This window comes from Nocardioides albidus (assembly GCF_006335005.1).
GTDB classification, from domain to species: Bacteria; Actinomycetota; Actinomycetes; order Propionibacteriales; family Nocardioidaceae; genus Nocardioides; species Nocardioides albidus.
Map to the genome: position 1 here is coordinate 400,988 of NZ_VDMP01000025.1, position 49,174 is coordinate 450,161.

Here is a 49,174-nt window from a genome sequence, read left to right on the forward strand (position 1 = left end):
CGTTCGACGAGTTCAAGCCGCTCTACGGCTCGGCGCTCTGCGTCGGCTGGGCGAAGCTCCACGGTCACCCGATCGGGATCCTCGCCAACGCGCGGGGCGTGCTGATGAGCGAGGAGGCGCAGAAGGCGGCGCAGTTCATCCAGCTCGCCAACCAGAAGGACACCCCGCTCCTCTTCCTGCACAACACCACCGGCTACATGGTCGGCGCGGAGTACGAGCAGGGCGGCATCATCAAGCACGGCGCGATGATGATCAACGCGGTCTCCAACTCGAAGGTCCCGCACCTGACGGTGATCATGGGCGCCTCCTACGGCGCCGGCAACTACGGCATGAACGGCCGCGCCTACGACCCGCGCTTCCTGTTCACCTGGCCCTCCGCGAAGTCGTCGGTGATGGGTCCGGCCCAGCTCGCCGGCGTGCTGGAGATCGTGGCGCGGGAGTCCGCGGAGAAGAAGGGCCAGCCCTTCGACGCCGAGGGATTCGTCGCGATCAAGGAGATGGTCGAGACCCAGATCGAGGAGCAGTCGCTGCCCTACGTGCTCTCCGGGATGGTGTACGACGACGGCGTCATCGACCCGCGCGACACCCGGACGGTGCTGGGCATCTGCCTGTCCGTCATCGACAACCAGCCCATTGAAGGGGCCATGAACTTCGGGGTGTTTCGACTGTGATCACCAGACTGCTCGTCGCCAACCGCGGCGAGATCGCCCGCCGTGTCTTCCGCACCTGCCGCGACCTCGGCATCGAGACCGTCGCCGTCCACTCCGACGCGGACGCCGCGATGCCGTTCGTGCGGGAGGCGGACGCCGCCGTACGCCTGCCGGGCAACACGCCCGCCGAGACCTATCTCCGCGGCGACCTCGTCATCGAGGCCGCCCGCAAGGCCGGCGCGGACGCGATCCACCCCGGCTACGGCTTCCTGTCGGAGAACGCCGCCTTCGCCCGCCAGGTCGCCGAGGCCGGGATCACCTGGGTCGGCCCCGACCCGTCGTCCATCGAGCGGATGGGCTCGAAGATCGAGTCCAAGAAGCTGATGGAGGCCGCGGGCGTCCCCGTGCTCGGCAACCTCACGCCGGAGACGGCCACGGCCGAGGACCTCCCGCTCCTCGTCAAGGCGTCGGCCGGCGGCGGTGGCCGCGGCATGCGGATCGTGCGCTCGCTCGACGCGCTGGCCGGGGAGATCGAGAAGGCGGCGTCCGAGGCGGAGTCGGCCTTCGGCGACGGCACCGTCTTCGTCGAGCCGTACGTCGAGAGCGGGCGGCACATCGAGGTCCAGGTCCTCGGCACCGGTCGATCGGGCGAGGGCACGATCGTGTTCGGCGAACGGGACTGCTCGGTCCAGCGCCGGCACCAGAAGGTCATCGAGGAGGCACCCGCGCCCGGCCTGCCCGAGGCCACCCGCGAGGCCCTGCACGCGGCGGCGAAGGCGGCCGCCGAGGCGATCGACTACCGCGGCGCGGGCACGGTCGAGTTCCTCTACGACCCCGCCAAGGACCGCTTCTACTTCCTGGAGATGAACACCCGCCTGCAGGTGGAGCACCCGGTCACCGAGGCGGCGTACGGCGTCGACCTCGTCGCGCTGCAGATCGCGGTCGCCGAGGGGCGGTCCCCGGAGGTCGTCGTCGGCCAGCCGAACGGGCACGCCGTGGAGGTCCGCCTCTACGCCGAGGACCCGCGGCACGACTACCAGCCGCAGAGCGGCCGGATCGCGCGCTTCGCGATCCCTGGTGTCGTCTCCGAGTTCGAGGGGCCGGACCCGTACGGCATCCGCCTCGACTCCGGCGTCGGCTCCGGGGACGAGATCGGCACGTTCTACGACGCGATGATCGCCAAGGTGATCGTGCACGCACCGACCCGTGAGCAGGCCCTGCGCCAGCTCGCCGGTGCCCTGGCGAAGGCACAGCTGCACGGGCTCGTCACCAACCGCGACCTGCTGGTCAACCTGCTCCGCGACCCGGTGTTCACGTCCGGGGAGATGCACACCACCTGGCTCGACACCGCCGACCTGACGGCCCTCTCGGCGCCCCCGGGCGGCCAGGGCACGCTCGACCTCTCGGCGTTCGCCGCGGCGGTCGCGCTCGCCGAGCGCGGCCGACTCGCCCGGCCGGTGCAGCAGCGGATCCCGGCCGGTTGGCGCAACGTCCTCGCCGGTCCGCAGGTCACCACCTTCCTGGTCGGCGACGAGGAGCACCAGGTCCGCTGGTACGGCGGGCGCCGCTTCCGCTCCGCCGACCTCGAGTGCCTGGTGGTCACCTCCGCCTCGCCCGAGCGCGTCACCCTCGAGGTGGACGGGGTCGCCCGGGCCTTCGAGGTCCTCCTCGCCCCGGCCGACCCCGACCGCGTCGACGTCGAGTCGTCGCTGGGCCACGTCGCGCTGCGCCGCAAGCCGCGCTTCATGGACCCCTCGCAGCAGGTGGCGGAGGGCTCCCTGCTCGCGCCGATGCCGGGCAGCGTCATCAGCGTCCGCGCGGCGGTCGGCGACGTCGTACAGGAAGGGCAGCCCATCCTCGTGATGGAGGCCATGAAGATGCAGCACACCATCGCGGCGCCCTACGCGGGCACCGTCACCGAGCTGTCCGCGAGCGCGGGTCAGCAGGTCGAGGCGGGCGCGGTGCTCGCCGTCGTCGAACCCACCGAGGGAGAAACCGCATGACTGCGACACAGGGGACCATGTTCACCGAGCCCGACGAGCGGGTCGCGCTGCGCGAGGCGGTCAAGAAGCTCGCCGGCAAGTACGGCCGCGAGTACGTCGAGAAGCAGGCCCGCGAGGGCGGCAAGATGACCGAGATGTGGCTCGAGATGGGCCGCAACGGCTTCCTGGGCGTCAACATCGCCGAGCAGTACGGCGGTGGCGGGGGCGGGATGGCCGACCTGGCCGCCGTCCTGGAGGAGTCGGCCGCCGCCGGCGCGCCGCTGCTGATGATGGTCGTCTCGCCCGCCATCTGCGGCTCGATCATCAGCCGCTGCGGCACCGAGGAGCAGAAGCAGCGCTGGCTGCCCGGCATCGCCGACGGCACCCACCTGATGGCCTTCGGCATCACCGAGGCCGACGCCGGGTCCAACTCCCACCAGATCACCACCACCGCGACCCGCGACGGCGACCAGTGGGTGCTCAAGGGCCAGAAGACCTTCATCTCCGGCGTGGACGAGGCGCAGTCGGTGCTCATCGTCTCCCGCACCGAGGACGCCAAGACCGGCAAGCTCAAGCCGGCCCTGTTCGTCGTACCCACCGACGCCGAGGGCTTCACCCGCCAGCCGATCCCGATGTCGTGGCAGGCGCCCGAGAAGCAGTTCACCCTCTTCCTCGACGACGTCCGCGTTCCCGCCGACGCCCTGGTCGGCGACGAGGACGGCGGCCTGTGGCAGCTCTTCGCGGGCCTCAACCCGGAGCGGATCATGGGCGGCGCGTTCTCGTGCGGCATGGCGCGCTACGCGCTCGACAAGGCGGTCGAGTACGCCAAGGAGCGCTCGGTCTGGAAGGACCAGCCCATCGGCGCCCACCAGGGCATCGCCCACCCGCTGGCCAAGGTCAAGATCGAGCTCGAGCAGGCCCGCCTGCTGTGGCAGAAGGCGGCCGCGCTCTACGACGCCGGCGACGACTTCACCGCCGGGGAGTACGCCAACATGGCCAAGTACGCCGGCGGCGAGGTCGCCTGCAACGCCACCGACGTCGCCGTCCACACCCACGGCGGCAACGGCCTGACCCAGGAGTACGGCCTCGGCAACATGCTCGTCGCCGCCCGCCTCGGCCGGATCGCCCCCGTCAGCCGGGAGATGATCCTCAACTTCGTCGCGATGCACTCGCTGGGGCTGCCGAAGTCCTACTGAGGCTCCTGGGGGGGCGGTTTCACCACGGGATGTAGGCGAACCGTCGCATCTGTAGCGGAGTTCCGCTACAGAGCCTCCGACTCGCCTACATCCCGTGGTGAAACCGCTACCCCCGCCCCAGCCCCCGCGACCCCGGCAGCGAAGGGTCTGTCCCGTTGCGCAACGGGTACGCCGGGGGAATGGGCGACGAGGTTCTCCACGGCTATCTGCAGCATCACTGGGTCGGATCGACGGCGGGGGTGTCGCTGTTCCGCCGGGTCGCGCGGACCCACGGCATCCCCGCGGTCGCCGAGGCGCTGGGCCGGCTCGCCGACGAGGTCGCCCAGGAGCGGGAGACCATGCGCCGGGTGATGCACGACGTGGGGACGAGCCCGAGCACGATCGGCGCGGCCGCCGCGAGGGTGGGCGCGGAGCTGGGCCGGTTCAAGCCCAACGGGCGGATCCTCACCCGCTCGCCGCTCACCGACCTGCTCGAGATCGAGGCGCTGCGGATCGCGGTCTTCGGCAAGCGCAGCGGGTGGCAGGTGATGCGGACCGTCGCCGACGACGATCCGCGCCTCGACCCCGCGCTGTTCGACGATCTCGTCGCCCGCTCCGAGCGACAGCTCGAGACGCTCGCCGAGCTCCATCTCACGACTGCGCGACAGAGGATCGGCGCCTGAGGGTCGTGATCACCGGAGCGGCGCCGCTCCACCCCTGATCCCGCCGCCGCGGCGGTGGGTGGTGGGATCGACCCGTGGGCGGTGTGCTGGAGGGCTTCACGACGATCGCGATCGTCATCGCCCTCGGCGCGCTCCTGGCCGACCGCGGCATCGTCGACGCCCGCGGCCAGCGCAGCCTGTCGCTGGCCTCGTTCTATCTGGCCAGCCCCGCGCTCCTGGTCACGGTGCTCGAGGACACCGACCCGTCGCGGGTGCTGTCCGGACCCCTGGTGGCCACGGCGGCCGGGGTCGTGGTGAGCGCCGGGGTGATGGTGGCGCTCGCCCGCCTTCGGCGCCTGGACGCGGGCACGTCGGTGATCGCCATGCTGTGCTCGGCCTACGTCAACGCCGGCAACCTCGGCATCCCGATCGCCGCCTACGCGCTCGGCGACGCGGCGCTCGTCGTCCCCGCACTGCTCATGCAGCTGCTCGTGCTCCAGCCGCTCGCCCTCACGGTGCTCGACGTGGTCACCAGCTCGGAGCGGCCCTCGGTCCTCAAGATCGCCTCCCGGCCGGTCACCAACCCGCTCACCATCGCCTCGTTCGCCGGGCTGCTGCTCGCCGGCACGGACACCGACCTGCCGCAGGTCGTCCATGCGCCGCTGGAGCTGGTCGGCGGGATGGCGGTGCCCGCCATGCTCCTCGCGTACGGCGTCGCGCTGCGTCTCGGGCCGCTGCCCGGTCGCGGGGTCACGCCGCGCGCGCTGGCCACGGTCACCTCGCTCAAGATGGTCGTCCAGCCCGCGGCGGCGTACGTCGTCGGGCGGTTCGGAGTCGGCCTCGACGGTCCGGAGCTCTTCGCGGTCACCCTGCTCTCCGCGCTGCCGACGGCCCAGAACGTGTTCGTCGTCGCCATGCGCTACGACCGCGGGATCCTGCTGGCCCGCGACGCCATCTTCGTCTCGACGATGGCCTCGGCCCCGGTGGCGATCCTCATCTCCGCACTCCTGGCCTGACCCTCCCCGAACCGCGACCCCCGATGTCATAGGTTGCGCGTGTGGGAGTTGTGGGAGACGTCGACCGGGCGCAGCGGGAGCGCTCCGCTGTCGGCTTCCCGATCGCGGTGATCTACAAGTTCTTCGACGACCAGGGCAACTACCTCGCCGCGATCCTGACGTTCTACGCGTTCCTCTCGATCTTCCCGCTGATGCTGCTCGGCACCTCGATCCTCGGCTTCATCCTCGACGGCCGTCCCGAGCTCCAGGAGCAGGTCCTCGACTCGGCGCTCGGGCAGTTCCCGATCATCGGCGACGCGCTCGGCCGGCCGGAGGGACTCCAGGGGTCGACCGGCGGCATCATCGTCGGCTCGCTGACGGCGCTGTACGGCGCGCTCGGGCTCGGCCTGGCGCTGCAGAACGTGCAGTCCGCGGCGTGGGCGGTGCCGCGCAACAGCCGGCCGCACCCGGTGATGACCCGGGTCAACAGCCTGTTCCTGCTGCTCGTCGCCGGCACCGTCATCTTCGGGATCTCGGTCGGCTCGGCCGTGCTCACCGAGACCAATCTCGTCGGCGCCCTGTCCCGGCACGGCTGGTTCCACTGGCTGGTGCGCCTGCTGACCATCGCGATCCTCGGGTCCGCGATGACCGTGCTGCTGCGGATGGCGGCAGCGCGCGCGATCCGGGACCGCGGCATCGCCGCCGCACCCGGCGGCTTCACGATCGCGGTGCTCTGGCAGTTCCTGCAGTGGATCGGGACCATCTACGTCACCAACGTCATCGCCAGCGCGGAGCGCAACAGCATGACGGCGACGTTCGGCGTGGTCCTCGGCCTGATGGGCCTGCTCTACATCGGCGCGGTCATGGGCGTCCTCGGGATCGAGGTCAACGTCGTCCTGGCCCGCCGGCTGTGGCCGCGCGCGCTGCTCACCCCGTTCACCGACTCGGTCGACCTCACCGACGCCGACCGCCGGGCCTACGCGATGTATGCGCAGATGCAGCGGCACAAGGGGTTCGAGACCGTCGCCGTCCGCTTCGACGGCCGGGACGGCGACTCCCACGAGATCGTGCTCGACCCCAGGACGGAGAAGGTCCTCAAGCAGCACGTCCCCGGCCGGCCGCCGCGACCCGAGGCGGCCCACGAGCCGACCCAGCCGGTCAACCTGCCTCCCTCCGTCTGAGCGGAGCCGAGCCGAGGCCCGGTCCGGGCACGGCCTGACCGGTTTCGCCCGAAGCGGGCTCGGGAAGGGAGGGGCATGGCCTTCCACGGCGGACCCGAAGCGACGGCCCGGGTGGCAGCCGACCCGTTCTGGTCGGTCGTCCGACGGCGGCACTCCGACGTCGACCTGGTGCTGCTGCCGGCCGAGGCGATCGGGCCGGCGGAGCCGATCCCCGGGCCGATCCCCGGAACCAGTGCCGAGCATGCGACGGCGGAGTGCGCGGCCCGGGTCGCCGAGCTGTGGGACCGGCTGGTCGGCGAGACCGAGCCCGACGAGTGGCGGGACCGGTGGACCAGCGGCTCGGCGCCGGACCTGGCCCGCCACGAGGCCACCTGGACCCGGCTCGGCATGGACCCGGTGTCCGCCTCCGGCGTCCTCGACCGCGCGGCGGCGACGCTGCGCGACGAGGGCTGGCGGGTGCTCGCACCGCCCGACGGCATGCCGCGGGTGCTCGCCGGCCGCCCGGCCCGCCACGGCCGCGAGGAGCTCGACCTGGTGCTGGTCCCCGCGACCGGGCGGTTCTTCCTGACCGTCCGCTCCGGGTGGTACCTGCTGGAGGGTGCGCCATGAGCGTGATGGGCCTGGAATACACCCGTCTGCTCCGGTCCGTGACGGACTGGCAGCAGCTGTCCGAGCTGATGACCGGCTCGCAGCAGGAGCTGAGCGCGGCGAGCATCGCCGGGCTGCCGCCGAGCGCCCAGCCCGCCGGGGCGCTCTTCCTGGAGCGTTGGTCCGGCTTCGCGGGCGAGAGCGCTCTCATCGCGCAGGGCTTCGTGGACGCGCTGAGCGCCGCGGCCGACGACTACCGCAACTCCGACGACACCGTCGACCAGCGCTACGCCCAGCTCGACGGCCGGCTGGGGTCCGAGCGGTGACGGTGACCATCGAGGTCCCCGCCTCACGACCGGCATCCCTGCCGAAGCCGCCCGGCGACGCCGCGCAGTGCGACACCCTGGCCGAGGTCCTCTCCACGGCTGCCGCCCGCTACGAGGAGTTCGGCGAGGAGGCGACCCGTCTGCGCGATCTCCGCAACACGTGGTGGGGCGTCGCCTACGACGCCTATGTCGCCGCGTCCCGCAAGGCGGCCCCCGAGCACTCCGCGATGGCCGGCACGGTCCGTCGCGTCGGGCGGGCCGTGACGTCGTACGCCGACACGCTGCGCGACCTGACCGGCACCCACGACACACTCGTCGAGCGCAAGGCGGGGCTCGACGAGCGCCGGACCACCCTGATCGCCGACATCGAGGCGGCCGCCGAGGCCACGCCCGAGATGATCGCAGCGCTGCAGCAGCGCGCCACCGACCTGGGCGCGGACTACGGCGTGCTGGTGGCCGACCACGACACGCTGCAGCGCCGGGTGGGGGAGAACGAGGACCTGCTGCGCCAGGCGTTCGAGGCGGCCGACACCCTCACCGAGGGACTCTCCGGCGACGGTGGCATCGGCGAGACCGCGCGCACCGCGATGCAGGAGCCGGGTGCGCCCGGCTCCGGTGCCACTCCAGCGCAGGTGCGGGAGTGGTGGGAGCAGCTCAGCGACGCCGAGCGGGAGGCGGTCATCGCCGCCTATCCCGGCATCATCGGGTCCGCCGACGGCCTGCCGGCCGCCACGCGCGACCAGGCCAACCGGGTGCTGCTCGACGACGACCTCGCGCGACTGCGCGCCAAGGAGGAGGACGGCACCCTCTCCACCGCCGAGCGCAGGGTGCTGGCGAACGCCGAGGCAGCCCGGAAGGCGCTGACGAAGGCCGACGGGTACGTCGACCCGACCGACGGGGAGAGGCCGGGCGGCACGCTGTGGCTCTACGACCCGGCCGCCTTCGGGGGCGACGGGCGGGTCGCGGTGGGGGTCGGCGACCTCGACACCGCGACCGACGTCTCGGTGCAGGTGCCCGGCATCATGACCGAGATGAGCGGCGTGGGAGGCAACACGGACGAGGCCATCCGCCTCTACGAGTCGGCCCGCTACAACGGCGACGGGTCGTCCGTCGCGACCCTGTTCTGGCTCGGCTACGACACGCCGGAGAGTCCGCTCGACCCGGCCACCTACACCCCCGACCGGGCCGCGGACGGAGGTCAGCGCCTCGCCGACGCGGTCGAGGGTCTGCGCGCCTCCCGCTCCGACGACCCGGCCCACCTGACCGTGATCGGCCACAGCTACGGCTCGACCGCGACGTCGTACGCCGCCACCGACCACGACCTCGCGGCCGACGACGTCGTCCTCATCGGGAGCCCCGGCGCGGGCCCTGCCGACACCGCCGCGGACTTCAGCGTCGGGGCCGACCACGTCTACGACGGCCGCAACAGCCGCGACTTCGTGACGTTGTTCGGCGACGAGGGCGCGTACCACAACCCGGGCGGGCTCGGCGTCGACCCGTCCTCGGAGGACTTCGGCGCCCAGCGCTTCGAGGCCGAGTCGGTCGATAGGTCGTCTGTCGTCAACACGGACGACCACAGCCGCTACTACGACCACGACTCGGAGTCGCTCTACAACCTCGGCAAGATCGTCGACGGCCACGGCGACGAGGTCAACGCGGCCGCGCACAGCTACGACCCCTGGTACTGGGGATCCGTGGACCCCGAGTGGTCGCGGGAGCCGACCACCGACGTCCCCGGTCGCTCGGACACCAGGGCGGATGATGTTCCGTAGCGGGGCGGCCCTGGCGGCCGTCGTACTTGTCCTGGGAGGGTGCGGCGTGGACGACCGGAAGAGCGCCGAGGAGCTGGCCACCCTGCAGGACGAGGTGGTCGCGCAGACCCGCGCGGTCATCGACCTGCTCGGCGGTGCCGGGCTCGACGTGACCCGTGCGGGCGGCGTCGCCGAGTTCTGCCAGTCGGAGCCGGCGCCCGGGGTCACCTACCGCACCGGCGGCGCCGTCGCCGGGACGCCGGCGGAGGCAGCGGCCCAGTTCGCCGCCGCGCGGGAGGCGCTGCTCGCCGACGGCTGGAGCGTCGTGACCGAGGGCGTCGACGGCACCCGCCCGTGGGCGAACCTCGGCCGCGACGACCTCCGGCTCGGCCTCTCGCAGGCCAAGCACGGCGAACGGCTGCTCGGGTTCTCCCTCACCAGCGGCGACTGCATCCGGGTCGAGGACGGCGGCTTCCTCGACGACGACCGCCGCGTCGACCTCACCCCACCCGGCTGACCCCGGCCGATGCCGTGGGAACGCGCTCATCTCCACAGGCGCGGCAGCACGACGTGTCATCGGCCGATCGAGCGGGCAGCGCCGTGCTCATGGACGAGATCGACGAGGTGCTCGAGCGCCAGGACGGCGTGATCGCCCGCAGACAGGCGCTCGCGTGCGGCTGGACGCGGGTCGACGTGGCGCGGATGCTCCGGCGCCGGGAGTGGGTGCAGCTCCACCCCGGCGTCTACGTGAACCACACCGGCCCGCCGACCTGGCGGCAGCGTGCCTGGGCGGCGGTGCTCGCCTGCTGGCCCGCCGCGCTCGGCGGGTGGTCGGCCGTCCGGGCGCACGAGGGCCCGGGGCGCCGACAGCACGACGACACCGAGCCGATCGAGGTCCTGGTCGGACACGGGCGGCACCCTGCCCCGCTGGCCGGGGTGCGGATCCGCAGCACGCGACGGTTCGGGGAGGCGGTCCAGCTCGCCCGCGCTCGCGCGATGTCCCGGCTGACCAGGCGCGACCTGATCCTCGCGGTCCTTGCCGATGTCGCGGCCGGCACGTGCTCGGTCCTGGAGCATGCCTATCTCGTCAAGGTCGAGCGTCCCCACGGACTGCCGCGCGGTCTGCGGCAGGTGCCGGCCGTCGGCGCGGACGGTCGCCGGATGCTGCGCGACGTCGTGCACGGTGGACGGCGCCCACGCTGGCGGCAGCCGACCACGTGCCCGGACTGCGCTCCAGCGCAGGAGGGCGGAACGGCGGGGGTCGGATGAGCACAGCTCGTCCGATCCGCGCCGTTGCGTGCCCGGGATCCGGATGCTGGGCTCCTGCCAGGAGGGCGTCTGCGGCACGTGTGAGACGGTCGTCCTGGAAAGGCGAGCCGGACCATCGCGACCACGTCCTCAGCGACGAGGAGCGCGAGAGCGGCGAGACGATGCCCTGTGTGTCGCGATGCCGCGGCGCGCGGATCGTCCTGGATCTGTGAGGAAGAGGGAACCCATGAGTCAGCAGGTGAAGGCGGTCGTCGCCAAGGCCAAGGGCGCGCCGGTGGAGGTCGTGACGATCAACGTCCCCGACCCCGGTCCGGGCGAGGCGGTGGTGAAGGTGTTGTCCTGCGGGGTGTGCCACACCGACCTGCACTACCGCGAGGGCGGCATCAACGACGACTTCCCGTTCCTGCTGGGTCACGAGGCCTCCGGCGTCGTCGAGGCCGTCGGGCCGGACGTCACCTCGGTCGCTCCGGGTGACTTCGTGGTGCTGAACTGGCGCGCGGTGTGCGGTGAGTGCCGCGCGTGCAAGCGTGGCGACCTGCACTACTGCTTCGCCACGCACAACGCGACCCAGAAGATGACGCTGGAGGACGGCACGGAGCTGTCCCCGGCGTTGGGCATCGGGGCGTTCGCGGAGAAGACGCTCGTGGCGGCCGGGCAGTGCACCAAGGTCGACGCGTCCGCGCGTCCGGCCGCGGTCGGGCTGCTGGGTTGCGGTGTGATGGCGGGCATCGGTGCGGCGATCAACACCGGTCAGGTGGGCCGCGGGCGGTCGATCGCGGTCATCGGTTGCGGTGGTGTCGGGGTGGCCGCGATCGCGGGAGCCGCGCTGGCCGGTGCGTCGCCGATCATCGCGGTCGACATCGACGCGAAGAAGCTCGCCAAGGCGAAGGAGATGGGCGCGACCCACACCGTCGACTCCTCGGCGGTGGATCCGGTGGAGGAGATCAAGCGGATCTGCGCGGAGACCTACGAGGGCGCCGACGGCGCCGACGTCGTGGTCGAGGCCGTGGGACGCCCGGAGACGTGGAAGCAGGCGTTCTACGCCCGCGACCTGGCCGGCACGGTGGTCCTGGTCGGCGTGCCGACGCCGGACATGAAGGTCCCGGACCTGCCGTTGATCGACGTGTTCGGTCGCGGTGGTGCGCTGAAGTCCAGCTGGTACGGCGACTGCCTGCCGAGCCGGGACTTCCCGATGCTGGTCGACCTGTACCAGCAGGGTCGTCTCGACCTGGACGCGTTCGTGACCGAGGAGATCGGGATCGACGACATCGAGGCGGCGTTCGACAAGATGCATGACGGCGACGTGCTGCGCTCGGTCGTGATCCTGTGACCGCTGCATCGACGGCTCGGGTCGACCACGCCGTCACCTCCGGCACGTTCTCCCTGGACGGGGAGACCTTCGAGGTCGACAACAACGTCTGGGTCGTCGGCGACGACACCGAGTGCATCGTGATCGACGCACCCCACTCGGTCGACGACATCCTCGCCGTCGTGGGGGAGCGCCGGGTGAAGGCGATCGTGTGCACCCACGCCCATGACGACCACGTCCGGGTCGCCCCGGAGCTCCGGGAGAAGGTCGTCGCGCCGATCCTGCTGCACCCCGACGACAAGCCGCTGTGGGAGCTCACCCACACCCAGTACCTGTGGGACGTCGACCTCGCCGACGGTCAGACCCTCGAGGTCGGCGATACGACACTGCAGGTGCTGCACACGCCGGGCCATGCCCCGGGCGCGGTCTGCCTCTACAGCCCCGAGCTGGGCTGTGTGTTCACCGGCGACACGCTCTTCCACGGCGGTCCCGGCGCGACCGGACGCTCCTACAGCGACCGGCCCACCCTCGAGGCCTCGATCCGGGCGCGGCTGTTCGACCTGCCCGGCGACACGGTCGTGCACACCGGGCACGGGGAGGACACCACCATCGCGGCGGAGCGGGAGCTCCTGGGCTGAGCCGGGACCGAGCGTGGCGAGGATGAGCACGGACCGGGTCCCACCGTGGGCGATCACCGTCGCCGCGATGTTCTCGGTCCAGCTCAGCTCCTCGCTGGCGGTGTCGCTGATCGACCGGGTCGGGTCGGGCGGCACCGCCTGGCTGCGGCTGTGCATGGGGGCGCTGCTCCTGCTGGTGCTGGCCCGGCCGCCGCTGCGGTTGGTACGACGACAGGACGTCCCGGTCCTGCTGGGCCTCGGCCTGGCGACCGGCCTGATGACCGTGGGCCTGCTCGCCGCGATCGACCGGATCCCCCTCGGCACCGCGGTCGCCATCGAGTTCCTCGGACCGCTGACCGTCGCCGCCGTGCGCAGCCACAGTCGGCAGGCACTGGCCTGGCCGGCCCTCGCCCTGGTCGGCGTCGTCCTGCTCACCGAGCCGTGGCACGGTCACGTGGACGTCGTGGGCGTGGTCCTCGCCATCGGCGCGGGCGTCGCGTGGGCGACGTACATCGTGCTCACCCAGCACGTCGGCGACCGGTTCCACGGCCTCGGCACGCTGTCGATCACGGTGCCGATCGCTGCCGTGCTCGCGACGGTCGTCGGGCTCCCGCAGGCCGGGGGCAGGCTCACGCCCGGCGTCCTGGCCGCCGCCCTGGGGCTGGCGGTGCTGATGCCGGTGCTGCCGCTGACCCTCGAGCTGCTGGCGCTGCGCCGGATGAGCCCCGCCGCGTTCGGCACGCTGATGGCGCTGGAGCCGGCGTTCGGCGTCCTCCTGGGCGCGATCGTGCTGGGCCAGCTGCCGACCGCGGTCCAGGTCGTCGGGATCGTGCTGGTCGTCGTCGCCGGCGCGGCCGCGCAACGCACCGGCACCCGCGAGCCCGCGAAGGACGCGCCGCTGGACCCGCTCGGGGCCTAGCCGTGCTGTAACACGCCGTCCACGTAGCGACACGCCGCACGACACGCCGAAGGCGTGCTGAAAGGCGACAGGTAGTCGGGTGGACGGCGTGTTACTGCGGGGGACCCGCGCGGGATCAGGAGTCCCGGAGCAGCTCGCGCAACCGGACCAGCGTGGCGTCGTCGAGGCCCAACCCGTCGCGCAGGTACGCCGACCGGTCGCCGTACAGCTCCTCGACGGCCGCCCACGCCGCGTCGAGGTACTCCACGTCCACGATCAGCGTCGGCTCGTAGACGGCGACCAGGTCGGGGCCGCCGTGCTTCTCGATCTCGGCCTCCACCCGCGCCCGTGAAGCGGCGCTGCGGGCGTTGGTGAGCAGGTAGTCGCTCTCGATCGTCGGGTCGTCGACGCCGGCGATGTGGAGCAGCAGGGCGGCGACCCAGCCGGTGCGGTCCTTGCCCTGCGAGCAGTGGAAGAGCTGGGGGCCGCCGGCGGCGAGCTGGCGGAGCACGCCGCCGAACGCGGTGCGGCAGTGCTGCTCGACGACGAAGCCGCGGTAGACCTCGTCCATCAGCGCCACCGCCTCGGCGCGGCTGGTGAGGCTGGAGAGCCGCTCGATGGGGATGCCGATGGCGTCGAAGTGCAGGTTCTCGGCGCCGGGGACCTCCGGGTCGGGGTGCACCGCGATCTCCGTGGGGGAGCGCAGGTCGATGACCGCGGTCAGCCCGATCGCCTGCAGCGCCTCGAAGTCGTCGCCGGTCAGGCGCAGGTCGTTCGAGCGGTAGAACACGCCGGTGCGGACCTTGCCGCCGTCGCGGGTCGCGTAGCCGGTGCCGGCCACGTCGCGGAAGTTGTCGGCCGACGCCAGCCGCAGGTACTCCTGGTCCTGAGTCACGGAACGACCCTAGGGCCTCATCCCTGACGAGGCGGCCGCGGGAGGAAACGCGAGGTCCGGGCGGCGTACGCCGGGTAGCCGGGCCGCTGCATCATCGTCTGCTCGATCAGCTTCGCGCCGGTCGCCTCGCTGAGGAACCAGGTCATCGCGAGCGGCGCGATCACCGTGGCCAGGCCGGCGACCCAGCCGGAGGCGAGACCTCCCGCGAGCCACAGGCCCCACCACACGCAGGCGTCGCCGAAGTAGTTCGGGTGCCGCGTCCACGCCCACAGCCCGGTGTCGAGGACCGGCGGGCGCTGGTCGCGCGGCCGGGAGCGGTACGACGCCAGCTGGGCGTCGCCCACCGCCTCGAAGAACAGCCCGACGGCCCACACCGCGGCGCCCACCACGACGACCGGCCACCAGCGCACGGAGAGCACCACCCCGACCGAGACCGGCAGCGCGATGACCGGGACGATCGCACCCTGCAGCGCGAACACCTTCCGCACGGCGCGGGCCATGCCGACCTCGGCGAGGGTGCCGCCGAGCAGCTTCTCGTAGCGGGGGTCCTCGCCGCGGTGCTGCGCGGTGCGGCGACCGATGTGCCAGGACAGGCGCCCGCCCCAGAGGACCACGAGCGCCACCAGGACGCCGGTCCGCCACGACGCACCCGCGTCCGCCAGGACCGCGCCGGCCCCACACACCAGCGCGGCCCCGGCGAACGCGGCCCCCCAGGCCACGTCGACGACGGCCACGCGGCCCTGGCGGCGGGCGACCAGCGCGGTCACCCCCATGACGACCGCCGCGGCAGCCACGGACCACCCGATGCTGGCGAGGACCGTCATGCGGCAGGCCTGCGCAGCAGCAGCTGGTCGACGCCCATCCGCCCGTCGCGGAACGCCATCGAGCCGCCGACGAGGTAGAGCCGCCAGACCCGGACCAGCTCCTCGCCGACCAGAGCGGTGATCGCGTCGAGGTTCTCCTCGAACCGCGCCAGCCAGCCCGCGACGGTGAGCACGTAGTGCTCGCGCAACGCCTCCACGCCGCGCAGCTCCAGGCCGGCGTCCTCGAGCAGGCCGATCGTCGCGCCGACCGGCCGCATGTGCATGTCCGGTGCGATGAAGGACTCGATGAACGGTCCGCCGCCGGGGTGGTTCGTGCCGCGCGACATCTGCTGCACCAGCACGTTCCCGCCGGGGCGCACCGAGTCGCGGAGCACCCGTGCGTACGTCGGGTAGTTCCGCTCGCCGACGTGCTCGCCCATCTCCAGTGACGCGACCGCGTCGAACTCGGCGCCCGGCAGCGGCACGGCGTCGCGGTAGTCGCACAGCCGGATCTCGACCCGGTCCGCCACGCCCCGCCGCCGGGCCGCCGCCTCCGCGAACCGCCGCTGCTCCGCCGAGATCGTCACGCCCACGACGCGGGCACCGAAGTGCTCGGCGGCGTGCAGCGACAGCGAGCCCCAGCCGCACCCCACATCGAGCAGCCGCATCCCCTCCTCCAGGCCGAGCTTGCGGCAGACCAGGTCGAGCTTGGCCTCCTGCGCGTCGGCCAGCGGCTGGTCGGGCGAGGAGTGGTAGCCGCAGGAGTACGCCATGGTCCGCTCGTCGAGGACCAGTGAGTAGAAGTCGACGGTGGTGTCGTAGTGGTGGCTGATCGCCCGCCGGTCGCGGTCCTTGCTGTGCAGCCGGCCGCGGACCCGGGCCTGGGTGGCCGGTGCCGCCGGCGGCCGGCCGAGCAGGTCGAGGCCGACGGCGGCCCGCACCGCTCCGACGAGCGCCCGCAGCGACGGCCTCCGCGGCAACGACCGGTCGGACGCGACCGTGAAGGCGTGGGTCAGCGCCGTGTCCAGGTCACCGGGCACGTCGAGCTCGCCGGTCACGTAGGCCTGTGCGACCCCGAGCTCGCCGGGGTGCCAGAGCAGCCGGCGCAGCGCGTCGGGGGAGCGCAGCTCCACGACCGGCGCGTCGACCGGGCCGGCCGTCGTACCGTCCCAGGCGACCAGGCGCACCGGGAGGTCGCCGCCGACGAACGGGCGGATGGCCTGCTCGAGGTCGGTCGCGACCGTGGTGCTCATCGCTCCTCCTCCGGACGGGCCAGCACCAGCTGGTGCACGTCGATGTAGTCGGCGGCGAAGCCGGCACGGCAGTACTCCAGGTAGAAGTGCCACATCCGCACGAAGGTCGGGTCGAACCCGAGGTCTGCCACTCGCTCGTGCGCGGCGAGGAAGGCGCGGTCCCAGCGCTGCAGGGTCGGCGCATAGTGCCGTCCCATGGCGAGGTCGTCGGTGATCCGCAGGCTCGTGTGCCTGCCCGTCACCTGGTCGATCGCCCGGACCGACGGCAGCGCGCCGCCGGGGAAGATGTACTTGGTGATGAGAGTGTGCGTCGACCCGGTCGCGAGCATGCGGTCGTGGGGCAGCGTGATCGCCTGTAGCGCGACCTTCCCGCCGGGGGCGAGAGCATGGTCGAGCGTGCGAAAGTACGTCGTCCAGAACTCCCGACCCACGGCCTCGATCATCTCGACGGAGACCACGGCGTCGTACGCCCCGGCCGGTTCGTCGAGCAGTGCCCGGTAGTCGCACAGGTCGACGCTCACCCGGTCGGCGTGTCCGGCGGCCGCGATCCGCTCGCGTGCCAGCGCCTGCTGCTCGACGGAGAGCGTGATCGAGCGGACGGTCGCGCCGCGGGCGGCCGCGCGGATCGCGAGCTCGCCCCAACCGGTGCCGACCTCCAGCAGCCGGGTGCCCGGTCCGACGCCGGCCCGGTCGAGCAGGCGGTCGATCTTGCGCCACTGGGCAGCGGCGAAGTCCTCGGACAGCGCCGTGTCCAGGTCCTCGAACAGCGCGCTGGAATAGGACAGCGTCGGGTCGAGGAAGGACGCGAAGAGGTCGTTGGACAGGTCGTAGTGGTGGGCCACGTTCGCCTGCGTGTTCTCGCGGGTGCCGCGATGGCTGCGCGGGAGCCGGGGCGACACGACCGCACGCAGCCGCTGCAGGCTGCGCGGGACCAGGTCCGCCATGTCGGCCGCGAGGACGGTCAGGAAGTCGCCCAGGACGCCGTCGCCGGGGACGCCGTCCTCGGCCCAGGCGCCGGACAGGTAGGCCTCGCCGAAGCCGATCAGCTTGTCGCGGCCGATGCGGGCGAAGAGCTCCGCGGGCCGGTGCACGACGACCGCCGGGCCGCCGAGCCCGAGCTGCTCCACCGTGCCGTCCGGCCGGTGCAGCCGCACCGTGACGTGACGGCGAGCGACGTCCGAGCGGAACAGCCGCTCCGCGATCCGGGCGGACAGCCCGCCCTCGGGGACCGGTGCGAGACCGGGCCAGGCGGTGGTGGGGGAGGCCGTGAGCGTCATCGGAGCCCTCCTTCGGGGGAGTGGTGGAGCGGACGGGGCTGGACGGGGAGGCGGCGGGCCCAGAGCGCGATCCCGTGCGCGCGGATCAGGGCCGCGCCCCGCAGGCCGGCCAGGGGCAGCCGGGGCGGCGCCGTCGGGGTGCCGGTCAGCGTCGCGTCGAAGCGGGCACCGTCCTCGGTGACCAGCCGGACACCGAGCTGGAGCCGGCCGGTGAGCGGATCGGGTGGTGGGGCGAGCACCTCGTAGCGACCGTCGGTGCCGTGGAAGGGCGAGACGTACATGGCCTTGTCCACGACGAACCTGCCGTCCGGTGCCGTGCGCTCGGGGTCGAGCAGGTAGGCGTGCCGGTCGCCGTAGGTGTTGTGCACCTCGACGACGGTGGCTGCGGGGCGGCCGGCCTCCGTGCCCGCGGCCCAGCACCAGTGGACCGTGATCGGGTTGAAGCAGTGCCCGAAGGCCCGCGGTTGCGTGGCCGTCAGGGCGCGGCCGCCCCGCAGGTCGAGGCCGTGCGCGGCCAGGAACCGGTCCAGGCCCTCGCGCACGGAGCTGGTGTCGCCGGCGAAGTGGTCGCGCCCCAGGAACCGGCCCGGCGCACCCTGGACGGTGCCGTCGGCAGCGACCCGGTCGAGGTCGACCACCGTCAGGTGGGAGCGGTGGGTGAAGGCGTTGCGCAGCGGCTCGCGGCGGCGGTGCACCAGTGTCGTGGCGTACGTCGTCGCCGCCGAGCTCGTCGAGTAGCCGGCTGGTCGTTGTTCGTCGAGTAGCCGCCGGAGCGAGGAACGAGCGGAGGCGGCGTATCGAGACGCCTCACCGCGTCTCGATACGCCCACGACCTCGTTCCTCGGCCGTGGGCCACTCGACGGGCTCAGCAGCCGCTCGACCGCCCGCTGGCCCGAGCGAGCGCCGTCCTCGTGGAAGCCCCAGCCGTGGTACGCGCCGGCGAACACGATCCGGTCCGTGTCGATGTCCTTCAGCCGGGCCTGGGCTGCGACGGACTCCGGCGTGTAGAGCGGGTGGGCGTAGTCGCGCCGGACGAGCACCAGGGCGGGGTCGACGGCGTCCTCGCCGCCGAGGGTCACCAGGTAGCGGGTGTCGGTCGCGAGGCGTTGCAGCCGGGTCAGGTCGTAGGTGACCTGCACCCGCTCCTGGGCGACCCGGGGCCGGCGGAAGTTCCACGACGCCCAGGCGTCGCGAGCACGCGGGAGCAGCCGGGTGTCGGTGTGCAGCAGGGCGGTGTTGCTCGAGTACGGGATCGCGTCGAGCACCTCCTTCTGCTCCCGGGTCGGCGCCGCGAGCACCCCGAGCGCCTGGTCGGGATGGGTGGCGACCACCACGGCGTCGTACGTCTCCCGTCCTCCGGGCGTGGTGACCGCGACGCCGCCGACGGTCTCCTCGATCGCGAGCACCGGGGTCGAGGTGCGGATCCGGCCGCCCGACGCCTCGAGCGCCGCGGCGACGGCGGACACGTACGTGGCCGAGCCGCCGGTCACCGTGCGCCACGGCGGGGAGCCGAAGACCGCGAGCATGCCGTGGTGCTGGAGGAAGGCGAACAGGTACGCCGCCGGGTAGTCCAGGGCCGTGTCCGGGTCACAGGACCACACGGCCGCGACGAGGGGCTCCATGAAGTGCCGGCGGAAGTACGGCGAGAAGCCGTGGTGGTCGAGGAACGCGGCCAGGGTGGTGAGGTCGTCGGTGCCGGCATCCAGGAGACGCCGCGCGGCCCGGTGGAAGCGCGGCACCTCGACCAGCATCCGCAGGTACGCCGGGTTGCGGTGGTTGCCCGCGCCCGCGGGGAACAAGCCACGCCGCCCGAGCGCACCGGCCCACTCCAGGCCGGTGACCTCGTCGCTGGTCGACATCGACATCTCCGACTCCTGGGTCGGCACGCCGAGCTCGTCGAGGATCCCGGTCAGCACCGGGTAGGTGCGCCGGTTGTGGACGATGAACCCGCTGTCGATGCGCAGCTCCCGGCCGGTCGGGTCGGTCACGGTGTGGGTGTCGGCGTGCCCGCCGAGCCGGTCGTCGGCCTCGAGCAGGGTCACCTGGGCGCCGGCAGCGGGGCGGGAGGCGAGGTAGGCAGCGGTGAGTCCGGCAACGCCGGAGCCCACCACGGCGATCCGCCGTGGAGTCGTGGTCATGGCTGGTCCCTAGGAGTCCAGGGTGAAGAAGGCGATGGGCTGGCTGGTGGGCTGGTCCGAACCGCCGTCGGGCTCGACGGTGATCCCGACGCCGGTCGCCCGCGAGGCGTCCCCGTCGAGCAGCACGGTCGCGTCGCGCACGTCGGGCATGAGGCCGGCCGGCTCCAGCTCGCCGGCGGGGGTCTGCAGCCACAGCTCGTAGACCCGGCCGTCCGGAGCAGGCGCCATGTCCGTCGTGCGGATGACGGCGCGGCCCTCGCTGCGCGAGATCACGATGGTGGCGGTCGAACCGTCCGGGAACCTCTTGTCGACCGAGGCGGCATCGGCGGCGGCGAGCACTCGCTCGGCAGCGGTCAGGTCCGGCGTGCGGGGGTTGTCGTCGGCCCAGGGCCGCAGCAGGAGTCCCCCTGCTGCGGCCACCAGGACGAGGACCGCGGCCACCAGCAGGAGGTGGCCGGTCCGCCCCGACCGGAGCGGTCGGAGCCGACGCCGGGCCGCGGCGAGCTCCACCGGCGCCCCCCCAGGCGCGGGCGTGCTCTGCGGCGGCAGCGGCCGGATCTGGGTGATCTCCTCGAGGACCCGGTCCCGGAGGGCAGCCGGCGGCTCGACCGGCTCGGCGCTCCCGAGCACGGCCGCGGCCTCGCGCAGCCCGTCCACCTCGTCGCGGCACTCGGCGCAGTGGGCCAGGTGGGCCTCGAAGCGCGCCCGCTCCACGTCGTCGAGCGCGTCCACGGCGTACGCGCCGGAGAGCGCGTGCACGTCCCAGCCGGGCGTCTGGTCGTGATCGGTCATCGTCCTACTCCGATCGTGTCGCGCAGCCGGATGAGGCCGTCGCGGATCCTGGTCTTCGCTGTCCCGACCGGCAGGTCGAGGAGGGTGGCCACCTCGGTGTGGGTGTAGCCGCCGAAGTACGCCAGCTCGATCGCCTCGCGCTGGACGTCGGTGAGCTGACCGAGGGCCGCGCGCACGCGGTGCGCCTCGAGCGAGGCGTGGGCGGCCTCGGCGGTCGTGTCGTGCTCGACGCCCTGGTTGCGCTGCTCCCAGGTCGCGTCGCGCCTGCTCGCGGCCTCCGCGCTGCGGACCCGGTCGACCGCCTTGCGGTGGGTGATGGTCATCAGCCAGGCCAGGGCGCTGCCGCGGGCGGCGTCGTACCGGCTCGCCTGGCGCCACACCTCGAGGAACACCTCCTGGGTGACCTCCTCGGCCTGCGCCCGGTCGCGCACCACGCGCAGCGCGAGGCCGTGGACGCGGGCCGCCGTGGCGTCGTACAGCGTGGCGAAGGCGGCGCTGTCGCCGCGGGCGGACTGCCGCAGCAGTGCGCCCAGGTCGGGGCCGTGACCGCCGGCCGGCGCCCCCGTGGAGGGGGCGCCGGCCGGGTCGCCGGGGACCGGATCCATGGTGTGATCCTTCCGGGTCAGCTGGTGTGCGGGAAGAGCCGTGGGGTCACTTGACCCCGGTCAGCACCTTGTCGATGACGTAGACGGTCGCGTTGGCGGTCGGGATGTTGCCGCACAGGACGGTGGCGGTGACGGTGCCGTCGCTGACGGTCATGCCGCTCTCCGCGTCGCCCTCGATGGTCAGCTTGTCGCCCGCGAGGGTCTCCTTGTCGCCGGTGACGGCGTCGGGAGCGTCGTTCTCGCCGAGGACGTGGTGGGCGAGGATCTTGTAGAGCGCGCTGTCCTGGCCCTTCTCCTTGCCCTCCGTGACCAGGCCGTTGAGCTGGTCCTCCGGGATCGCGGCGAACGCGTCGTTGTACGGCGCGAAGACGGTGAGCGCCTCGCCGCCGTTGAGGGTGTCGGCCAGGCCGTCGATGCTCGTGACGGCGGTGACGAGGGTGCTGAGCAGCGGGTTGTTGCTCGCGGCGGTGGCGACCGGGTCCTTGACCATGCCGTCGAAGGATCCGGCGCCCGAGGTCGGGATGGCCGTGCAGCCGGGGCCGAAGGTCTGGGCGCCCGCGCCCTCGTCGGCCATCGTCTCGGACGACGAGGTGTCGTCGCTGCTGCCGGAGGCGGTGCCCTCCTTGTCGCCGTCGTCGCCGCAGGCGGCGAGGGAGACGGACATCGCGAGCACGGCGACGCTGGCGCCGGTGACGCGGCGGAACTTCTGGAGCTTCATGGTGATGCCTTCCGTGGAGGGTGATCGGTGCGGTGGTGCCTTGTGTAGGTGATTCGGTGCGGTGCCGGATCCGGATGGGTCCCGGTTGGTGGTGACTCAGGACACGCGAACGATGAGCTCGTGCAGCCCGGACGCCCCGTCGGGGAACGGCTCGGCGCGCGCGGCGGTCTGCGGCTCGCCGTTCCCGGCGACCGCGCGGACCGCGATCCGGTGCGAGCCGGGTTCGGCGGACCAGCGGTGGAACCACTGGCGCCAGTAGTCGTCGCCGCCGTCCGGGCCGAGCTGCGCGTCCACCCACGGCCCGCCGTCGACGCGGACCTGGACGCCGGCGACGCCGCCGCGCTCCTGGGCCCAGGCGACGCCCCCGACCACGACGTCCCCGGCGTCGAGGTCGGCCAGTGCCTTCGGGGTGTCGATGCGGGCGCTGATCTTGATCGGCGCGTCCGTCGCCCAGCCGCGCTCGGTCCAGTAGGCCTGCCGGTCGTCGTACGTCGTCAGGGTGAGGCGGCGCAGCCACTTGGTGGCGCTGATGAACCCGTAGAGCCCGGGGATCACCAGACGCACGGGGAAGCCGTGCTCGCGGGGCAGGGCCTTGCCATTCATGCCGACGGCGACCAGCGCGTCGCGGCCGTCGGTGGCCAGCGCCAGGGGCGTGCTGATCGTCATCCCGGCGAAGTCCGTCGACAGGATCTGGTCGGCCTTCGTCGACCCGATCCCGGCCAGGTCCAGCACGTCGGTGAGCCGCACGCCCAGCCAGCGGGCGCCGCCGACGTACGGGCCTCCGACGCTGTTGGACACGCAGGTCAGCGTGATGTCGCGCTCGACCATCGGCATCGCGAGCAGGTCATCGAAGCTCAGCGTGACCTTCCGGTCCACGTCGCCGTCGACGGTCAGCGTCCAGTCGTCGGCGCTGATGACGGGGACGTCGAGCCGGGTGTCGACCCGGTAGAAGTCCGCGTTCGGCGTACGGAACCGGGTGATGCCCGGGACCTGGTCGTCGAGGCCGCGCGGCAGCGGGGGTGCGGGATCGGCCGGCGCCGGCAGGGCGACGTCCTCGGGCCGGGCGCGCAGGCCGGACACGAGGCGGCCGGCCGCGCCGCCCACCGCCGCCATCGCGGCGAGCGCGGTGACCGTCAGCAGGACCGTACGGCGACCGCCGTCGCTCGTGGCCGCGTGGGCGTGGGTGCGAGCCAGCAGCCGCAGCGCGGCCGGGGCGGCGAGTGCCGCCACCACCGAGGGAAGCAGGTCCAGCGGGTCGGCAGCCGGCCGGGTCAGCACGGCGACGGCGGCGACCCCGACCAGCGCGACCAGCAGCCCGGCCCCGAGGACGAACCGGCGCCGGGCGAGCACCCCGGCCAGTGCCGCCAGGGCGAGCACCCCCGCGAGCACCGATCCGACCAGGATCGCCTTGTCGGCACTGCCGAAGGTCCGGATCGCCCACTCCTTCACCGGCGTCGGTGTCAGGTCGATGACCGTCGAGCCCACCGCGAGCACCGGCGATGCGGCGGGGTCGGTGAGCGCGGCCGCCAGGTGGGCGAGGCCGATGCCGACGAGGGTCGCCAGGACGCCGTACCCGGCCCAGAGGAGTCTTCTCATGGGAGGGGTTCGTCGCGGACCCCGGTCCGGGATGGGTCAGACGGGCGTGGCGATGTGGACGAGCGCGTCGCCCGCGTTGACGATCGGGGCGCGGGTCAGCCCGATCACGATGCCGTCGCGGTCGGCGTGGACCAGCCGGACCCGCCGGCCGAAGGTGTCGGAGAGGCCGCCCAGGCGCTGCCCGTTGTCCACCCGGTCGCCGAGCTTGACCTCGAGGTGCAGGATGCCGGTGCCGCGGGCCCGGACCCACGCGCTGGAGCGGGACTCGGCCGGCGCGGGGTGGTCGGCCCAGGCCGGGTCGGGCTCGATCATGTCGAGCGAGGCGAGCACCCGTCGTACGCCCGCGACGCCGACGGCGATCGGCTCGGCCTGGAAGCGCATCGCCTCGCCGGCCTCGTAGAGCAGCACGCGGGCGCCGCGGTCACGGGCGGCCTGGCGCAGCGAGCCGTCGCGCAGCCGGGCGTGCAGCATGACCGGCGCGCCGAAGGTCTCGGCCAGCTCGCGGGTGCGGGGGTCGTCGAGGTCGGCGCGGATCTGGGGGAGGTTGGTACGCCGGTCGGAGGCCGTGTGCAGGTCGATGCCGACGTCGCACTTGCCGACCACCTCGGTCATGAACAGGTGCGCGATCCGGCTGGCCAGCGAGCCGCGGGCCGAGCCGGGGAAGGAGCGGTTGAGGTCGCGGCGGTCCGGCAGGTAGCGGTCGCCGGTCATGAACCCGAAGACGTTGACGACGGGCACGGCGAGCACGGTGCCGCGCAGCGTCTTCGGCGACAAGCTCGCCACGAGCTGCTGGACCACCTCGACGCCCATCACCTCGTCGCCGTGGATGGCGGCGTTCACCCAGACGGTGGGCCCGGGCTCCCGCCCGTGGACGACGCGCACCGGCAGGCTGATGTCACCGCCGGTCACCAGCCGGGTGATCGGGAGCTCGACCTCCTTGGCGGAGCCGGCCCGCACGCGGACGTTGCCGATCGCGAACGACTCACGCAGGGCCATCGACCGCCGCCTCCGCACGTCCGCGGTTCTTGCGCCGGACCTTCCGCGGCGGGCGGCCACCGAGGTACGAGCGTCCTGAGTCGACGAGGAAGCCCTGGCGCAGCGCCTCCCGCCCCACCAGCATCCGGAAGCCCATCTCGTCGCGACGGGTCAGGGTCACCTCGGTGCTCACGGTCTGCCCGAGCAGCTCGATCTCGGTCAGCACCACGATCCGCTCCTGGGCGTGGCCGGTGGAGCTGCGCACCGTACGGCGGTCGTGCACGGGGCTCTCGACGAGGACGGCGTCCTCCGCCGAGCGCTGCCACGGATGCACCGAGAACCGGACCCAGGGGGCGCCGTCGCGCTCGAACTCCTCGAGGTCGAAGGCGTGCAGCGCCGACGTACGAGCGCCCGTGTCGAGCTTGGCCTTGACCGGTCCCACCCCGAGTCCCGGAAGCCGCACCCACTCTCGCCATCCCGCAACGGCGGAAGGGCTGCTTGAATGGGGCGTGGGCACAGGCCCATCCAAGCAGGAATCCACACGCCAGCCGATCAGGTCGGGGAATGAAGCTCGCGATCCTCTCCCGCGCTCCGCGGTCCTACAGCACCCAGCGCCTGCGCACCGCGGCCCTCGACCGGGGACACACGGTGAAGGTGCTCAACACCCTGCGCTTCGCCATCGACCTGTCCGGTGACGACCCGGACCTGCAGTTCCGCGGCAAGCAGCTCTCCGACTACGACGCCGTGCTGCCGCGGATCGGCAACTCGATCACCTACTTCGGCACCGCCGTCGTACGCCAGTTCGAGCAGATGGACGTCTACACGCCCAACACGGCCAACGGCATCGCGAACTCCCGCGACAAGCTGCGCGCCACCCAGATCCTGTCGCGGCACCACATCGGGATGCCCGCGACGACGTTCGTGCGCGACCGTGCCGACGTGATCCCCGCGATCGAGCGGGTCGGCGGGGCGCCGGTCGTGATCAAGCTGCTCGAGGGCACCCAGGGCATCGGCGTCATCCTCGCGCCCAGCATCAAGGTCGCCGAGGCGATCATCGAGACCCTGCAGAGCACCAAGCAGCAGGTGCTCATCCAGCGCTTCGTCAAGGAGAGCAAGGGCCGCGACATCCGCGCCCTCGTCATCGGCGACCGGGTGGTCGCCGCGATGCGGCGGGTCGCCCAGGGCGACGAGTTCCGCTCCAACGTGCACCGCGGCGGCACCGTCGAGCCGGTCGAGCTCGACCCGGCCTACGAGCAGGTCGCCGTCCGCGCCGCCCAGATCATGGGCCTCAAGGTCGCCGGCGTCGACATGCTCGAGGGCTACGCCGGCCCGCTCGTCATGGAGGTCAACTCCTCCCCGGGCCTCGAGGGCATCGAGACCGCGACCAAGCTCGACGTCGCCGGCGCGATCATCGACTACATCGACAACCAGGTCGCCTTCCCGCAGATCGACGTGCGCGAGCGGCTGTCGGTCTCCACCGGGTACGGCGTCGCGGAGCTCGTCGTCCACGGCGACGCCGACCTCGTCGGCAAGACCCTCGGCAACTCCGGGCTGCGCGAGCGCGACATCACCGTGCTGACCCTGCACCGCGGCACCGTCGTCATCCCGAACCCCTACCCGCACCACGTGCTGGAGTCCGAGGACCGGCTGCTGTGCTTCGGCAAGCTGGAGGAGATGCGCTCGATGATCCCCGCGCGTCCCAAGCGCCGGGCCCGGGTCAAGAAGCTCCCCAAGCAGCCCATCCATTCTGATTGATTCGGGCCGAGCGTGTCGCCGATCGGCGGCTGCGGGCGGTCGCTCGCTGCGCTCGGACCGCCCTTGCCGTCGATGCGCTGCGCGCAGGGGCGCCACGCTGCCGGCCGCGCGGTCGAGTCCGGTAGGTCCCACCTCCGCCTGGCGGCAAGACGCTTCGCTGTGGTCTTGGGCCGAGCGTGTCGCCGATCGACCGCTGCGGGCGGTCGCTCGCTGCGCTCGGCCCGCCCTGGCCGCCGATGCGCTGCGCGCGGGCGACACGCTGCCGGCCGCGCGGTTGAGCCCGGTGCCGCCGGGCCTGGTCCGGCGGCAAGACCTGGCAAGACAGCGAGCGTGTCGCCGATCGGCGGCTGCGGGCAGGCGCTCGCTTCGCTCGGCCCGCCCTTGCCGCCGATGCGCTGCGCGCGGGCGACACGCTGCCGGCCGCGCGGTCGAGCCCGGTGCCGCCGGGCCTGGTCCGGCGGCAAGACAGGGTCAGACGGGTAAGACGGGGGGTCGGAGCCCACGCCGTCCGATTGAATGGTGCGTATGACTGACGCACCCGCCGAGCTGGTCCACCTCGACGTCGCCGACGGCGTCGCGACGATCACCCTCGACTCGCCGCACAACCGCAACGCGCTCTCCCGCCAGCTGATCACGGAGCTGGTGGCTCACCTGGTGGCGGTGGACGCCGACGGCGACGTCCGCGTGGTCGTGTTGAAGTCGTCCGGGCGGGTGTTCTGCTCGGGCGCGGACCTGTCGGAGGCGGCGACCACCCCGATGCAGGAGGGCGCGCGGGCGATCGTCGCGCTCCAGCGGCAGATCGTCGCGCTCTCGAAGCCGGTCGTGACCGTCGTCGAGGGCGCCGCTCGCGCGGGCGGCATCGGCATCGTCGCCGCGTCCGACGTCGTGGTGGTCGCCGACGACGCGACCTTCGCGCTGACCGAGGTCAAGCTCGGCCTGACCCCCGCGGTCATCTCGCTGACCGTCTTCCCGCGGCTCACCCCGCGCGGGCTGGCCTGGACCGCCCTCGGCGGCGAGGTGTTCACCGGCGCCGAGGCCGCCGACTACGGACTGGCGACCTTCGCGGTGCCCGCCGCCGACCTGGACGCGAAGGTCGACGACGTCGTCGCGAGGATCGCCACCGGCGCAGCGCAGGGTCTGCGGGAGACCAAGGGACTGCTCGCCGCCGAGCTGCTCGAGCGCATCGACGCGCACGGCGAGGAGCTCGTCGAGCTCAGCGCCCGCCTGTTCGGCTCCGACGAGGCGCGCGCGGCGATGACCGCGTTCCTCAGCCGCAAGAAGAGCTGAGGAACGCGGCTGGGCTCAGCCTTCGAGGTACGCCGTCATCATCGACACGATCGTGCGGTGCGCACGATCGATGTCGATGTCGGTGCCGAGCAGCCGCTCGTTGCGCAGACTGCGCAGCATGGCCGGCAGCACCTCCGACATGGTGGCCTTGCGCTCGTCGTCCAAGCCTTCAACGTCGTCGAAGAAGTTGACGAAGGCGAGCGCCGCCAGCTCGTCGAGCCGGCTGATCGAGGCAGCTGTGCGCGGATGGGTCTCGGCGAGCACGGCGAGCGGTCGGGGCAGGGCCCAGCGCATCGTCTCGACGGTGACGGCGTACGGCGACTCGAGGACCGACCGGTAGAGGTCGGCCACCTCCGCCACCCGGCCGGCGACCGTCGTGCTCTGCGGCTCGGCCCACAGATCGTGCCCGACCTCCGCGATCTGGTCGGCCACGGCCGACCAGAACCCGTCGGAGTCGCCGAAGAGGTTCTGCACCGAGCCCCAACTGAGCCCGGCCTCCTTGGCGACCATGTTGATCGAGACCGTCTCCGGGCGGCCGGTCCCGAGCATCTGGACCGCCGTGGACAGCAGCTTCTCGCGCGCGGCCACGCCGCGGCGATTCGGTTTACGGGCGATCGTCGCCCCAGCCGTCGTACTCATCGTGTTCCCCCCTTGGACACCCGATGCATCAGACCTTCTCGACAACAGTAGTGCCTTTGGTGGGTGTTCGCCGTCCGGTCCATGGTTCGACGTCGGGCGCCTGTAGAGTTGGTGGCTTGCCGCCTTCGCGCGGTGGTCAGGAACGAGTGCGGACGGCAGGGGTCACGAGCGGTGGCAGACGAGCTGGTGGAGCGCGAGGTCGCTGCGGAGCAGACCTTCGTCGACCGGGTCTACCGGCAGTTGGAGCAGGCGGGCGTCGCCGCCCAGCAGCTCGCGAGGGAGGGGCACTCGCGCGGCCGTCTCGGCCACGAGGGCGGCCTCGTCGAGCGCGACGCCATGGTCTTCCAGGCCGCGAAGCGGATCGCGCAGCTCGACGCCGCCCACGAGGGACTCGTCTTCGGACGCCTCGACCTCGACGCGGCGATCGACGCCGCCCCGCGCTACGTCGGCCGGATCGGCCTGCGCGACGACGACCACGAGTCGCTGCTGATCGACTGGCGCGCCCCGGCCGCCGCGGTGTTCTACCAGGCGACGGCCGCCGAGCCGCACGGAGTGCTGCGCCGCCGGGTGCTGCGCAGCACCGGCCGGCGTGTCGTGGGCGTCGAGGACGAGCTGCTCGACGCCGACGGGATCGCCGCTGCCGAGGAGCAGGGCCGCGAGCTGCCGATCGTCGGGGAGGGCGCGCTGATGGCGCAGCTCTCCCGCGCCCGCGACCGCTCGATGCACTCGATCGTCGCCACCATCCAGGCCGAGCAGGACAAGGCGATCCGCGCGCCTTCGAGGGGCGTCGTCACGATCTCCGGTGGTCCCGGCACCGGCAAGACCGTCGTCGCGCTCCACCGCGCGGCCTTCCTCCTCTACACCGACCGCCAGCGCTACGAGCGCGGCGGCGTGCTCGTCGTCGGGCCCTCCGGCGTGTTCATGCGCTACATCGAGCGGGTGCTGCCCTCGCTCGGCGAGACCGCGGTCGCGCTGCGCAGCCTCGGTGAGGTCGTCGACGAGGTGCGGGCGACCCGGCACGACGAGCCGGCGGTCGCCGACATCAAGGGCTCGGCGCGGATGGCCGAGCTGATGCGTCGTACGGCGCGCCAGCAGGCTCCCGGCAGCCCGCGCGAGTTCCGCGTGTTCTGGCGCGACGACAGGCTGGTCCTCGACCGCGGCAAGCTCGGTCAGGTCCGCCGGCAGCTGATGTCGCAGGGACTGCGCAACAAGCAGCTCCCTCGGGTCTCCCACGCGCTGCTCGACGCCCTGTGGCGCCAGGTCCGCGGCGAGCGCGGACGCGAGCAGGGGCGCGAGCGGTTCAACGAGGACATGCTCTCGCGCGACGACTTCCTCGACTTCGCCCTCGCCTGGTGGCCGCCGCTCGACGCGCCCACCGTGCTGTGCTGGCTGCGCGATCCGGAGTTCCTGGCGCGAGTGGCCGAGGGACTGCTGTCCGGAGAGGAGCAGCGACTGCTGCTCAAGACCTGGGCCGACCTCGACCCGTCGCGTCCGATCAGCCCGCAGATCGCGATCGAGGACGTGCCGCTGCTCGACGAGCTGCGCTACGCCCTGGGCGACGTGCCCCAGAAGGCCGACGACGAGCGCGACGACCCGATCGCGCTCATCGAGGGCGCCGTCGACATCCAGGAGCTGATGACGGCCTCGGACCGCGAGTTCGCTCCGTCCGGCCGAGCCTGGCGTCCGCCGGTGTCGAGCATCGAGGACGACGGCTACGCCCACGTCCTCGTGGACGAGGCCCAGGACCTCACGCCGATGCAGTGGCGGATGGTGGGCCGTCGCGGCCGCACCGCCTCCTGGACCATCGTCGGCGACCCGGCCCAGTCGTCGTGGCCCGTCCCGGCCGAGTCGGACGCCGCGCGCGCCGCCGCGCTGGAGCGCAAGCAGATCCACTCGTTCCACCTCTCGACCAACTACCGCAACTCCGCCGAGATCTACGCCCACGCCGCCGCGTACGCCGAGCGGGTCGGGCTCGACGCCGACCTCCCCGACGCCGTACGCCGCACCGGCGAGGAGCCGGTCGCCGTCGAGCTGCCCGCGGACGCGAGCGCCGCCGACCTCGAGGCCGCCACCCGCGCCGCCGTGCTGGACGTCGCGGGGCGGGTCTCCGGCACCGTCGGCATCGTGGTCCCCGTCGCCCGCCGCTCCGAGGTCAACGCCTGGCTCGCGTCGTGGCCCGAGCTCGCCCACGACGCCGCCGGCGCCCGGGCCGCCATCGACTCCTCGGTCGCCCCGTCCGGCGACGACCGGGTCGTCGTGCTCACCGGTCTCGACACCAAGGGCCTGGAGTTCGACGCCATCGTCGTGGTCCGGCCCCAGGAGATCGAGGACGAGTCGGCCACCGGCCGCGCCACCCTGTACGTCGTGCTCACCCGCGCCACCCAGCTGCTGACCACCGTCGGCTGACCGCGCTCCGCACTGGCCCGAAGGGGCCACCCGGGGTGAGTACGCCGACGCGGTCGCCCCGGCCGGATCCGGTCGACCATCGGGGGATGAGACGGATGCTGAGGGCGGTCGCCGTGGCGGCCGTGGTGACGGTGGCCCTGGTCCTGATGGTCCAGGGCCTCGGCGCGCAGGTGTACTTCGAGCCCACCGAGGAGGCGGTCGCTGAGGCCCGGCACGGCGCCGCGCTGATCGCGTGGGCCTGCGTGTTGCTGAGCGCGGCGGCGGCGTACGCGTGCCTGGTCATGGAGCGATCGCCGTGGCTGGGGGCAGCTCTGATGGCGCCGGTCGTGCTGTGCGGCGGTCTCACCGCGGTGATGCCCGAGAGCCTCTGGGGCGTGCTGGCCGCGCTCGTCGCCGTGCCCGCCGCCGCGGTGGCCGGCCTCGTCATCCTCCTGCGGCCGGGCCGATGACGCTCCCGGGCGTCCTCGGGCACCTCACTCTCGCGGTCGTCGGGACCGCGCTGTTGGTGGACCTCTCCCGGCCGATCGCGTTCGGCGGGCCGGCTGGGACTGAGACCTCGGCCCGGAACGAACATCGACCTGGATCCGATCGACGGGCTTGATCGGATCCAGGTCGATCATCGTGGGGCGTCGCGCTCCTCGATCGGGCCGTGCGGGACCCGTCGCTCACCTGTCCTTCTTGGTCGACTTCGACGAGCCGCCGCGCAGGGTGATCCTCTCGACCTGGTCGGTCAGGCTCTGGGTGCGCTTGCGCAGGCTCTTGATGTCCTTGTCGGACGGGAGGATCTTGTCGCGCGCCTCCTTGCTGCGGGTGCGCGCCGACCTCTCGAGCTTGCCGGCGGCGTCCACGACGTCGTCGACGACGTCCTTGGTGGTGTCGATCAGGTCCGAGAGGTAGTCGGTGATCGGGGTGCTCTTCGCCGACTTCTTCGCCGACTTCTTCGACGTGGACCTGCTGCGGGTGCTTGTGGTCGCGGTGGCCATGGCTGTCTCCTCTGGAGGGGATCTTCGGGGGTGTGTCATCGGGGTGTGGTCACGGACACGGTGCGTCGTGACGGCACCACTCTCCGGCGCGCAGCCCCTCCCGCTCTTGTGCATCCCGCACAGAGAGCGCGCTGCTCGTTGGCCCGCTCGCCGTAGGACGCGGCGCGTCACTTTGTGACCGTTGAACATCGGTCCCCTCAGGCGCGGGACCCTTCTCAGGCAGGGAGAAGCAGATGCAGTCAACGAGCGAGATCGTCCACGATCTCCAGGCCAACTGGCCCATCTACGCGGCGATGCCGGTGATGGCGGCGGTCATCGGCTGGTTCACCAAGCTGGTGGCGATCAAGATGATGTTCCGCCCGCACGTACGCCGCGGGATCGGCCCGCTGGGCTGGCAGGGCATCATCCCGCGGCGTGCTCCGCAGATGGTCGACGTGCTCTGCGAGACGCTGACCGGCCGGCTGATCAGCGCCGAGGAGATCATCGACCGCATCGACGGCGACGAGCTCGCTCGCCGGATCGAGCGTCCGCTGCGCAAGGCGGTCGCCACGGTGGCGCCCCAGATCGTCGAGGAGTACCAGCCGGCGGTCTGGAACCTGCTGCCGAGGGCCGGCCGGGACGCCATCGTGCAGCGCGCCCAGGAGCTGGCGCCCGACCTGATCCCCGCGTTCGTCGAGGCGCTGCGCGACAACATCGACGAGGTCTTCGACCTGCGCGCCATGGTGACCGAGCAGTTCCTGTCCGACCCCGACATCCTGGAGTCGATGTTCCTCGACGTCGGGCGTCGCGAGTTCACCTTCATCCGCCGCAGCGGGCTCGGCTTCGGCTTCTGCATCGGCCTGGTCCAGGTCGTGTGCTGGGCGCTGTTCCACGAGCCGCTGCTGATGCCGGTCTTCGGCCTGTTCACCGGCTGGTTCACCGACTGGGCGGCGCTGCGGCTGATCTTCACCCCGCGCGAGCCCACCAAGTACCTCGGCGTGATCACCTGGCAGGGCCTCTTCCTCAAGCACCGGATCCCCGTCTCCGAGGAGTACGGCGTGCTCATCGCCAGCCGGGTCCTCACCGCCGAGAACCTCGTGACCGCGGTGATGACCGGCCCGCGGTCCGACCGGGTCGCCGGACTGCTCGCACCGATCATCGAGGAGCACGTCCGGTCCCAGCTGCTCGACCTGGACCGGCATCTCGACCGGCACGCGCGCCGCGCGCTGCGCAGCCTCGACCTGCCCGGCGGTGCCGTGCTCGACGGTCTCGGCGAGACGGTCGGATCCGTCGTCGGCGGCCTGACCGGCGCGGTCGGCGCGCCCCTGCGCGCCGCGGGCTCGGCCGGCCTCGCGGTGGCGCAGGCCGGGCCGATAAGCGAGGCAGCTGCCGCCGAGCTGGTCGAGCGCCTGCCCGGGGTGCTCGCTCCGGCGTACGACTATCTCGACGAGGCGCTGGAGATCAGGACGACGATGGCGACCAAGATGGTCGCGATGACGCCCGCGGAGTTCGAGGGCGTGCTGCGCCCGGCCTTCCAGCAGGACGAGCGGACGCTGATCATGGTGGGCGCGATCCTCGGCTTCCTCGTCGGCGAGGGCCAGGTCCTGCTGCTCGAGCACCTCGCCCACTGACCGCAGCCCACTGACCGCACCACCGACCCGACCGGCTCCGGTTGTGCACGAGGCCCAACGCAGCCCGCAAGGTTGTGCGCTCGTCCGAGAAGCGGAGGGCCTCTCCGGCGCAGGCTTGAGACATCCGGCGACGAGGTCGTCGCCACCAGTTCCGAGGAGGACGAGATGGCCAGCAACGAGGCAGGGCCCGGCGCCGCGACGGGCGCCGAGCAGGCGCCCTGGAAGGACAAGAAGCGCTACCTGTGGGTCCTGGGACTCGTCGTCCCGACCACGCCCATCGCCGGCATCGCGCTGTTCGAGGCGACCGGTCAGGCCCTGTGGTTCTGGCTCACCCCCGTCGTCTTCTTCGCGCTGATCCCGCTCATCGACCTGGTCGCCGGGTACGACGACACCAACCCGCCGGACGAGGTCATCGAGGCGCTGGAGAACGACAAGTACTACCGGTGGGTGACCTACCTCTACCTCCCCGTCCAGTACGTCGGGTTCGTCGTGGCGATGGGCTACCTGGCGACCGCCGACCTCTCCGTCGCCGCGAAGGTCGGTCTGGCGATCTCGATCGGCGTCGTCGGCGGCGTCGCGATCAACACCGCCCACGAGCTCGGGCACAAGCGGGAGTCGGTCGAGCGCTGGGCCTCGAAGATCGCGTTGGCGCAGACGTTCTACGGCCACTTCTACATCGAGCACAACCGCGGGCACCACGTGCGCGTCGCGACGCCCGAGGACCCCGCGTCGAGCCGGATGGGCGAGAGCGTCTACCGGTTCTGGCCGCGCACCGTCCTCGGCTCCCTGAAGAGCTCCTGGGAGCTCGAGGCCAAGCGCTACCAGCGCAAGGGCACGCATCCCTTCCACCTCGGCAACGACGTGCTCAACGCCTGGCTGATGACGGTCGTGCTGTGGGGCGGGCTGATGCTCGGTCTCGCGCTGGCGTACGACGTCAACCCGCTCGGGCTGCTGCCCTACCTGGCCCTGCAGGCGTTCGTCGGCTTCTCGCTCCTCGAGGTCGTCAACTACATGGAGCACTACGGCATGGTGCGCCAGAAGGTCGGCACGCCCGGCAAGATGCGCTACGAGCGGGTGACGCCGGCGCACTCGTGGAACTCCAACAACATCGCGACCAACGTGCTGCTCTACCACCTCCAGCGCCACAGCGACCACCACGCCAACCCGACCCGGCGCTACCAGACCCTGCGTGACTTCAAGGACGCTCCCGTCCTGCCGACCGGCTACACCGGCATGATCGTCGTCGCCCTCTTCCCACCGGCCTTCCGGGCGCTGATGGACAAGCGGGTGCTGGACCACTACGACGGCGACCTGCGCCGCGCCAACCTGCACCCGGCCAAGCGGGAGCGGCTGCTGCGGAAGTACCCCGTGCCGGCCGAGCTCCTCGCCCGCGAGGCCGCGCTCCGGGCCGACACCAGCGCGCGCGCGTTCGAGGGCGAGGTGCTGGCCGCGCAGTGCCCCGGCTGCGGCTACACCTACGAGGTCGCCGAGGGCAACGAGCTGGAGGGCTTCGCCGCCGGCACGGCGTGGACGGACATCCCCGACGACTGGTGCTGCCCGGACTGCGGTGTGCGCGAGAAGGTCGACTTCACCGCCGTCGAGCCCCGTCGCCACGTCGGGGTCGGAGCGTGAGTGCGATGCGGATCGTGGCCGACAGGTCGAAGTGCGAGGGTCTCGGGATGTGCGAGTCGATGGCCGACGACTACTTCGAGGTCGACGACGACGAGGAGCTGGTCAACGTCCTCGACGCCGACCCGCCGGAGTCCGACCGGGCGCACGTGTACGCCGCGGTCCAGGCCTGTCCGGTCCTGGCGCTCACCCTCGAGGGCTGATCCCACCCCTGACCGCCGAAGGCGCACCCACCTGCCGGGTGCGCCTTCGGTGCTGTTCATCGGCCACGCCGGTCATCGGCCTCGGTGGAACAGGGCGTGGTGGCGCAGCGCGACGGCGAGCTCGGGGTCGATCCGGCCGACCGGGCGGCCGAGCAGGTCCTCGGCCTGGGTGAGGCGGTAGCGGATGGTGTTGCGGTGGACGACCAGCGCCCGCGCCGCGTCCTCCGCGCTGCCGCCGCTGTCGAGGTACGCCGTCAGCGTCTCGCGGATCCGGGCGACGCTCTCCTCGTCGCCGGCGAGCGGGCCGAGCTGGCGGGCCATGAACCGGTCGACCTCGGGGGAGCAGCCGAGCAGGACGGGCAGCTCCACGGCGGCGTACACGGCCAGCCAGGAGTCGGTGTCGGGGACGGTGACCCGCAGGGTGCCCTGGGCCTCGCGGTGCGAGGCGACGAAGCCGGCGATGTTGGGGGTCGCGGACCCGATGCCGGCCACGACGCTGTCCCGGCGCAGGTCCGCGGCCGACGCGGCGAGTCCGGCGAGGTCGGGCTCGTCGCGGGTGGCGAGCCACATCCACAGCTGGCGCCCGCCCGGCTTGACGACGAGCGGCTTCGCCGCGCCGATGTGCCTGGCGAGCTCGGCGGCGAGCGGCTCGAGGACGCCGGCCTGCTCGGCGTCGCCGACCGAGAGCACGACCGCGGTGTGGTGCACGGAGATCGGGTAGCCGCCGAGGGCGGCCGAGGCCTCCCGGGGATCGGTGAGCTCACCGGCGAGGACCGAGCGCACCGACTCGAAGCGCTGGGCGGCCGCACCGGCGAGCACCTGCGCACGGGCGGCCTGGTAGGTGTCGATCGACTCGGTGATCGACTGGTCGAGCCACACGCCGGCCCGGTTCCAGAAGTACATGAGCACGTCGGCGCGGTCGATCTCGCCCGGTGGCAGCGCCCGGATCACCTCGCTGACATAGGCCCACACCTCCTGCTGGGCGACCCGGTAGAACCGGATCAGTGACTCCAGCGGCAGCTGCCGGTCGGCGATGTCGACGGACAGCCTGCGGGCCCGCTCGGGCAGGTGGAAGTGCTGCTCGGGCTGGGCGAAGTCGCCGAGGAAGGCGACCCAGTGGTCCCGCACGGTCGCCCGCAGCTCCTCGTCCAGGCCGTCGACCAGGGCGACCTCCGGCATCTCGCGCAGGATCGCCGCGGTGACGCGATCGGCCCAGGCGTCGACCTGCTCGGGCTGAGCCTGCTCCGCGACGTACGTCAACAGCCACGGTGCGAGATCGGACGGCTCGGACGCGCTCACCCGGCCAGCCTAGGGCGCGGGCGACGGTCCTTGTGCAGGATGACAACCCGCCCGCGGTTCTTTGGATCGTCGCCATGAGCGCGCCACCACCGTCACCGGGTGGACTGGGCGGTCACAGGCGGGCCCGACACAGGGGCCCTGCCGCTCCCATGGGGGTGCCTCCGCATGCGCACTGACTTCGAGTACGACGTCGTCGTGGTCGGCTCCGGGTTCGGCGGCTCGGTCACCGCACTCCGTCTCGCCGAGAAGGGCTACCGGGTGCTCGTGCTCGAGGCCGGTCGCCGGTTCGCGGACGAGGAGTTCGCGAAGACCTCCTGGGACGTGCGCAAGTTCCTCTTCGCGCCGCGCCTCGGCTGCTTCGGCATCCAGCGGATCCGGCTGCTGCGCGACGTCGTCGTGCTCGCCGGCGCGGGTGTCGGCGGCGGCTCGCTGGTCTACGCCAACACGCTCTACCAACCGAAGTCGGACGCCTTCTACAACGACCCGCAGTGGGCGCACATCACCGACTGGAAGGCCGAGCTGGCGCCCTACTACGACCAGGCCAGCCGGATGCTCGGCGTCGTCGAGAACCCGACCGTCACGCCCAGCGACGTGATCATGAGGGAGGTCGCCGACGAGATGGGCGTCGGCGACACCTACCGCCCCACCCCGGTCGGCGTCTGCTTCGGCCCCGGTGACAGCAAGCGGCCGGGCGAGGCGATCCCGGACCCGTACTTCGGGGGCGCCGGGCCGGAGCGCCGCGGCTGTCTCGAGTGCGGCGAGTGCATGACCGGCTGCCGCCACAACGCCAAGAACACGCTGCTCAAGAACTACCTCTACCTCGCCGAGCGGATCGGCGCCGAGGTCCGCGAGCGCACCACCGTCACCGCGATCCGGCCGCGCCAGGACGGCGGGTACGACGTCGTCACGCACCGCTCGGGCCGCTCTGCACGTCGTACGACGACGATCACCGCCGGCCAGGTGGTGCTGGCCGCGGGCACCTGGGGCACCCAGGAGCTGCTGCACGGGATGCACCGCTCCGGCGACCTGCCCGGGCTCTCGGACCGGCTCGGCCACCTCACCCGAACCAACTCCGAGGCGCTGTGCGCGTCGAGCACCAAGCTGCGCAACAGGGGCGAGTACGACTTCCACCACGGTGTCGCGATCACCTCGTCGATCCACCCCGACGAGGTCACCCACGTCGAGCCGGTGCGCTACGGCAGGGGCTCGGGCCTGATGGGCCTGCTGCTCACCCTGATGACCGACGGCGGCGGCCGGACCCCGCGCTGGCTGCGCTGGCTCGGGCAGGCGCTGCGGCACCCGCTGCTGCTCCTGTCGGTGTACGCCGGCCTCGGCAGCTGGCCCGAGCGCACGATCATCGCGCTGGTCATGCAGACCAGCGACAACTCGCTCACGGTGTTCCCGAAGGGGCGGCGGATCCGCCGGGGGGACCGGGTGCGCCTCACCTCGAAGCAGGGTCATGGCGAGCCGAACCCGACCTGGATCCCCGCCGGCAACGAGGTGGTGCGCCGGATCAGCGAGAAGATCGACGGCGGGTCGTACAGCACCACCGGCGAGATCTTCAACATCCCCATGACCGCGCACTTCCTCGGCGGCTGCCCGATCGGCGACTCCCCGGAGACGGGCGTGATCGACGCCTACCACCGGGTCTACGGGCATCCCGGCCTGCACGTCGTCGACGGCGCCGCGATCTCCGCGAACCTCGGCGTCAACCCGAGCCTCACCATCACCGCGCAGGCCGAGCGCGCGATGGCGGTGTGGCCCAACCGGGGTGAGGCCGACGGCCGCCCCGACCTCGGAGCCGGCTACCAGCGGCTCTCCCCGATCGCGCCGGTGCGGGTGGCGGTGCCCCCGACCGCACCGGCCGCGCTGCGCCTCCCGTTGTACGTCGTGAGGAGCGAGGCGCCCGCATGACGGCGGCGCGCGGCGCTCCCGCAGGTCAGCGGTCGCTCGTGACCCGCTCGAGATAGTCCGCCACCAGCGCGACCGCCTGGTCGACGAGGAACGGGTCGCCCTGAGGATCGTGCTGGAACGCGAGCTGGAGGGCCTTGTCGCCGACCTCGACGGCGAGCTCGGCGATGGCGGACATCTCGTCGTCGTCGTACCGATCGGTGGTCAGCAGCCCGGCCTGCACGCCGAGGGCGAGCAGGTTGGCGGCGATCCGCCGGTTGTGGTGGCGGCCGTAGTCGTAGACCGCCGGGTTGGCCCGCCCGCGCATCCAGATCTGCATGAACGCCGGTCGGCGGTGGTAGACGGCCACGAACGCCCGCATCGACGTCTCGACCAGGCTGTGCACGGTGAGCTCGGAGACGGCTGCCAGGTCGCTGGCGACCTGCTCGTCCATCTCCGCCATGTCGCGCCGGCAGACCGCGAGCAGGACGGCCTCCTTGTCCGCGAAGTACTGGTAGAGCGAGGCGACGGGGAGCCCTGCGGCCTCGGCGATCGAGCGTGTCGTCAGGCCGTCGACGCCGTTGGACACCACGAGGCGCGCAGCGGAGTCCAGGATCCGCTCCACCCGCTCCCGCGACCGGGCCTGGGCGGGGAGCCGCCGGCGGCCCGACTCGGACGGGTCGGCGGCGACGGAGGACACCGGCGGAGTGTATCCGGGCGATCTGAACCTGATGCGGATTCAGGTCGCCCGTCACCGCGTCGCCGCGGGCTCCGCGGTCGCCGTCGGGCCGGCCCGGCGGGTCAGTCGCCGCACCGACGGCGCAGTCAGGGCGGCCAGGGAGCTGAGTCCGATCACCGCGGTGACGACGAGCAGCCAGGCGTCGGTGCCGACGAGGGCCGCGACCGGACCGGTCAGGGCCAGGCCGAGCGGGCGGCACACGAACGAGCCGACGAGGTCGAAGGAGTAGACCCGGGCCAGCATCTCCTCGGCGACGTTCTCCTGGATCGCCAGGTCCCAGCCGACGCTGAACAGCTGCAGGCCGACGCCGTGCACGAACGCGCCGGCGAGCAGGAGCGCGAGGTCGTCCGCAAGCGCCATCGCGAGCGGGAAGGCCGCGGTCAGCGAGAGCATCAGCACCCCCCACCGCAGCAGGTGGCGCGGCCGCCAGCGCAGCGCGATCAGGCCGCCCGCGACGAAGCCGGCCATGAGCGCGGAGAGCGCCCAGCCCCATGCCTCCTTGCCCCACGTGTCGCTGACGACGATGGGTCCGAGCACGCCCTGCACCCCGCCGAAGCACAGGTGGTAGAGCAGCGCCTGCCCGATGAGCAGCCACAGCCAGGTGTGGCGCAGCACCTCGCGGGCGCCGTCGGCGAGCTGCGCCAGGAGCCGCTCCCGCTCGCCCGCGCGCGCTCCGGTCGCGCGGATCATCGCGAACAGCCCCGCCGCGACGGCGTACGTCGCCGCGTCGACCGCGATCGCCCAGCCCGGGCCGGCCACGGCGACCAGGACGCCCGCGACCGCGAACCCGACCGCGAACGCCGTCTGGGTCGCCAGGCTGCGCAGCACGACCGCTCGGCCGAGCTGCTCGTCGGCGACGGTCGACCGGGTCATCGCGTTGGAGGCCGGCTGGGCGATCGCGCCGAGGCAGCCGTTGACGATCCCGATCGCGGTGAGGAACCACAGCGAGCCGTGGCCGGTGATGAGCACCGCGGCGCACGCGGCCTGGCTGACGGCGGTCGCCGCCGACGAACCCTGCATGAGGAGCTGCCGCGGAAGCCGGTCGCCGAGCACGCCGCCGTACAGGATCGTGAGCACCTCGGCTGCCGAGAACGCGGCGACGACGAGGCCGAGCTGGGTGGCGGTGCCACCGAGGTCGAGGACCGCGAAGGCCAGCGCCACCGGCGTCATCGCCGATCCGAGGCCGCTGACCGCGACGCCGCCGACGAGCAGCCGGAAGTCGCGAGAGCGGAGCGGGGAGGGCGCGGTCATCGGAGGGAGGCTACTTCGCTATCGAAGTATTCGCCAACGAAATACTTGTTTCGGGCGAGTCCTGCCCAGGGCAGGCTCGCGCCATGACCGAGTCTGCCGCTGCGTACCTCCTCCCGCCGCCCCCGAGCCCGCGCGGCTCGTCCATGGTGCTGCGCCATCTGGCCAGCGTGGTCCTCGCCCTGGGGCTCACGCCGGTCGGCGTCCTGGTGCTCGACTACGGCGCCGGCAAGTACTACGAGGAGCGCATCCGCAACTTCAGCAACGCGGGGACGACCGACGAGTTGCTGCTGATACTGCTCGGCGGCGTGATCCTGATGGGCGTCGCGGCGTGCGGCCGGCTCTCGGGCTTGGGGCCGGTGCTCGCGGGCCTGCTCTGGGGCCTGGTGCCGTTCGTGTGGTTCCTCGCCGACATCGAGGGCTTCTTCGAGCTCAGTCAGGACCTGCCGTCGACGTACCTCTGGTTCCGTTCGCCGTCCTCCATGTTCCCGCTGGTCGCGGCGATGCTGGTCGGCGCCGGCCTCGCCGGGCGCTGGCGCGGACGCCGGCACAGGGCGCAGTAGCGTTCGGCCATGGCCGAGGACTGGACGGACCGCCACGTCGCGCGGTGGAAGGACCACTGGCTCGACGTGGCCTTCGACGAGGTCGTCGAGGGCGTGTTCGTCCGGGTGAACCGGATCGACCGATACCTGCGCCGGGCCAAGCTGCGCGCCGTCGCCGAGGTCGGGCTCACCGACTTCGAGTACGAGACGCTGCACGTGCTGATGATCCGCGACACCCCCGGCTCGGCCTCGCCGACCGAGCTCGCCACCGAGCTGGGCGTCTCGGGCGCCGGGATGACCGGCCGGCTCGACGGTCTCGAGAGGGCCGGCTGGATCCGGCGGACCCCGTCGGTGGACGACCGTCGCCGGGTCATCGTGGAGGTCACCAAGGCCGGCATCGAGATCTGGCGGCGGGCGATGGACATCCGCGGCGAGGCCGAGAACGACCTCGCCGAGGCGCTCACCGAGCGCGAGCTGGCGACCCTCAACCGGCTGCTGAAGAAGGTGACCGTGCGGGCCGAGGAGCGCGAGTCCGACTCCCGCGGGGGGTGACCCGTCCGGAGGTCCGGACGGGTCACCCGCTCGCGTCGCACCGACCCCCCACTGGCCGAGAACGCGAGGAATTGCCGAGGTCCTTCGCTGACTGCACCAGCTGATCCGCCTGGCGGAGGGTGAGGACCGCGAGCAGACGTCTGTCGAGGTACGCCGTCGGTGTGAGCCCGAGCGCGCGGAAGACCTCGGCGCACAGGGACGAGGCCGTCTCCGCGCTCAGGCCCAGATGGGCCGCGACCGACGACTCCGACTGACCGAGCGCGATCAGCCGGAGCACCTGGCGCTCGCGACGGCCCAGCGCCCCGAGGCGGCAGGCGGCGGCGTAGGTCAGCTCGAGCATCGCTCAGGCCGGGAGGGTCGGGCCACCGCGGAAGTGGAGCCGGCGGGCCCGCGACGGGAGGGAGGTGGACAGCCGCGGACCCGCCAGCGTGAGGACCGCCGGTGCGCCGGGGGTGCCCGCGGCGTACCGGCGGAGGATCAGGAGGACGCCGGCCTGGGTGCGGCGCAGTCGGGCGTAGGTGTCGTCGACGGCGTCCTCGCCGGCGTCGACGTCGAGCTGTGCCTCGCACATGTGCTGCCAGCGGGAGCGGAGGGCGGCGACCAGGGCGACCGGACCGTCGAAGTAGGGGCGCCACTCCTCGCGCCAGGGGACGGCGCCGCTCATGTCGGCGGCGGCCGCCGCCTCGACCTCGCGGATGATGCGGATGCGCTCGTGGGTCTCGTTCCAGGTCATGACGGGTTCCTTCCGGGGAGCCGCGGGGAGGTGCCGCGTGGATGCAGGGGGTCTGACGGAAGGAGGACGTCCGGAGGGGGCCGGTTGATACGAGCAATCTCGCCGTATCAACGGCACTGGCTCGCGGGTCTGATGTGCGGGACGATTCATCCGTGCCAGACCCGCTGTCCACGCTCGTCCCCGCGGCGCGGGAAGGAGACCAGCATGCGTGGGACACGATCGTGGACCGCTTCATCCCCCTCGTGGACGCCATCATCCGTGGCTACCGGCTCTCCGAGGCCGACGGCGACGACGTCAGCCAGACGGTGTGGCTGCGCCTCGTCGAGCACCTCGGAGACCTGCGCGAGCCCGCGGCGCTCCCGGGCTGGATCCGGACGACGACCCGCAACGAGTGCCTGCGCCTGCTGGCCGCCCGCGGCCGGGTCCGCCCCGTCGACCCGCAGGACCCGGTCGGCCTCGACGCCGTGGTCGACGACGACGCCGGCATCGACCTCGTGGCGGCCGAGCGCCGCCAGCTGCTGCGCGAGGCGCTCGCCGAGCTGCCCGAGGCGCGGCGCGCACTGCTCCTGCTCCTGCTCACCGACCCTCCGGTCGGCTACGAGGAGATCAGCCGGCGCCTCGGCATCCCGATCGGCAGCATCGGGCCGACGCGAGCCCGCGCGCTCGAGCAGCTGCGTCGTACCCCCGCGCTGCGGCGACTGGTGGAGGTGATCTCGTGAACGACGACGAGCTGATGGCCCTGCTCGGCGAGGCGGTGGCTGACGAGACCGCGGTCAGCGAGCGCCGGCGTACGGCGGCCCGCGCCGCCTTCACCTGGCGCTCGGTCGACGCCGAGCTGGCCGAGCTGCTCCACGACTCCGCGCTGGAGGCCGGCGCCGCCGTCCGCTCGGGCCCTGGTGGTGCCGAGCCGCGCACCCTGTCCTTCGGGCACAGCGGGCTGACGCTCGAGATCGAGGTCGACGGCGAGGTGCTGCTCGGTCAGGTGATCGGCACCGGCGAGGCGGCGTCCGCGAGCGAGCCCGCCAGTGTGCTGCTGGAGCGCCCCGACGCCGACGCCCAGTCGGCCGAGACCGACGCCGGCGGGTTCTTCCGGCTCGAGGGCGTGCGTTCCGGCACCGTTCGGTTCGTGGTCGAGCAGGGCGGGTGGTCGCTCACCACGCCCTGGGTGACGCTCTGAGCGCTGGTCGAGGTGCGTGGAGCGCCAGTGACGAGCCTCGAGACCTCAGGTCAGCGGGCCGACGATCCGGATGTCCTCGTTGATGCGCGTGTCGTGCTCGTCGATGGCGGTCGCCTCGACCGCCTGCCACGCGGCCCGGGCGGGGATCCTCTTGTCGCGCATGACCGCCGCGACGAGCCCGGTCACGATCGGCGTCGAGAACGACGTGCCGCTCCACTGGGCGAGCCCGTCGAACTTCCGCACGATGCCGGCGTGCGGAGGCTCGTGGCAGGTGTAGGCGCCGACCGGGAACGCGTTCACCAGGTCGCGGCCGCGGGCGTAGATCTTCACCCAGTCCTTGCCGTAGTTGGAGAAGTCCGAGACCTTGCGGTCCGGGTCGACCGAGCCGACCGACACCGCCCACGAGAAGGCCGCCGGCCAGAACTTCTCGTCGCTGGCGTCGTTGCCGGCGGCAGCGATGACGAGGACGTCGTCGCGTTCGGCGAGGCGATGCTCAGCGGCGAGCATTGCGAAGGACAGCGGAGGACGACCGCACCGGGTGTGGGTCCCGGCGGAGATGCTGACCAGCTGGGGATGGTTGTCGTCGCCGAGTGCCTCGTCGAGCTGCCGGACGATCCTCGACTCCCAGATGGCGCCTCCGCGGGTCAGCAGTCCCTCGACCTCGATCCGGGTCTCCGGGGCCAGGCAGCTGATCACGCCCGCGACGAAGGTGCCGTGGCCGGCGTACGGGTGGATCGCGGTCCGGTCGACGCGCTCCTCGTCGGTGGCGTCGGCGAAGACGTCGTCCGACTCCAGCCAGGGCGAAGCATCGCTGTCGATGGCCTCCATCCAGAGCCCGGTGTCGACCACGGCCACCCGGATCTTGTCCTTCGGGTCGGGCGCCGGCGTCGGGTCCGCCTCCTGGGGCGGCCAGGGCGTGCGACTCCGGGGGACCTCCGGCTCGGTGGCCGGGCAGAGTCCGCCCCTGGTCGTCACGTACATGATGTGATCGGGCGTTGCGACGGGCGGACTGTCGGCGTCGTCCTGACGACCGAAGTGGTCGTCGAGCTCGTCGAGCGTCGCCAGCACGTCGTCGGCGCGGTCACGTCGGGACGGGAGCCGGATCGTGACCAGCCGGCCCTTGATCGGCTCCTCGACCGGCTCCGGCTCGCCGCCGAAGTCCTCCCCACGCTCGCGGAACCAGGTCAGCACCTCGTCGAGACGTTCGGCCTGCACCAGGAGGTGCCCCGGGCGGTAGAGGTACGTCAGGTCGGCGTCGTCCTTCACCGGGCTGTTCTCCGGGCCGGCAGTCGCGACCTCGCCCTTGAACGCATCGCGGATGATCCCGGCCTGGACCCGCCGGACCTCGCGGCCGAGCTCGGCGGGATCGGTCGGACGGACGTCGGCTGGTTCGGAGCGAGGTCTGCCCCAGGGCAGTCGGAGCAGCCGGAGCAGCGCGCTGAGCGGGTTGTTCGAGCGAGTAGGACCGTCGGACGTGGACATGGCCGCTCCTGAGGGGGGAGGGCTCGGGCCGATTGCACCGGGCGGCGCTAACGTAGTGCTGCCCCGCGGCGCCGTAAAGGAGTTCGCGCCCTTCTTCCTGTCGAGGCTGCCATGCAGGAACTGCTGGACCTGGCGCTGGACCAGCCCGAACGGGCCCGCCGGCGCGCGGAGGAGCTCCTCGCCGCGCCGGACACGGACGACCTCGGCCGCTCGTTCGCGCTGCAGGCGCTCGGCATCGTCCTGCGCGACGGCGGTCACGCCGAGAAGGCGCTCGACGTGCTCCGGGCTGGACTCGTCGCCGCGATGACGGTCGGCGATCCGGATCGCGTTCGAGACGTCCGGGCCACGCTCGGCGTGACGCTGGCATTCGTGGGACGCTCGGGCATCGCTCTGCGGGAGCTGGAAGCGGCCATGGACGGGGCGACGGGCGAGGTCGCGGCGAAGGTGGCGATGCGCCTTGCGGCAGTGCTGACCATGCTCGGCCGGCACGTGGAGGCGGCACCGGTGCTGCGGGGTGCGCTGGACGAGCTGGTGCGGTGCGGGAACCGTGGCTGGGAGGCGCGGACCCGGGCATGGTTGGGACACGTGCACCTCCACCTCGGGCGGGTGGACGACGCCGAGAACGAGGTCAGCGAGGCCGCGAGGATCCTTGCCGAGGAAGGGGCCTGGGTCGACCGGCTCTCGACCCTGAGCAGCCTCGCGGAGGTCGCACTCGCCCGCGGCGACCACGCCGCAGCTCTCCGACGCTTCGGCGACACGGTCGACGCGGCGGCGGCAGCGGGCCGACCCGTGATCTTCGAGGTGGTCGCCCGGTTCGCCGATGCCTACCTGGCGGCGGGCCTGCCGTCGGACGCGGTCGCCCTGATGCGGAGCTTCGACGGGGAGCTCGCTCCTCTGGACCAAGCCGAGTTCCTCGCGGCGCTCGCCCGGGCCCTCCTCGCCGCCGACGAGCCGACCCAGGCCGCTGACACGGCCCGTCGTGCGGTGGAGCTGTTCCGCAGCCAGGACCGGCCCTGGTTCCGCCTCCGTGCGCGGCTGACCGCCGTCCGCGCGCGCCTCGCGCTCGACGACGTGCGCGGCCTGGCCCAGGAGGCGGCGGCGGTCGCCGACGAGCTGCACACCCAGGGAGCGGACGAGGCGCCACTCGCCCTGACGATCGCCGGTCGCCTGGCGACGGGCGCCGACAGGGCGGAGTTCTGGAGCCGCGCGGCGTCGTACCGCCACCACCCGAACGCCCTCGTCCGCGCCGGCGCCTGGCACGCCCAGGCCCTGTCGCGTGAGGAGACGCGCGACCGGGGCGGCGTCCTGCGGGCGGCCGCTGCCGGGCTCGACGCGATCGACGAGCACCGGCGGTTGATCGGGTCGTCCGAGCTCCGGGCGCTGGCGACCACGCACGGCCGCGAGCTGACGACCATCGCCCTGCGGCACGCCGCCTCTGACGCGCGCACCCTGCTGCGGTGGAGTGAGCGAACGCGAGCCACGGCGCTGGCGCAGCCGCCGGCGACGTCGGACGCCACGACCATCCCCGCCTCGCTCGCGGCGCTGAGAGACAACGGGCGACAACTGGCGGAGGCCCGGCAGGAGGGCGCGCCGACCGATGAGCTCGAGCGGGAGCGGCTGCGGCTCGAGCGGGCGGTGCGGGCGGAGAGCCACACGCTGTCGGCGACGACAGCGGCTCAGCAACGGCCGGCGAGCGTCGAGCAGATCCTCGCCGCGACCGGAGACACCGCACTGGTCGAGCTGGTCGACGTCGACGGGACACTGCACGTCGTGGTCGCCCACGCCGGCAGGGTCCGGCGGCGCGTGGCCGGCACCCTCGACGAGATCGCCGCGCTGCTCGGCCCGGCCGCGATGCTGCTGCGCCGGGCGGCGCGCGGCCGCCCCGCCGACACCGCTGCCCTCGGCGTGCGGCTGCAAGAGGCGATCCTCGGCGACGCGGTGCGTCTGCTTCCGGACGCTCCGGTCGTACTCGCTCCGACCGCGCGCCTGCACGGACTGGCCTGGTCGCTGCTCCCGACGCTGCACGACCGCCCGTTCGCCGTCGTACCGTCGGCCGGCCAGTGGCTGCGCGCCCGAGCAACGCCGCGTCCGGAGCCGGCCAGCACGGTCCTCGTCGCGGGCCCGGCGCTGGCGAGCGGTGGAGCGGAGGTGCCGGTCCTCGCCGAGCGCCACCGCGAGGCGGTGCTGCTCGACGGCCCCCGGGCCACCCTCGACGCGGTGCTGACCCACCTCGACGGCGCGGGCCTGGTCCACCTGGCCGCGCACGGGCGGTTCCGCGCCGACAGCCCGCTGTTCTCCGCGCTCGACCTGGCCGACGGACCCCTGACCGTGCACGACCTGGAGCGGATCCCGCGGGCGCCGTACCGCGTCGTGCTCTCGGCCTGCGAGTCCGGCGTCCTCGCTCCGGTCGGAGCGGAGGAGCTGCTGGGCCTGGCCGCGGCGCTGTTCTCGCTCGGCACCGCGGGCCTGGTGTGCAGCGTCGGCGAGGTCAACGACGCCGCCACCGCCGCGCTCATGGTCGACCTCCACGCCGCGCTCGCCGCCGGGCGCGACCCGGCCACCGCGCTGTGCGAGGTCCGACGCCGGGCCGTCGGCGACCCGGTGGCCGCGGGCACTGCCGCGGCATTCCTGGCACTCGGCGTGTGAGCATCGGCGCGGTGCACGAACGATCCCCCGTTCGGCCGGAATCGCTGCGTCCTGGCCGGAAAACGTGCGAACCGTGGATCGTTCGTGCACCATCCGAAACCGTCGGGCGGTCGGGCACGCGGCCCGCATAGGCTGCAGCCATGTCTGAACAGCCCAGCGCCCCTCTCACCGCCCGGGAAGCCATCGCGGCCGTCCAGGGGCACGAGGCCTGGGCGATCATCCGGCGCTCCACCCGCGCGGGCGACCGCGACACCGTCGGCGTGCTCGGCGGCACCCGCAGCGTCGTCGAGTCGATCATGGACATCCCGCTCGAGACCGGCGTCCCGGAGCCGGGGCACATCTGCGACCGGCTGGTCGCCGTCCCCTTCCGCCAGGTCTCCGAGCGCGGCTTCGAGGCCCACGACGACGGCACGCCGCTCGTGGTCGTCGACGTGCAGTCCGAGCACGAGTTCTCCGTGGCCGACGTCGTCGACGCGATCGACCCGGTGGAGGTGGAGTTCACCGACCGCGGCGGCTTCGAGACCTCCGACGAGGACTACGCCAAGATCGTCGCAGCGATCATCGACGGCGAGATCGGCCAGGGCGAGGGCGCCAACCTCGTCGTCGGCCGCAACTACCGCGCCGTCGTCGCCGACTTCGGCCCGTCGGTCGCCCTCACCGTGTTCCGCCGGCTCCTCGAGCGCGAGCGCGGCGCGTACTGGACCTTCGTCTTCTTCACCGGCGACCGCTTCCTCATCGGCGCCTCGCCCGAGCGGCACGTCTCGGTCCACGGCGGCGACGTCCGGATGAACCCGATCTCCGGCACCTTCCACCTGCGCCCGCCCGCCGGCGAGACCCGCAGCACCGAGGCGCGGCTGCGGGAGTTCCTCAAGGACGAGAAGGAGATCTACGAGCTCTTCATGGTCGTCGACGAGGAGCTCAAGATGATGTGCGACATCTGCACCGAGGGCGGCCAGGTGCTCGGCCCGTTCCTCAAGCCGATGACGCACCTCGTCCACACCGAGTACCTCCTCGCCGGGCGCACCGCCCGTGACGTCCGCGAGGTCCTGCGGGACACCATGTACGCCGCCACGGTCACCGGCTCGCCCGTCGAGAACGCCTGCCGGCTGATCAAGGCCTACGAGCCCGAGGGCCGCGGCTACTACGCCTCCGCGCTCGCGATCTTCGGCCGCGACGAGACCGGCGAGCCCGTCCTCGACAGCCCGATCGTGCTGCGCACCGCCGACGTCTCGCCCGCCGGCGAGCTGAAGGTGACCGCCGGTGCCACGCTCGTGCGCGACTCCGTGCCGGCGTACGAGGTCGCCGAGACCCACGCCAAGGCGGGCGGCATCCTCTCCGCCTTCGGTCTCGTGCCGGCCGCGCCGATCCCCGACGTGCCGGTCGCCGACCTGGTCGCGGACGAGGAGGTGCTGATCGCCCTCAACGCCCGCAACAACCGGCTTTCCGGCTTCTGGCTCGCCGACCAGGCCGGGACGCCCGCCGACCCGCGGCTGGCCGGGAAGTCCGCGGTCATCCTCGACGGCGAGGACGACTTCGTGAACATGCTGCGCCACATGCTCGCCCGGATGGGCATGACCAGCTCCGTGATCCGGCACGAGGAGTACGCCGACGGGGTGCTCGACGGGTACGACCTCGTCATCGTCGGCCCCGGTCCCGGCGACCCGCGTGACGACGCGGATCCGAAGATGGCCAACCTCCGCGCGGCCGTGGCCTGGCTGCTCGCCAACGAGCGGCCCTTCGTCGCCGTCTGCCTCGGACACCAGGCGCTGTGCCACCAGCTCGGCATCCCGCTCGCCTACAAGGACATCGTCTTCCAGGGCACCCAGGCCACCGTCCTCCTCGACGGCCGGCCGCAGCGGGTGGGCTTCTACAACACCTTCGTGGGCCGCGTCGGCGACG

General features: G+C 72.7%; 47 protein-coding genes and 1 pseudogene. 29 read left to right on the top strand and 19 right to left on the bottom strand.

What is annotated here, in order from left to right; all coding sequences use genetic code 11:
• The 15 genes and pseudogenes from FHP29_RS22815 to FHP29_RS15125 form a co-directional block, all read left to right on the top strand.
• The coding region (locus tag FHP29_RS22815; protein ID WP_275669448.1) for a carboxyl transferase domain-containing protein at positions 1 to 671 on the top strand (671 nt) is incomplete at its 5' end.
• Positions 668 to 2,653, top strand: a complete 1,986-nt coding sequence (locus FHP29_RS15060; protein ID WP_139623666.1) for an acetyl/propionyl/methylcrotonyl-CoA carboxylase subunit alpha — start codon at positions 668 to 670, stop codon at positions 2,651 to 2,653. The genes FHP29_RS22815 and FHP29_RS15060, both read left to right, overlap by 4 nt.
• Positions 2,650 to 3,828, top strand: a complete 1,179-nt coding sequence (locus FHP29_RS15065) for an acyl-CoA dehydrogenase family protein (protein WP_240044520.1) — start codon at positions 2,650 to 2,652, stop codon at positions 3,826 to 3,828. Before FHP29_RS15060 ends, FHP29_RS15065 begins: the two co-directional genes overlap by 4 nt.
• 179 nt (positions 3,829 to 4,007) lie before the next feature.
• Positions 4,008 to 4,490: a hypothetical protein gene (locus FHP29_RS15070; RefSeq protein WP_139623667.1), complete on the top strand. Its 483-nt coding sequence runs from the start codon at positions 4,008 to 4,010 to the stop codon at positions 4,488 to 4,490.
• 74 nt (positions 4,491 to 4,564) lie between these two features.
• Entirely contained in the window at positions 4,565 to 5,485 is a 921-nt protein-coding gene (locus FHP29_RS15075) for an AEC family transporter (protein ID WP_139623668.1), read from the top strand.
• A gap of 41 nt (positions 5,486 to 5,526) precedes the next feature.
• Entirely contained in the window at positions 5,527 to 6,645 is a 1,119-nt protein-coding gene (locus FHP29_RS15080; RefSeq protein WP_240044521.1) for a YihY/virulence factor BrkB family protein, read from the top strand.
• A 75-nt stretch (positions 6,646 to 6,720) separates the two neighbouring features.
• A complete protein-coding gene (locus FHP29_RS15085) occupies positions 6,721 to 7,254 on the top strand; it encodes a hypothetical protein (RefSeq protein ID WP_139623669.1) in 534 nt (177 codons plus the stop codon).
• Positions 7,251 to 7,559, top strand: a complete 309-nt coding sequence (locus tag FHP29_RS15090; RefSeq protein ID WP_139623670.1) for a hypothetical protein — start codon at positions 7,251 to 7,253, stop codon at positions 7,557 to 7,559. The genes FHP29_RS15085 and FHP29_RS15090 overlap by 4 nt, the downstream gene beginning before the upstream one ends.
• Positions 7,556 to 9,331 carry an alpha/beta hydrolase gene (locus tag FHP29_RS15095; protein WP_205014144.1) on the top strand — a complete coding sequence of 592 codons (1,776 nt, stop codon included), beginning with the start codon at positions 7,556 to 7,558 and terminating at the stop codon, positions 9,329 to 9,331. Before FHP29_RS15090 ends, FHP29_RS15095 begins: the two co-directional genes overlap by 4 nt.
• 46 nt (positions 9,332 to 9,377) lie before the next feature.
• A complete protein-coding gene (locus FHP29_RS15100) occupies positions 9,378 to 9,827 on the top strand; it encodes a hypothetical protein (RefSeq protein ID WP_139623672.1) in 450 nt (149 codons plus the stop codon).
• 89 nt (positions 9,828 to 9,916) lie between these two features.
• Positions 9,917 to 10,579: a type IV toxin-antitoxin system AbiEi family antitoxin domain-containing protein gene (locus FHP29_RS22255; protein WP_205014146.1), complete on the top strand. Its 663-nt coding sequence runs from the start codon at positions 9,917 to 9,919 to the stop codon at positions 10,577 to 10,579.
• Between the two features lie 43 nt (positions 10,580 to 10,622).
• Positions 10,623 to 10,703: pseudogene (locus FHP29_RS23285) on the top strand (2Fe-2S iron-sulfur cluster-binding protein); the annotation flags it as partial.
• 102 nt (positions 10,704 to 10,805) lie between these two features.
• Positions 10,806 to 11,909, top strand: a complete 1,104-nt coding sequence (locus FHP29_RS15115) for an S-(hydroxymethyl)mycothiol dehydrogenase (protein WP_139623673.1) — start codon at positions 10,806 to 10,808, stop codon at positions 11,907 to 11,909.
• Positions 11,906 to 12,526, top strand: a complete 621-nt coding sequence (locus FHP29_RS15120; RefSeq protein ID WP_139623674.1) for an MBL fold metallo-hydrolase — start codon at positions 11,906 to 11,908, stop codon at positions 12,524 to 12,526. The genes FHP29_RS15115 and FHP29_RS15120 overlap by 4 nt, the downstream gene beginning before the upstream one ends.
• A 22-nt stretch (positions 12,527 to 12,548) precedes the next feature.
• Entirely contained in the window at positions 12,549 to 13,424 is an 876-nt protein-coding gene (locus tag FHP29_RS15125) for an EamA family transporter (protein ID WP_139623675.1), read from the top strand.
• A gap of 115 nt (positions 13,425 to 13,539) precedes the next feature.
• On the opposite strand, the gene FHP29_RS15130 is transcribed toward FHP29_RS15125, so the two are convergent.
• From FHP29_RS15130 to FHP29_RS15180, 11 genes are all read right to left on the bottom strand, one after another.
• Positions 13,540 to 14,298 carry a tyrosine-protein phosphatase gene (locus FHP29_RS15130; protein WP_139623676.1) on the bottom strand — a complete coding sequence of 253 codons (759 nt, stop codon included), beginning with the start codon at positions 14,296 to 14,298 and terminating at the stop codon, positions 13,540 to 13,542.
• Positions 14,299 to 14,315: 17 nt separating this feature from the next.
• Entirely contained in the window at positions 14,316 to 15,122 is an 807-nt protein-coding gene (locus FHP29_RS15135; protein WP_139623677.1) for a DUF1295 domain-containing protein, read from the bottom strand.
• Entirely contained in the window at positions 15,119 to 16,354 is a 1,236-nt protein-coding gene (locus FHP29_RS15140; RefSeq protein ID WP_139623678.1) for an SAM-dependent methyltransferase, read from the bottom strand. Before FHP29_RS15140 ends, FHP29_RS15135 begins: the two co-directional genes overlap by 4 nt.
• Positions 16,351 to 17,631: a class I SAM-dependent methyltransferase gene (locus FHP29_RS15145; RefSeq protein WP_139623679.1), complete on the bottom strand. Its 1,281-nt coding sequence runs from the start codon at positions 17,629 to 17,631 to the stop codon at positions 16,351 to 16,353. Before FHP29_RS15145 ends, FHP29_RS15140 begins: the two co-directional genes overlap by 4 nt.
• The gene (locus tag FHP29_RS15150; RefSeq protein ID WP_139623680.1) at positions 17,628 to 19,769 is read right to left on the bottom strand and encodes an FAD-dependent oxidoreductase; all 2,142 of its coding nucleotides are present in this window, start codon (positions 19,767 to 19,769) and stop codon (positions 17,628 to 17,630) included. Before FHP29_RS15150 ends, FHP29_RS15145 begins: the two co-directional genes overlap by 4 nt.
• 9 nt (positions 19,770 to 19,778) lie before the next feature.
• A complete protein-coding gene (locus FHP29_RS15155) occupies positions 19,779 to 20,561 on the bottom strand; it encodes an anti-sigma factor (RefSeq protein WP_139623681.1) in 783 nt (260 codons plus the stop codon).
• Positions 20,558 to 21,166 carry an ECF RNA polymerase sigma factor SigK gene (sigK, locus tag FHP29_RS15160; protein ID WP_139623682.1) on the bottom strand — a complete coding sequence of 203 codons (609 nt, stop codon included), beginning with the start codon at positions 21,164 to 21,166 and terminating at the stop codon, positions 20,558 to 20,560. Before sigK ends, FHP29_RS15155 begins: the two co-directional genes overlap by 4 nt.
• Before the next feature lie 46 nt (positions 21,167 to 21,212).
• Positions 21,213 to 21,884, bottom strand: a complete 672-nt coding sequence (locus tag FHP29_RS15165) for a fasciclin domain-containing protein (protein WP_139623683.1) — start codon at positions 21,882 to 21,884, stop codon at positions 21,213 to 21,215.
• A 96-nt stretch (positions 21,885 to 21,980) separates the two neighbouring features.
• Positions 21,981 to 23,480, bottom strand: a complete 1,500-nt coding sequence (locus tag FHP29_RS15170) for a molybdopterin-dependent oxidoreductase (protein WP_139623684.1) — start codon at positions 23,478 to 23,480, stop codon at positions 21,981 to 21,983.
• 36 nt (positions 23,481 to 23,516) lie between these two features.
• Positions 23,517 to 24,476 carry a succinylglutamate desuccinylase/aspartoacylase family protein gene (locus tag FHP29_RS15175; protein ID WP_139623685.1) on the bottom strand — a complete coding sequence of 320 codons (960 nt, stop codon included), beginning with the start codon at positions 24,474 to 24,476 and terminating at the stop codon, positions 23,517 to 23,519.
• Positions 24,463 to 24,996: an ATP-dependent zinc protease family protein gene (locus FHP29_RS15180; RefSeq protein ID WP_420813427.1), complete on the bottom strand. Its 534-nt coding sequence runs from the start codon at positions 24,994 to 24,996 to the stop codon at positions 24,463 to 24,465. Before FHP29_RS15180 ends, FHP29_RS15175 begins: the two co-directional genes overlap by 14 nt.
• Positions 24,997 to 25,019: 23 nt before the next feature.
• On the opposite strand from FHP29_RS15180, the gene FHP29_RS15185 reads away from it, so the two are divergent.
• Positions 25,020 to 26,210 (top strand): RimK family alpha-L-glutamate ligase, encoded by a 1,191-nt coding sequence (locus FHP29_RS15185; RefSeq protein WP_139623687.1) that lies wholly within the window; start codon positions 25,020 to 25,022, stop codon positions 26,208 to 26,210.
• A gap of 525 nt (positions 26,211 to 26,735) precedes the next feature.
• Complete coding sequence (locus FHP29_RS15190; protein ID WP_139623688.1) at positions 26,736 to 27,497, top strand: enoyl-CoA hydratase-related protein; 762 nt, start codon at positions 26,736 to 26,738, stop codon at positions 27,495 to 27,497.
• 15 nt (positions 27,498 to 27,512) lie between these two features.
• On the opposite strand, the gene FHP29_RS15195 is transcribed toward FHP29_RS15190, so the two are convergent.
• Complete coding sequence (locus FHP29_RS15195; RefSeq protein WP_139623689.1) at positions 27,513 to 28,136, bottom strand: TetR/AcrR family transcriptional regulator; 624 nt, start codon at positions 28,134 to 28,136, stop codon at positions 27,513 to 27,515.
• Between the two features lie 171 nt (positions 28,137 to 28,307).
• Between FHP29_RS15195 and FHP29_RS15200 the strand changes: the two genes are divergently transcribed.
• Positions 28,308 to 30,542 carry a HelD family protein gene (locus tag FHP29_RS15200; protein ID WP_139623690.1) on the top strand — a complete coding sequence of 745 codons (2,235 nt, stop codon included), beginning with the start codon at positions 28,308 to 28,310 and terminating at the stop codon, positions 30,540 to 30,542.
• Between the two features lie 86 nt (positions 30,543 to 30,628).
• Positions 30,629 to 30,991, top strand: a complete 363-nt coding sequence (locus tag FHP29_RS15205; protein WP_139623691.1) for a hypothetical protein — start codon at positions 30,629 to 30,631, stop codon at positions 30,989 to 30,991.
• 216 nt (positions 30,992 to 31,207) lie between these two features.
• Here FHP29_RS15205 and FHP29_RS15210 read toward each other — a convergent pair whose 3' ends face one another.
• A complete protein-coding gene (locus FHP29_RS15210) occupies positions 31,208 to 31,525 on the bottom strand; it encodes a hypothetical protein (protein ID WP_139623692.1) in 318 nt (105 codons plus the stop codon).
• 233 nt (positions 31,526 to 31,758) lie between these two features.
• On the opposite strand from FHP29_RS15210, the gene FHP29_RS15215 reads away from it, so the two are divergent.
• The 3 genes from FHP29_RS15215 to FHP29_RS15225 all read left to right on the top strand — a co-directional run bounded on the left by FHP29_RS15215 (position 31,759) and on the right by FHP29_RS15225 (position 34,967).
• Entirely contained in the window at positions 31,759 to 33,135 is a 1,377-nt protein-coding gene (locus tag FHP29_RS15215; protein WP_139623693.1) for a DUF445 domain-containing protein, read from the top strand.
• A 165-nt stretch (positions 33,136 to 33,300) separates the two neighbouring features.
• Positions 33,301 to 34,767 (top strand): fatty acid desaturase, encoded by a 1,467-nt coding sequence (locus tag FHP29_RS23295; RefSeq protein ID WP_139623694.1) that lies wholly within the window; start codon positions 33,301 to 33,303, stop codon positions 34,765 to 34,767.
• Between the two features lie 5 nt (positions 34,768 to 34,772).
• Positions 34,773 to 34,967, top strand: a complete 195-nt coding sequence (locus FHP29_RS15225) for a ferredoxin (protein ID WP_139623821.1) — start codon at positions 34,773 to 34,775, stop codon at positions 34,965 to 34,967.
• Between the two features lie 72 nt (positions 34,968 to 35,039).
• On the opposite strand, the gene FHP29_RS15230 is transcribed toward FHP29_RS15225, so the two are convergent.
• Positions 35,040 to 36,266, bottom strand: coding sequence for a PucR family transcriptional regulator (locus tag FHP29_RS15230; RefSeq protein ID WP_139623695.1), 1,227 nt, complete (start codon positions 36,264 to 36,266; stop codon positions 35,040 to 35,042).
• Between the two features lie 165 nt (positions 36,267 to 36,431).
• On the opposite strand from FHP29_RS15230, the gene FHP29_RS15235 reads away from it, so the two are divergent.
• Positions 36,432 to 38,180 (top strand): GMC family oxidoreductase, encoded by a 1,749-nt coding sequence (locus tag FHP29_RS15235; protein WP_139623696.1) that lies wholly within the window; start codon positions 36,432 to 36,434, stop codon positions 38,178 to 38,180.
• A gap of 25 nt (positions 38,181 to 38,205) precedes the next feature.
• On the opposite strand, the gene FHP29_RS15240 is transcribed toward FHP29_RS15235, so the two are convergent.
• Together FHP29_RS15240 and FHP29_RS15245 are read right to left on the bottom strand one after the other, a co-directional pair.
• A complete protein-coding gene (locus FHP29_RS15240; RefSeq protein WP_158296586.1) occupies positions 38,206 to 38,856 on the bottom strand; it encodes a TetR/AcrR family transcriptional regulator in 651 nt (216 codons plus the stop codon).
• Positions 38,857 to 38,907: 51 nt separating this feature from the next.
• Complete coding sequence (locus tag FHP29_RS15245; protein ID WP_139623698.1) at positions 38,908 to 40,146, bottom strand: MFS transporter; 1,239 nt, start codon at positions 40,144 to 40,146, stop codon at positions 38,908 to 38,910.
• A gap of 83 nt (positions 40,147 to 40,229) precedes the next feature.
• Between FHP29_RS15245 and FHP29_RS15250 the strand changes: the two genes are divergently transcribed.
• Both FHP29_RS15250 and FHP29_RS15255 read left to right on the top strand, forming a co-directional pair.
• Entirely contained in the window at positions 40,230 to 40,706 is a 477-nt protein-coding gene (locus FHP29_RS15250) for a hypothetical protein (protein ID WP_139623699.1), read from the top strand.
• 9 nt (positions 40,707 to 40,715) lie between these two features.
• Positions 40,716 to 41,237 carry a MarR family winged helix-turn-helix transcriptional regulator gene (locus tag FHP29_RS15255; protein ID WP_139623700.1) on the top strand — a complete coding sequence of 174 codons (522 nt, stop codon included), beginning with the start codon at positions 40,716 to 40,718 and terminating at the stop codon, positions 41,235 to 41,237.
• A gap of 22 nt (positions 41,238 to 41,259) precedes the next feature.
• Here FHP29_RS15255 and FHP29_RS15260 read toward each other — a convergent pair whose 3' ends face one another.
• Positions 41,260 to 41,577, bottom strand: coding sequence for a LuxR C-terminal-related transcriptional regulator (locus FHP29_RS15260; protein WP_139623701.1), 318 nt, complete (start codon positions 41,575 to 41,577; stop codon positions 41,260 to 41,262).
• A 3-nt stretch (positions 41,578 to 41,580) separates the two neighbouring features.
• Entirely contained in the window at positions 41,581 to 41,970 is a 390-nt protein-coding gene (locus FHP29_RS15265) for a hypothetical protein (protein WP_139623702.1), read from the bottom strand.
• Positions 41,971 to 42,122: 152 nt separating this feature from the next.
• Between FHP29_RS15265 and FHP29_RS15270 the strand changes: the two genes are divergently transcribed.
• Both FHP29_RS15270 and FHP29_RS15275 read left to right on the top strand, forming a co-directional pair.
• On the top strand, positions 42,123 to 42,689 hold the full coding sequence (locus FHP29_RS15270; RefSeq protein ID WP_192904025.1) for an RNA polymerase sigma factor: 567 nt from the start codon (positions 42,123 to 42,125) through the stop codon (positions 42,687 to 42,689).
• On the top strand, positions 42,686 to 43,147 hold the full coding sequence (locus tag FHP29_RS15275; RefSeq protein WP_139623704.1) for a hypothetical protein: 462 nt from the start codon (positions 42,686 to 42,688) through the stop codon (positions 43,145 to 43,147). The genes FHP29_RS15270 and FHP29_RS15275 overlap by 4 nt, the downstream gene beginning before the upstream one ends.
• 45 nt (positions 43,148 to 43,192) lie before the next feature.
• Here FHP29_RS15275 and FHP29_RS15280 read toward each other — a convergent pair whose 3' ends face one another.
• Positions 43,193 to 44,629, bottom strand: a complete 1,437-nt coding sequence (locus FHP29_RS15280) for a S8 family peptidase (RefSeq protein ID WP_139623705.1) — start codon at positions 44,627 to 44,629, stop codon at positions 43,193 to 43,195.
• Between the two features lie 111 nt (positions 44,630 to 44,740).
• Between FHP29_RS15280 and FHP29_RS15285 the strand changes: the two genes are divergently transcribed.
• Together FHP29_RS15285 and FHP29_RS15290 are read left to right on the top strand one after the other, a co-directional pair.
• On the top strand, positions 44,741 to 47,275 hold the full coding sequence (locus FHP29_RS15285; RefSeq protein WP_139623706.1) for a CHAT domain-containing protein: 2,535 nt from the start codon (positions 44,741 to 44,743) through the stop codon (positions 47,273 to 47,275).
• 140 nt (positions 47,276 to 47,415) lie between these two features.
• The coding region (locus FHP29_RS15290; protein ID WP_240044523.1) for an anthranilate synthase family protein at positions 47,416 to 49,174 on the top strand (1,759 nt) is incomplete at its 3' end.

Coding starts and splice junctions, on each gene's coding strand:
- FHP29_RS15265 (WP_139623702.1), bottom strand. CDS start 41,970: ATGACCTGGAACGAGACCCACGAGCGCATCCGCATCATCCGCGAGGTC.
- FHP29_RS15125 (WP_139623675.1), top strand. CDS start 12,549: ATGAGCACGGACCGGGTCCCACCGTGGGCGATCACCGTCGCCGCGATG.
- FHP29_RS15155 (WP_139623681.1), bottom strand. CDS start 20,561: ATGACCGATCACGACCAGACGCCCGGCTGGGACGTGCACGCGCTCTCC.
- FHP29_RS15280 (WP_139623705.1), bottom strand. CDS start 44,629: ATGTCCACGTCCGACGGTCCTACTCGCTCGAACAACCCGCTCAGCGCG.
- FHP29_RS15205 (WP_139623691.1), top strand. CDS start 30,629: ATGAGACGGATGCTGAGGGCGGTCGCCGTGGCGGCCGTGGTGACGGTG.
- FHP29_RS15260 (WP_139623701.1), bottom strand. CDS start 41,577: ATGCTCGAGCTGACCTACGCCGCCGCCTGCCGCCTCGGGGCGCTGGGC.
- FHP29_RS15115 (WP_139623673.1), top strand. CDS start 10,806: ATGAGTCAGCAGGTGAAGGCGGTCGTCGCCAAGGCCAAGGGCGCGCCG.
- sigK (WP_139623682.1), bottom strand. CDS start 21,166: ATGGATCCGGTCCCCGGCGACCCGGCCGGCGCCCCCTCCACGGGGGCG.
- FHP29_RS15245 (WP_139623698.1), bottom strand. CDS start 40,146: ATGACCGCGCCCTCCCCGCTCCGCTCTCGCGACTTCCGGCTGCTCGTC.
- FHP29_RS15190 (WP_139623688.1), top strand. CDS start 26,736: ATGACTGACGCACCCGCCGAGCTGGTCCACCTCGACGTCGCCGACGGC.
- FHP29_RS15285 (WP_139623706.1), top strand. CDS start 44,741: ATGCAGGAACTGCTGGACCTGGCGCTGGACCAGCCCGAACGGGCCCGC.
- FHP29_RS15210 (WP_139623692.1), bottom strand. CDS start 31,525: ATGGCCACCGCGACCACAAGCACCCGCAGCAGGTCCACGTCGAAGAAG.
- FHP29_RS15070 (WP_139623667.1), top strand. CDS start 4,008: ATGGGCGACGAGGTTCTCCACGGCTATCTGCAGCATCACTGGGTCGGA.
- FHP29_RS15140 (WP_139623678.1), bottom strand. CDS start 16,354: ATGAGCACCACGGTCGCGACCGACCTCGAGCAGGCCATCCGCCCGTTC.
- FHP29_RS15145 (WP_139623679.1), bottom strand. CDS start 17,631: ATGACGCTCACGGCCTCCCCCACCACCGCCTGGCCCGGTCTCGCACCG.
- FHP29_RS15255 (WP_139623700.1), top strand. CDS start 40,716: ATGGCCGAGGACTGGACGGACCGCCACGTCGCGCGGTGGAAGGACCAC.
- FHP29_RS22255 (WP_205014146.1), top strand. CDS start 9,917: ATGGACGAGATCGACGAGGTGCTCGAGCGCCAGGACGGCGTGATCGCC.
- FHP29_RS15150 (WP_139623680.1), bottom strand. CDS start 19,769: ATGACCACGACTCCACGGCGGATCGCCGTGGTGGGCTCCGGCGTTGCC.
- FHP29_RS15085 (WP_139623669.1), top strand. CDS start 6,721: ATGGCCTTCCACGGCGGACCCGAAGCGACGGCCCGGGTGGCAGCCGAC.
- FHP29_RS15225 (WP_139623821.1), top strand. CDS start 34,773: ATGCGGATCGTGGCCGACAGGTCGAAGTGCGAGGGTCTCGGGATGTGC.
- FHP29_RS15090 (WP_139623670.1), top strand. CDS start 7,251: ATGAGCGTGATGGGCCTGGAATACACCCGTCTGCTCCGGTCCGTGACG.
- FHP29_RS15195 (WP_139623689.1), bottom strand. CDS start 28,136: ATGAGTACGACGGCTGGGGCGACGATCGCCCGTAAACCGAATCGCCGC.
- FHP29_RS15135 (WP_139623677.1), bottom strand. CDS start 15,122: ATGACGGTCCTCGCCAGCATCGGGTGGTCCGTGGCTGCCGCGGCGGTC.
- FHP29_RS23295 (WP_139623694.1), top strand. CDS start 33,301: ATGGCCAGCAACGAGGCAGGGCCCGGCGCCGCGACGGGCGCCGAGCAG.
- FHP29_RS15215 (WP_139623693.1), top strand. CDS start 31,759: ATGCAGTCAACGAGCGAGATCGTCCACGATCTCCAGGCCAACTGGCCC.
- FHP29_RS15165 (WP_139623683.1), bottom strand. CDS start 21,884: ATGAAGCTCCAGAAGTTCCGCCGCGTCACCGGCGCCAGCGTCGCCGTG.
- FHP29_RS15065 (WP_240044520.1), top strand. CDS start 2,650: ATGACTGCGACACAGGGGACCATGTTCACCGAGCCCGACGAGCGGGTC.
- FHP29_RS15170 (WP_139623684.1), bottom strand. CDS start 23,480: ATGAGAAGACTCCTCTGGGCCGGGTACGGCGTCCTGGCGACCCTCGTC.
- FHP29_RS15250 (WP_139623699.1), top strand. CDS start 40,230: ATGACCGAGTCTGCCGCTGCGTACCTCCTCCCGCCGCCCCCGAGCCCG.
- FHP29_RS15185 (WP_139623687.1), top strand. CDS start 25,020: ATGAAGCTCGCGATCCTCTCCCGCGCTCCGCGGTCCTACAGCACCCAG.
- FHP29_RS15175 (WP_139623685.1), bottom strand. CDS start 24,476: ATGGCCCTGCGTGAGTCGTTCGCGATCGGCAACGTCCGCGTGCGGGCC.
- FHP29_RS15235 (WP_139623696.1), top strand. CDS start 36,432: ATGCGCACTGACTTCGAGTACGACGTCGTCGTGGTCGGCTCCGGGTTC.